At 52.9% G+C, this 56,406-nt stretch carries 57 protein-coding genes, 4 tRNA genes and 1 riboswitch (1 of these 62 only partly in view); of the genes, 31 read left to right on the top strand and 30 right to left on the bottom strand.

The window, feature by feature from the left end; all coding sequences use genetic code 11:
- The 3 genes in view from lnt to ybeY are tightly spaced (at most 9 nt apart) and all read right to left on the bottom strand, a layout consistent with a single transcriptional unit that may run on beyond the window.
- A protein-coding gene (gene lnt / locus BOW06_RS08710) for an apolipoprotein N-acyltransferase (protein WP_043116129.1) crosses the window boundary here: on the bottom strand, nt 1–501 show its 5' end (the start). Its footprint begins 972 nt before the window's first position; the window shows 501 of its 1,473 coding nt (coding positions 1–501); it begins with the start codon at nt 499–501; its stop codon lies beyond the left edge, outside the window.
- A 9-nt stretch (nt 502–510) separates the two neighbouring features.
- A complete protein-coding gene (locus tag BOW06_RS08705; protein ID WP_043116128.1) occupies nt 511–1,368 on the bottom strand; it encodes a CorC family transporter in 858 nt (285 codons plus the stop codon).
- Complete coding sequence (gene ybeY, locus BOW06_RS08700; RefSeq protein ID WP_179115113.1) at nt 1,365–1,823, bottom strand: rRNA maturation RNase YbeY; 459 nt, start codon at nt 1,821–1,823, stop codon at nt 1,365–1,367. Before ybeY ends, BOW06_RS08705 begins: the two co-directional genes overlap by 4 nt.
- Before the next feature lie 84 nt (nt 1,824–1,907).
- On the opposite strand from ybeY, the gene msrA reads away from it, so the two are divergent.
- The gene (gene msrA / locus BOW06_RS08695; protein WP_043116124.1) at nt 1,908–2,435 is read left to right on the top strand and encodes a peptide-methionine (S)-S-oxide reductase MsrA; all 528 of its coding nucleotides are present in this window, start codon (nt 1,908–1,910) and stop codon (nt 2,433–2,435) included.
- A 213-nt stretch (nt 2,436–2,648) separates the two neighbouring features.
- On the opposite strand, the gene purD is transcribed toward msrA, so the two are convergent.
- The 4 genes from purD to dusB form a co-directional block, all read right to left on the bottom strand.
- On the bottom strand, nt 2,649–3,941 hold the full coding sequence (gene purD / locus BOW06_RS08690) for a phosphoribosylamine--glycine ligase (protein WP_043116123.1): 1,293 nt from the start codon (nt 3,939–3,941) through the stop codon (nt 2,649–2,651).
- 109 nt (nt 3,942–4,050) lie between these two features.
- The gene (purH, locus tag BOW06_RS08685; protein ID WP_043116121.1) at nt 4,051–5,619 is read right to left on the bottom strand and encodes a bifunctional phosphoribosylaminoimidazolecarboxamide formyltransferase/IMP cyclohydrolase; all 1,569 of its coding nucleotides are present in this window, start codon (nt 5,617–5,619) and stop codon (nt 4,051–4,053) included.
- Nucleotides 5,620–5,649: 30 nt separating this feature from the next.
- Nucleotides 5,650–5,943: a DNA-binding transcriptional regulator Fis gene (fis, locus tag BOW06_RS08680; protein WP_043116120.1), complete on the bottom strand. Its 294-nt coding sequence runs from the start codon at nt 5,941–5,943 to the stop codon at nt 5,650–5,652.
- Complete coding sequence (dusB, locus tag BOW06_RS08675) at nt 5,940–6,944, bottom strand: tRNA dihydrouridine synthase DusB (RefSeq protein ID WP_078452647.1); 1,005 nt, start codon at nt 6,942–6,944, stop codon at nt 5,940–5,942. The genes fis and dusB overlap by 4 nt, the downstream gene beginning before the upstream one ends.
- A 143-nt stretch (nt 6,945–7,087) precedes the next feature.
- Here dusB and BOW06_RS08670 point away from each other — a divergent pair, with 143 nt between their 5' ends.
- On the top strand, nt 7,088–7,681 hold the full coding sequence (locus BOW06_RS08670) for an MlaC/ttg2D family ABC transporter substrate-binding protein (protein ID WP_052132032.1): 594 nt from the start codon (nt 7,088–7,090) through the stop codon (nt 7,679–7,681).
- A 276-nt stretch (nt 7,682–7,957) separates the two neighbouring features.
- Nucleotides 7,958–8,464: a retropepsin-like aspartic protease family protein gene (locus tag BOW06_RS08660; protein ID WP_043116115.1), complete on the top strand. Its 507-nt coding sequence runs from the start codon at nt 7,958–7,960 to the stop codon at nt 8,462–8,464.
- Nucleotides 8,465–8,569: 105 nt separating this feature from the next.
- On the opposite strand, the gene BOW06_RS08655 is transcribed toward BOW06_RS08660, so the two are convergent.
- Nucleotides 8,570–8,959, bottom strand: a complete 390-nt coding sequence (locus BOW06_RS08655; RefSeq protein WP_043116113.1) for an HU family DNA-binding protein — start codon at nt 8,957–8,959, stop codon at nt 8,570–8,572.
- Between the two features lie 125 nt (nt 8,960–9,084).
- Here BOW06_RS08655 and BOW06_RS08650 point away from each other — a divergent pair, with 125 nt between their 5' ends.
- Together BOW06_RS08650 and BOW06_RS08645 are read left to right on the top strand one after the other, a co-directional pair.
- A complete protein-coding gene (locus BOW06_RS08650) occupies nt 9,085–9,639 on the top strand; it encodes a chalcone isomerase family protein (protein ID WP_043116111.1) in 555 nt (184 codons plus the stop codon).
- Entirely contained in the window at nt 9,636–9,968 is a 333-nt protein-coding gene (locus BOW06_RS08645; protein WP_043116110.1) for a Rieske (2Fe-2S) protein, read from the top strand. The genes BOW06_RS08650 and BOW06_RS08645 overlap by 4 nt, the downstream gene beginning before the upstream one ends.
- A gap of 167 nt (nt 9,969–10,135) precedes the next feature.
- On the opposite strand, the gene BOW06_RS08640 is transcribed toward BOW06_RS08645, so the two are convergent.
- Nucleotides 10,136–11,314 (bottom strand): porin, encoded by a 1,179-nt coding sequence (locus BOW06_RS08640; RefSeq protein WP_043116109.1) that lies wholly within the window; start codon nt 11,312–11,314, stop codon nt 10,136–10,138.
- A gap of 70 nt (nt 11,315–11,384) precedes the next feature.
- Nucleotides 11,385–11,472: riboswitch (cyclic di-GMP riboswitch) on the bottom strand.
- A gap of 311 nt (nt 11,473–11,783) precedes the next feature.
- Between BOW06_RS08640 and BOW06_RS08635 the strand changes: the two genes are divergently transcribed.
- Complete coding sequence (locus BOW06_RS08635) at nt 11,784–12,446, top strand: energy-coupling factor ABC transporter permease (RefSeq protein ID WP_078452643.1); 663 nt, start codon at nt 11,784–11,786, stop codon at nt 12,444–12,446.
- Between the two features lie 61 nt (nt 12,447–12,507).
- On the opposite strand, the gene BOW06_RS08630 is transcribed toward BOW06_RS08635, so the two are convergent.
- On the bottom strand, nt 12,508–13,533 hold the full coding sequence (locus tag BOW06_RS08630) for a hypothetical protein (RefSeq protein ID WP_078452642.1): 1,026 nt from the start codon (nt 13,531–13,533) through the stop codon (nt 12,508–12,510).
- A 134-nt stretch (nt 13,534–13,667) separates the two neighbouring features.
- On the opposite strand from BOW06_RS08630, the gene BOW06_RS08625 reads away from it, so the two are divergent.
- The gene (locus tag BOW06_RS08625; RefSeq protein ID WP_043116105.1) at nt 13,668–13,940 is read left to right on the top strand and encodes a hypothetical protein; all 273 of its coding nucleotides are present in this window, start codon (nt 13,668–13,670) and stop codon (nt 13,938–13,940) included.
- A 3-nt stretch (nt 13,941–13,943) separates the two neighbouring features.
- Here BOW06_RS08625 and BOW06_RS08620 read toward each other — a convergent pair whose 3' ends face one another.
- From BOW06_RS08620 to glnE, 3 genes are all read right to left on the bottom strand, one after another.
- Nucleotides 13,944–14,615, bottom strand: a complete 672-nt coding sequence (locus tag BOW06_RS08620; protein ID WP_043116103.1) for a hypothetical protein — start codon at nt 14,613–14,615, stop codon at nt 13,944–13,946.
- Complete coding sequence (locus BOW06_RS08615; protein WP_043116101.1) at nt 14,612–14,875, bottom strand: YcgL domain-containing protein; 264 nt, start codon at nt 14,873–14,875, stop codon at nt 14,612–14,614. The genes BOW06_RS08620 and BOW06_RS08615 overlap by 4 nt, the downstream gene beginning before the upstream one ends.
- A gap of 91 nt (nt 14,876–14,966) precedes the next feature.
- Nucleotides 14,967–17,792 carry a bifunctional [glutamate--ammonia ligase]-adenylyl-L-tyrosine phosphorylase/[glutamate--ammonia-ligase] adenylyltransferase gene (gene glnE / locus BOW06_RS08610; RefSeq protein ID WP_043116100.1) on the bottom strand — a complete coding sequence of 942 codons (2,826 nt, stop codon included), beginning with the start codon at nt 17,790–17,792 and terminating at the stop codon, nt 14,967–14,969.
- A 146-nt stretch (nt 17,793–17,938) separates the two neighbouring features.
- On the opposite strand from glnE, the gene BOW06_RS08605 reads away from it, so the two are divergent.
- Nucleotides 17,939–18,184, top strand: coding sequence for a hypothetical protein (locus tag BOW06_RS08605; protein ID WP_043116098.1), 246 nt, complete (start codon nt 17,939–17,941; stop codon nt 18,182–18,184).
- A gap of 175 nt (nt 18,185–18,359) precedes the next feature.
- Here the strand turns inward: BOW06_RS08605 and groL are convergent, their stop codons facing one another.
- From groL to BOW06_RS08585, 4 genes are all read right to left on the bottom strand, one after another.
- The gene (gene groL, locus BOW06_RS08600) at nt 18,360–20,012 is read right to left on the bottom strand and encodes a chaperonin GroEL (protein WP_043116097.1); all 1,653 of its coding nucleotides are present in this window, start codon (nt 20,010–20,012) and stop codon (nt 18,360–18,362) included.
- 28 nt (nt 20,013–20,040) lie between these two features.
- Entirely contained in the window at nt 20,041–20,331 is a 291-nt protein-coding gene (gene groES, locus BOW06_RS08595; protein ID WP_043116096.1) for a co-chaperone GroES, read from the bottom strand.
- A 125-nt stretch (nt 20,332–20,456) separates the two neighbouring features.
- On the bottom strand, nt 20,457–22,031 hold the full coding sequence (locus BOW06_RS08590; RefSeq protein WP_143556193.1) for a hypothetical protein: 1,575 nt from the start codon (nt 22,029–22,031) through the stop codon (nt 20,457–20,459).
- 19 nt (nt 22,032–22,050) lie between these two features.
- Nucleotides 22,051–22,533: an FxsA family protein gene (locus BOW06_RS08585; protein ID WP_043116093.1), complete on the bottom strand. Its 483-nt coding sequence runs from the start codon at nt 22,531–22,533 to the stop codon at nt 22,051–22,053.
- 124 nt (nt 22,534–22,657) lie between these two features.
- On the opposite strand from BOW06_RS08585, the gene cutA reads away from it, so the two are divergent.
- Genes cutA through polA form a run of 4 tightly spaced genes read left to right on the top strand, consistent with a single transcriptional unit; the run spans nt 22,658 to nt 28,465 of the window.
- Nucleotides 22,658–22,975, top strand: coding sequence for a divalent-cation tolerance protein CutA (cutA, locus tag BOW06_RS08580; RefSeq protein ID WP_043116092.1), 318 nt, complete (start codon nt 22,658–22,660; stop codon nt 22,973–22,975).
- Nucleotides 22,945–25,200 carry a protein-disulfide reductase DsbD gene (locus BOW06_RS08575; RefSeq protein WP_043116090.1) on the top strand — a complete coding sequence of 752 codons (2,256 nt, stop codon included), beginning with the start codon at nt 22,945–22,947 and terminating at the stop codon, nt 25,198–25,200. The genes cutA and BOW06_RS08575 overlap by 31 nt, the downstream gene beginning before the upstream one ends.
- A 5-nt stretch (nt 25,201–25,205) precedes the next feature.
- Nucleotides 25,206–25,754, top strand: a complete 549-nt coding sequence (locus tag BOW06_RS08570; RefSeq protein ID WP_143556039.1) for a TlpA family protein disulfide reductase — start codon at nt 25,206–25,208, stop codon at nt 25,752–25,754.
- Nucleotides 25,751–28,465: a DNA polymerase I gene (gene polA, locus BOW06_RS08565; protein ID WP_078454647.1), complete on the top strand. Its 2,715-nt coding sequence runs from the start codon at nt 25,751–25,753 to the stop codon at nt 28,463–28,465. Before BOW06_RS08570 ends, polA begins: the two co-directional genes overlap by 4 nt.
- 15 nt (nt 28,466–28,480) lie before the next feature.
- Here polA and BOW06_RS08560 read toward each other — a convergent pair whose 3' ends face one another.
- Genes BOW06_RS08560 through BOW06_RS08550 form a run of 3 tightly spaced genes read right to left on the bottom strand, consistent with a single transcriptional unit; the run spans nt 28,481 to nt 31,441 of the window.
- Nucleotides 28,481–30,001 (bottom strand): cupin domain-containing protein, encoded by a 1,521-nt coding sequence (locus tag BOW06_RS08560; RefSeq protein ID WP_162181088.1) that lies wholly within the window; start codon nt 29,999–30,001, stop codon nt 28,481–28,483.
- The gene (gene yihA, locus BOW06_RS08555; RefSeq protein WP_043116086.1) at nt 29,961–30,566 is read right to left on the bottom strand and encodes a ribosome biogenesis GTP-binding protein YihA/YsxC; all 606 of its coding nucleotides are present in this window, start codon (nt 30,564–30,566) and stop codon (nt 29,961–29,963) included. Before yihA ends, BOW06_RS08560 begins: the two co-directional genes overlap by 41 nt.
- Nucleotides 30,563–31,441: an SDR family oxidoreductase gene (locus tag BOW06_RS08550; RefSeq protein WP_043116084.1), complete on the bottom strand. Its 879-nt coding sequence runs from the start codon at nt 31,439–31,441 to the stop codon at nt 30,563–30,565. The genes yihA and BOW06_RS08550 overlap by 4 nt, the downstream gene beginning before the upstream one ends.
- A 63-nt stretch (nt 31,442–31,504) precedes the next feature.
- Between BOW06_RS08550 and BOW06_RS08545 the strand changes: the two genes are divergently transcribed.
- The 8 genes from BOW06_RS08545 to BOW06_RS08510 all read left to right on the top strand — a co-directional run bounded on the left by BOW06_RS08545 (nt 31,505) and on the right by BOW06_RS08510 (nt 38,857).
- Entirely contained in the window at nt 31,505–32,527 is a 1,023-nt protein-coding gene (locus BOW06_RS08545) for a CDP-6-deoxy-delta-3,4-glucoseen reductase (protein ID WP_078455122.1), read from the top strand.
- The gene (hslV, locus tag BOW06_RS08540; protein WP_043116082.1) at nt 32,527–33,075 is read left to right on the top strand and encodes an ATP-dependent protease subunit HslV; all 549 of its coding nucleotides are present in this window, start codon (nt 32,527–32,529) and stop codon (nt 33,073–33,075) included. Before BOW06_RS08545 ends, hslV begins: the two co-directional genes overlap by 1 nt.
- An 8-nt stretch (nt 33,076–33,083) precedes the next feature.
- Nucleotides 33,084–34,424 carry an ATP-dependent protease ATPase subunit HslU gene (gene hslU / locus BOW06_RS08535; RefSeq protein ID WP_078454645.1) on the top strand — a complete coding sequence of 447 codons (1,341 nt, stop codon included), beginning with the start codon at nt 33,084–33,086 and terminating at the stop codon, nt 34,422–34,424.
- Between the two features lie 77 nt (nt 34,425–34,501).
- Complete coding sequence (locus tag BOW06_RS08530) at nt 34,502–34,867, top strand: gamma-butyrobetaine hydroxylase family protein (protein WP_043116079.1); 366 nt, start codon at nt 34,502–34,504, stop codon at nt 34,865–34,867.
- Between the two features lie 67 nt (nt 34,868–34,934).
- Complete coding sequence (ubiE, locus tag BOW06_RS08525) at nt 34,935–35,684, top strand: bifunctional demethylmenaquinone methyltransferase/2-methoxy-6-polyprenyl-1,4-benzoquinol methylase UbiE (protein WP_043116077.1); 750 nt, start codon at nt 34,935–34,937, stop codon at nt 35,682–35,684.
- A gap of 2 nt (nt 35,685–35,686) precedes the next feature.
- Nucleotides 35,687–36,313: a ubiquinone biosynthesis accessory factor UbiJ gene (locus BOW06_RS08520; protein WP_043116075.1), complete on the top strand. Its 627-nt coding sequence runs from the start codon at nt 35,687–35,689 to the stop codon at nt 36,311–36,313.
- Nucleotides 36,310–37,962 carry a ubiquinone biosynthesis regulatory protein kinase UbiB gene (gene ubiB, locus BOW06_RS08515; RefSeq protein WP_043116074.1) on the top strand — a complete coding sequence of 551 codons (1,653 nt, stop codon included), beginning with the start codon at nt 36,310–36,312 and terminating at the stop codon, nt 37,960–37,962. Before BOW06_RS08520 ends, ubiB begins: the two co-directional genes overlap by 4 nt.
- Nucleotides 37,963–38,002: 40 nt before the next feature.
- Nucleotides 38,003–38,857 (top strand): D-amino-acid transaminase, encoded by an 855-nt coding sequence (locus BOW06_RS08510; protein ID WP_078452630.1) that lies wholly within the window; start codon nt 38,003–38,005, stop codon nt 38,855–38,857.
- Between the two features lie 201 nt (nt 38,858–39,058).
- Here the strand turns inward: BOW06_RS08510 and BOW06_RS08505 are convergent, their stop codons facing one another.
- Genes BOW06_RS08505 through hemA form a run of 6 tightly spaced genes read right to left on the bottom strand, consistent with a single transcriptional unit; the run spans nt 39,059 to nt 44,691 of the window.
- The gene (locus BOW06_RS08505) at nt 39,059–40,411 is read right to left on the bottom strand and encodes a TrpB-like pyridoxal phosphate-dependent enzyme (protein WP_078454644.1); all 1,353 of its coding nucleotides are present in this window, start codon (nt 40,409–40,411) and stop codon (nt 39,059–39,061) included.
- 30 nt (nt 40,412–40,441) lie between these two features.
- Nucleotides 40,442–41,035 carry a class I SAM-dependent methyltransferase gene (locus BOW06_RS08500; protein ID WP_043116070.1) on the bottom strand — a complete coding sequence of 198 codons (594 nt, stop codon included), beginning with the start codon at nt 41,033–41,035 and terminating at the stop codon, nt 40,442–40,444.
- A 21-nt stretch (nt 41,036–41,056) separates the two neighbouring features.
- Nucleotides 41,057–41,464: a hypothetical protein gene (locus BOW06_RS08495; protein WP_043116069.1), complete on the bottom strand. Its 408-nt coding sequence runs from the start codon at nt 41,462–41,464 to the stop codon at nt 41,057–41,059.
- A 48-nt stretch (nt 41,465–41,512) separates the two neighbouring features.
- The gene (gene prmC / locus BOW06_RS08490) at nt 41,513–42,349 is read right to left on the bottom strand and encodes a peptide chain release factor N(5)-glutamine methyltransferase (protein ID WP_043116068.1); all 837 of its coding nucleotides are present in this window, start codon (nt 42,347–42,349) and stop codon (nt 41,513–41,515) included.
- The gene (prfA, locus tag BOW06_RS08485) at nt 42,349–43,431 is read right to left on the bottom strand and encodes a peptide chain release factor 1 (RefSeq protein WP_078454642.1); all 1,083 of its coding nucleotides are present in this window, start codon (nt 43,429–43,431) and stop codon (nt 42,349–42,351) included. Before prfA ends, prmC begins: the two co-directional genes overlap by 1 nt.
- A complete protein-coding gene (hemA, locus tag BOW06_RS08480) occupies nt 43,432–44,691 on the bottom strand; it encodes a glutamyl-tRNA reductase (RefSeq protein WP_078454641.1) in 1,260 nt (419 codons plus the stop codon). It abuts the gene before it with no gap.
- Between the two features lie 184 nt (nt 44,692–44,875).
- Here hemA and BOW06_RS08475 point away from each other — a divergent pair, with 184 nt between their 5' ends.
- From BOW06_RS08475 to serC, 7 genes are all read left to right on the top strand, one after another.
- The gene (locus BOW06_RS08475; protein WP_179115114.1) at nt 44,876–46,498 is read left to right on the top strand and encodes a tetratricopeptide repeat protein; all 1,623 of its coding nucleotides are present in this window, start codon (nt 44,876–44,878) and stop codon (nt 46,496–46,498) included.
- Nucleotides 46,495–47,334, top strand: a complete 840-nt coding sequence (gene ispE, locus BOW06_RS08470; RefSeq protein ID WP_143555902.1) for a 4-(cytidine 5'-diphospho)-2-C-methyl-D-erythritol kinase — start codon at nt 46,495–46,497, stop codon at nt 47,332–47,334. Before BOW06_RS08475 ends, ispE begins: the two co-directional genes overlap by 4 nt.
- Before the next feature lie 212 nt (nt 47,335–47,546).
- Nucleotides 47,547–47,621, top strand: a tRNA-Gln gene (locus BOW06_RS08465).
- A gap of 69 nt (nt 47,622–47,690) precedes the next feature.
- Nucleotides 47,691–48,629 carry a ribose-phosphate diphosphokinase gene (locus BOW06_RS08460; protein WP_043116058.1) on the top strand — a complete coding sequence of 313 codons (939 nt, stop codon included), beginning with the start codon at nt 47,691–47,693 and terminating at the stop codon, nt 48,627–48,629.
- A gap of 94 nt (nt 48,630–48,723) precedes the next feature.
- A complete protein-coding gene (locus tag BOW06_RS08455; RefSeq protein ID WP_043116057.1) occupies nt 48,724–49,383 on the top strand; it encodes a 50S ribosomal protein L25/general stress protein Ctc in 660 nt (219 codons plus the stop codon).
- 48 nt (nt 49,384–49,431) lie between these two features.
- A complete protein-coding gene (pth, locus tag BOW06_RS08450; protein WP_043116056.1) occupies nt 49,432–50,013 on the top strand; it encodes an aminoacyl-tRNA hydrolase in 582 nt (193 codons plus the stop codon).
- A 115-nt stretch (nt 50,014–50,128) separates the two neighbouring features.
- Nucleotides 50,129–51,202 (top strand): 3-phosphoserine/phosphohydroxythreonine transaminase, encoded by a 1,074-nt coding sequence (gene serC, locus BOW06_RS08445; protein ID WP_230209774.1) that lies wholly within the window; start codon nt 50,129–50,131, stop codon nt 51,200–51,202.
- Between the two features lie 52 nt (nt 51,203–51,254).
- Here serC and BOW06_RS08440 read toward each other — a convergent pair whose 3' ends face one another.
- From BOW06_RS08440 to BOW06_RS08425, 4 genes are all read right to left on the bottom strand, one after another.
- Nucleotides 51,255–52,970 (bottom strand): tetratricopeptide repeat protein, encoded by a 1,716-nt coding sequence (locus BOW06_RS08440; RefSeq protein ID WP_179115115.1) that lies wholly within the window; start codon nt 52,968–52,970, stop codon nt 51,255–51,257.
- Between the two features lie 166 nt (nt 52,971–53,136).
- Entirely contained in the window at nt 53,137–53,406 is a 270-nt protein-coding gene (locus BOW06_RS08435; RefSeq protein ID WP_078453982.1) for a hypothetical protein, read from the bottom strand.
- A 157-nt stretch (nt 53,407–53,563) separates the two neighbouring features.
- Complete coding sequence (locus tag BOW06_RS08430; protein ID WP_052132026.1) at nt 53,564–54,103, bottom strand: SCP2 sterol-binding domain-containing protein; 540 nt, start codon at nt 54,101–54,103, stop codon at nt 53,564–53,566.
- Between the two features lie 76 nt (nt 54,104–54,179).
- Nucleotides 54,180–55,547, bottom strand: coding sequence for an OmpP1/FadL family transporter (locus BOW06_RS08425; RefSeq protein WP_078454637.1), 1,368 nt, complete (start codon nt 55,545–55,547; stop codon nt 54,180–54,182).
- Between the two features lie 259 nt (nt 55,548–55,806).
- Between BOW06_RS08425 and BOW06_RS08420 the strand changes: the two genes are divergently transcribed.
- The 4 genes from BOW06_RS08420 to BOW06_RS08405 form a co-directional block, all read left to right on the top strand.
- Nucleotides 55,807–55,891 (top strand) — tRNA-Tyr (locus tag BOW06_RS08420).
- 152 nt (nt 55,892–56,043) lie between these two features.
- Nucleotides 56,044–56,117 (top strand) — tRNA-Gly (locus tag BOW06_RS08415).
- Nucleotides 56,118–56,142: 25 nt separating this feature from the next.
- Nucleotides 56,143–56,218: transfer RNA gene (locus BOW06_RS08410), tRNA-Thr, on the top strand.
- A gap of 71 nt (nt 56,219–56,289) precedes the next feature.
- Nucleotides 56,290–56,406, top strand: a 117-nt coding sequence (locus tag BOW06_RS08405) for a GTP-binding protein (RefSeq protein WP_230209594.1), incomplete at its 3' end; no start/stop codon positions are given.

Below are 56,406 nucleotides of genomic sequence, written 5' to 3'. Positions count from 1 at the left end.
TGTGAGCAGTGACACGAGCCACACACCGCCAACAGGTGCATAGGCTCCGAGCGGGGTATCGATTTGGCTATAGCCAAGCAGTAACCAGGGAAAGCCACTGAAAAGCCAGCTGCGCAACCATTCTCCCAGGCCAAACAGGGCAACCATCATGAGCAGGCGCGCCCGTGACGAATGGCTCAGCGTCCAGCGTGCGGACAGATGCCCTGCAAGGCCATAGTAGAGTGCCATCGTCAGGGCAAGGAGCAATGCAACGGCGACAGCAATTGCGTAGGGGGTGTCTGCGTAGGCGCTCATGCTGTGATGCACCCAGTAGAGACCGGGAGTCATCAGGCCGACACCAAACAGCCAGCCTCTTCTGAAGGCCTGTTCGGGAGTCTTGTCGAGCGTGATCGCTAGCCAGAATGCAGGCGCAAGAATGGCAAGCCACCAGAGCTCATAGGGTGCAAATGAGAAGCTGGTAGCAGCTCCTGCCAGCAGGGCAACAATCTTGTCGTGCTTCATTAGCCCGGATTAGCTCTCTGGAGTGTTATCCGGCAGGTGGATCGACAGTAGCCGGATACGGCGGCTGTCTGCGCGAATCACGCGAAACTCGAAACGATCAATGGTGACAGACTCACCACGTTTTGGCAGGTGTCCTAATGTGTGTGTCACGAGGCCGCCAATGGTGTCGAACTCGTCATCACTGAGAGAGGCATCGAAATAGTGATTAAAGTCTTCGATATCGAGATGCGCCTTGGTGGTGTACTCATACTCGGAGCGCTGCATTATCATGGCGCCCTCATCAAAATCATGCTCATCCTCGATTTCACCAACAATCTGCTCAAGTACATCCTCGATTGTCACCATGCCAGCGGCAGCGCCATATTCATCAATCACAACCGCCATGTGGTTGCGACTGGTACGGAACTCCTTGAGCAGTACGTTGAGACGCTTGCTTTCGGGTACGAATACCGCGCTGCGCAGAACATCACGCATGCGGAACTTATCGCCGTTATCACCACAGTACTGCAACAGGTCCTTGGCAAGGATAATGCCGACCACCTCACCCCTGTCATCACCAATCACGGGGAAACGCGAGTGAGCCGATTCGATGACTACCGGGAGTACATCCTCAAGGCGATCATCGCGCCCGACCATGACCACATCTGCCCTGGGCAGCATGATGTCACGTACGCGCAGGTCAGAGACCGACAATACACCCTCGATCATGGCCTGACCGTCCGCGTCGAGTATGGCGCTGCGGTTGGCCTCGCGGATCAGGGCAACAAGTTGATCACGATTTTGCGGTTCACTTCCGCGTGGCTGAAACAGGTTTTTCAACCAGCTGCGCAGCGAACCGCTGCTACTTGGTGGTTCTTCGTTTTTCATGAGGGTTCTGTTGTTGCATAGGGGTCAGGATAGCCCAGGTGGGCAAGAATCTGTCGCTCCAGTGATTCCATTTCTTCAGCTTCAGCATCATTTTGATGGTCAAGGCCCTGCAGATGCAAGACCCCGTGGACAATTATATGCGCCCAGTGCGTCTCGAGAGGCTTTTTTTGTTCTCTTGCTTCCTTTTCGAGTACCGGGGCGCATATGACCAGGTCGCCAAGATGCGGCTCCTCGATGCCCGCAGGCGCCTCGAACGGAAATGAGAGCACATTCGTGGGTTTGTGCTTGTTTCGGTAGCTGCTGTTAAGTGCCTCGCTCTCCTCCTCATTGACGATGCGTACAACCAGGGAGAGTTCCTCGTCGCCTTGCATGGCGGCTTCAGCCCATTTCTGCAATGTATTGCTGTTGGGCAGGTTTGGCGCATCAGTAACAACCTGCAGGTTGATGTGCAGCATAATCCTCTGAACTGACAGGGTGGTTATTCAATATTCGGTCATTCTATACTGACAATTCATCTTAACGATAGCCCTGGTGAACGGATGTCGAAACAAATAGCGACCTTGGGTGGCGGCTGCTTCTGGTGCCTGGAGGCGGTCTTTACGCGGATTGACGGAGTCATTTCAGTCAAGTCGGGTTACGCAGGCGGACACACGCCAAACCCCTCTTATGAGCAGGTATGCGATGAAACCACCGGACATGCGGAAGTGGTACAGGTCGAATTTGACAGCGATGTCATCGACTATGCAACCCTGTTGGAGGTTTTCTTCGCCATTCATGATCCGACAAGTCTCAACCGGCAGGGTGCGGATATTGGCACCCGGTATCGGTCGGTCATTCTGTATGCGGATGAAGATCAGCAACGCATTGCGGCGAAAAAGATCGGTGCACTTGAGGCATCAGGCGTATGGAAGCGGCCAATTGTCACCGAAGCAGTTCAGCTGGAGGAGTTCTACGATGCTGAAGGGTACCACCAGGATTACTACGACAATCATCAACAACAGCCTTATTGCCAAGTTGTGATTGCACCGAAACTGGCGAAGCTGAAGGGGTTCAGGCTAAAAACCTAATAGCTGGCCCATGCATATCAGAGAACTCTCCGTCAGTGGCGCCCGTGCGAGACACAGGGCATCAAAGGAATAAGCGAAAGCTGTTTGAGCGATCGAAGATCGTGAGTTCTTTTCGCTCTGTATAAAAACCCCGGGTCAAGCCCGGGGTTTATCCAAACCAGTGCACATCGCCATGGATGCCGGCTCAAGGCCGGCATGACGAGAACCTATGGGTCAGGACTGCTTTTCGCGCTCAACAGCCCTGTAGCCGATATCCTTGCGATAAAAGCTGCCTTCCCAGCTGATGGTCTCGGCAAGCTTGTAGGCACGCTCTTGCGCCTCGGTGACATTCTCTCCGAGTGCAGTTGCACACAGCACCCTGCCACCAGCAGTCACCACGTTGCCATCTTCATCAAGCTTGGTGCCGGCATGGAAAACCTTGCGTCCGGACTCTTCCTCTTGAGGAAGGCCTGAAATGATATCGCCGCCCTGTACATTGCCCGGATAATTCTGTGCGGCAATAACAACGCCAAGAGCTGCCTGCGGATGCCACTTGGTGGTCTCCTTGTCGAGTTCGCCTTCTGTAGCGGCGAGGCAGTGTGCAACAAGATCGGATTCCATGCGCATCATGATCGGCTGCGTTTCAGGATCACCGAAGCGGCAGTTGTATTCGATCACCTTGGGGGTGCCGTCTGCCATGATCATCAGGCCTGCATAGAGGAAACCTGAGTAGGGGTAGCCATCTTTAAGCATTCCCATGACGGTTGGCGCGATGACGTCTTCCATGATCTCTTTGTAAATTTCGTCTGTGACCACGGGTGCAGGTGAATAAGCGCCCATACCGCCGGTATTCAGGCCTGTATCGCCTTCACCAACGCGCTTGTGATCCTGGCTGGTGGCCATCGGCAGTATATTACTGCCGTCAGACATGACAATGAAACTTGCCTCTTCACCATCGAGATACTCTTCGATAACGACTCGGCTGCCCGCTTCGCCGAAGGCGTTGTCTGCAAGCATGTCACGGACGGCTTCTTCGGCCTCCTCGAGCGTCATGGCAACGATAACGCCCTTGCCTGCAGCAAGACCGTCAGCCTTGATGACGATCGGCGCGCCTTTTTCGCCCAGGTAAGCGAGAGCCTTGTCCAGGTCACTGAAGACCTCGTAATCAGCTGTCGGTATCTGGTGGCGAGCAAGGAAATCCTTGGCAAAAGCCTTGGAGCCTTCGAGCCTTGCGGCAGAGTGCGAGGGACCGAAGCATTTCAGTCCGGCTGTCTGGAACGAGTCAACGATACCGTCGACAAGTGGTGCTTCCGGACCAATGATTGTCAGGCCGACCTTGTTACTGAGGGCGAAGCGAACCAGTTCTTCTGTATCGCTGACGCCAAGATCAACATTCTCTATTTTGGATTCAAGTGCAGTGCCTGCATTGCCCGGGGCGACGAAAACTGTGTCTGCCAGTGGCGATTGTGCGGCCTTCCACGCCAAAGCGTGCTCACGACCACCTGAGCCGATAATGAGAATATTCATTGTGTACTTCCTGAATTCTGAAAATGATTTTCACCGCATTGTACTGTCAACAGACAAATGCGTCACTAAAAGTGGATGTTGCCCCGCAGCATAGGGCAGCCCTGTTTTCTTAATGGCGGAAATGGCGCATGCCAGTGAATACCATCGCCATGCCATGTTCATCAGCTGCGGCAATGACTTCATCGTCACGCATCGAACCGCCGGGCTCGATAACCGCGGCAATGCCCGCTTCCGCAGCCGAGTCGATACCGTCACGGAAGGGGAAAAATGCGTCGGATGCCATCACTGACCCCATAACCTCAAGATCGGCGTACGCTGCCTTGATGCCGGCTATACGTGCCGAATTGACTCGACTCATCTGTCCGGCACCAACACCGATAGTCATCAGCTTGCTGCCATAGACAATGGCATTTGATTTGACGAACTTGGCGACTTTCCAGCTGAACAGCAGGTCGCGCCACTCTTCCTCGGTCGGCTCACGCTTGGTGACGACCTTGAGTTCGTTATGCAGCAGCAGGTCGGCATCCTGAACCAGCAGGCCGCCGTTGACGCGTTTGTAGTCGAGTCGTGCAGCGCTCTCGTCCCATGTGCCACACTCGAGCAGGCGTACGTTCTTTTTTGCTGCAACCACTTCAAGGGCTGCCGCGGAAACAGATGGCGCGATAATGACCTCGACAAACTGTCGATCAACGATGGCTGTGGCGGTTTCGGCATCAAGCTCGCCGTTGAAGGCGATAATACCGCCGAATGCGGACTCTGGATCAGTCGTATAAGCGCGGTCATACGCCTCAAGCTGGCTTGTACCGATGGCAACACCGCAAGGGTTGGCGTGCTTGACGATGACGCAGGCGGGGCCGTCTGTCGCCAGCGGGAACTGCTTGACGCACTCGAGGGCCGCATCCGTGTCGGCAATATTATTGAATGAGAGTTCCTTGCCCTGCAGCTGGCGCGAAGTCGAGATGCTGGCGTCCTGCTGATTTGGCGAAATATAGAAAGCAGCATTCTGGTGCGGATTTTCACCATAGCGCATGCCCTGCGCCTTGCTGAACTGCACGTTGAATGTGCGTGGCAGGCCACCGGCTTCTCCGTTCTCGACAATTGAACCGAGATGATTGGCGATGAGGCCATCGTAGCGGGCCGTGTGTTCGAATGTTTTCACTGCCAGGTCGAAACGGGTTTCATGCGAGGTATTTCCTTCGGCATCGACTTCCTCGAGTACGCGCTGATAATCGACACTGTCGACAATAACAGTCACGGCGGTGTGATTTTTTGCGGCTGCACGCAGCATGGTCGGGCCACCGATGTCGATGTTCTCGATGGCGGTCGGCAGGTCACAATCAGGTTTGGCGATGGTCTCTTCAAAAGGGTAAAGATTGACGCAAATTAGATCGATCGGGGGAATGCCATGCTCCTCCATCACCTTCTCATCGGTGCCGCGGCGACCAAGTATGCCGCCGTGGACTTTCGGGTGCAGCGTCTTGACGCGGCCATCCATCATTTCAGGAAAGCCGGTGTAATCACCAACCTCGATGACCGGTACGCCATTATCAGCCAGCAGTTTGGCGGTACCACCTGTCGAGAGAATCTCTATGCCACGCTGGTGCAGCGCCTGGGCAAATTCGACAATGCCGGTTTTATCGGAAACACTGATTAGTGCACGTGTCATCTTGTTTGACATTGGTGTTGTCCCTTGGATCTTGAATTTTGATTAATCGATAGAATAGGTATGAAGCTTCTTCCTCAGGGTACTACGGCTCATACCAAGAACCTGTGCTGCACGGCTCTGGTTGCCTCGTGTCTGCTCCATCACGGATTCGAGCAGGGGCTTTTCAATTTCACGCAGTACGAGCGTGTAAAGCCCGTCGGCATCATGGCCATTAAGGTGCGAAAAGTAGTCGTCAACAGCGCGCCTGACGCACTGGCTGAGTGGTTCACCGTCAGCCTCCTTGGGTACCGAGAAGAATGAACGGGTGTTGGTTTCTTTTATAACGCTTTTTTTCATGCTGCGCGAGCTGCTCCCTTCAGGACTCGGGTCTGTTGCCCGATGTTATTGAAATATTCTTGGACCACTCTTTTCTGGTCTGCCGGTGATGTTGTTTTAAAGACGGCATCACGAAAACGTCCTGCATCTTGCTGGCTTCTGCTGTACCAGCCGATGTGCTTGCGTGCGATACGCACGCCGTGCTCTGCACCATAAAAGCTGTAGAGCTCTTCGAGGTGTTCGAGCAGGAAGGCTGCTATTTTATCAGTCGGCATTGGTGGCAGTTCTTGCCCTGTATCAAGAAAATGGCGCATTTCGCCAAAGACCCAGGGTCTGCCCTGTGCGGCGCGCCCGATCATCAGTGCATCGGCCTGCGTCTCCTCAAGTACCTTGCGAGCCTTTTGTGGTGAATCGATATCACCATTAGCGATGACCGGGATGCCCACGCATTGCTTGACCTTGCGGATGGTGGAGTATTCGGCTTCGCCTGCAAACTTGTCAGCACGGGTACGACCATGAATACTCAGTGCCGTGATGCCTGCCGTTTCGGCGATACGGGCAATCTGTTCTGCATTCTTGCTGCTGTGATCCCAGCCCGTGCGAATCTTTAGTGTTACCGGCTGTTCGCTGGCGCCAACGACGGCCTCCAGAATTTTTCCAACCAGCAGTTCATCCCGCATCAGTGCCGAGCCGGCTGCAACCTTGCAGACTTTTTTAGCCGGACAACCCATATTGATGTCGATGATGTCTGCGCCAAGATCAGCATTGATACGCGCGGCCTGTGCCATTTTGTCCGGATCGGCGCCGACGATCTGCACCCATCTTGGCCCCTGCTCGCCAGCATGGTTGAGACGGCTGAGCGTTTTTTTGCTTCCCCACAGGCTGGTATCGGCAGTTACCATTTCGGAGACAGCCAGATCCGCACCCAGGCGGCGGCACAGCTGGCGAAATGGCCGATCCGTTACGCCGGCCATGGGGGCCAGTATCAGCGGTTTGTCAAAGCGATGGGAGCCGATCTGCATCAGTTGATTTGCAGGTTTCTATTTAATTTTTTTGGAGCCTGTAATGCTACGCCTTTTTACCGCTTTTCGGAAGTGCTGTGCTGAATCGCGACCATTGGGTATCATGTCTGTTGATAATTAAAACAGAACCACAGGAGTAGATTGTGAAATTAACCTATGTAGTTGCTGTTGCCACGCTGCTGAGCGTTTCAGCCGCTTCGGCTGGCGAAGCGGCGAAAACGGAACAGAGTACAGCGCCGGTAGCAGTACCTGCCTCAGCCAAGAGTGAAGCTGCAGCAAATCCGGCAGTAGAATTGAAGCAGGGACTGGATACGCTGATTCAGTTTTTACGCAGTGCCCCGTCGATTGCTGAACTCGGTACATATCTTGAAGAGAAGATCGCTCCCGGATTCGACTTTGAATTCATGAGCCAGGCATCTGCAGGTCCGCTATACCGCTACATGGAAGATGATCAGAAAGCCCGCCTTGCGAAAAAGATGGAAGTGATGTTTCTTGCCTCACTCGCAGAGAAGCTCGCCATGTATGACAACCAGGATGTGGCTTATCTTCCACCGCGTCGCAACAGGCGTGGACAGGTGATGGTCTCAGCGCTGGTGAATAATCCCGGTCGTTACCCTGGTCGTATCGATTTTCGTATGCACCAGACAAAGGGTGGCTGGAAAGTGTATGACGTGGTTGGAAACGGTGCCAGCGCCATTGCCTACTACAGGAGCTATTTCCGCAAGGCGATGCGCTGATCTGCAGCACCTGTGACTGGTGCCACGCTACGGTGAACAGGGATGTTAAGGAGCCTCTGATCAAGTCATGAATTTTGATCTTGCCGCCAGAATGCGCCATTTCTGCGTTACAAATCTTCGCATAAAGAACGCCTGGAGCGTTCTTAGCGCTAGCCCCGAAGGGGTGAAGCGCAGGGATGCGCTGAACAATAGCGCTGTTATTACGTGCGATTCGAGCCTTGAACTGACGCATTCTGGCGGCAATCTCTTCGTACAGACTTAATCAGAGGCTCCTTAATGAGTGAATCTCGTAAAATCGGTGTCGGTATGACGATTACAGCCTGGGTCGGGCTGTTGCTTGTACTGACCTGGGCGGCATCAATCTTTCTGAACAAGCAGGAAAATCCCAACTCCTCACCCCAGGCAACACATGGAGCTGACGGTAAGCTGCAGGTCGTGTTGCAGCAGAACCGTGCTGGCCATTATGTTGCGAACGGTTTGATCAACGATCAACAGGTTCGTTTTCTGTTGGATACAGGTGCGACCTTTGTTGCAATAGACAAGAGACTCGCACGCAAGCTTGATCTTGAATTGGGCCCGCAGCGCCAAATGCAGACAGCAAACGGAACCGTTTACGGCAATGCCACACTGCTCGACGAAGTCTCTCTCGGTGGAATAACTATTGAGCGGGTGCCGGCAGTAGTGATGCCCTCACTTGGTGACGATGTGCTCCTTGGTATGAGTTTTCTGAGACGACTGACGCTGATACAGAGAGGCAAGACGCTGCTATTACGCAGAGAGTGATTCGAATCGGAATTACTCGAAGGGTAAATGAACAAGGGACGCATTAGCGTCCCTTATCTATTTCACATACTGCAACCGGTTAACAACCGGAAGAAGTGACAGTGATCAGGCTGAAACCGTATCCTTCAGTGCTTTGAGGGCGGTAACCTTGATGCCTGTATGTGCTGGCTTGGCAGCAATCTTGATGCTTTCGCCAGTTGCCGGGTTGCGTCCCATGCGTGCCTTACGCTTGGGCTTTTTCACGCGTGCAATTTTTACGCCTGTATCAGGGATCTGGAATTCACCTGAACCGTTACGCTTCATGTGACGGGTAATGAGTTCACCAAGGCTTGAGAATACAGAGGCAACCTCTTTCTTCGTCATGCCAGTCTCAGCAGCGATTGAATCAACAACCTGTGCTTTTGTCATCTTTGCGCGAATAGCTGTGAGCTTCTTCGCTGGAGCAGCTTTTTTTGCTGTACTCTTCTTTTTTGCGGCTTTCTTTTTTGCGGCCATCTTCAGGACTCCTCCTACTTAGAGATAAAAGATTGTTTGGCATATGGAAAATAGCACAGTTTATTCCTCTTAACAGCAAAATTATGTAGAGTGCAAGCACATATATATAAAAAGGGGTAGTAAAAATGAGAATAACAAGTTTATTTCTTATGTTGATCCTGGCAATGCCGGCGTTGGCGATCGAGGTTGCAGGTGTCGAGGTTAGCGACAAGATTACACTTGGCGGGGAGACACTTACACTGAATGGTGCTGGTGTTCGTTCCAAGTTTATCGTCAAGGTATACGTTGGTTCGCTCTATCTTGCGAACAAACAGAGCAATGCACAGGCTGTGATTGATGCAGATGTTGAGAGCCGTATCGGCATGCAGTTTATTTACTCGAAAGTCGAGAAGAAAAAGACGGTCGCTGCATGGAATGAAGGGCTGAAGAAGAATCTTGATGCTGCCACGCTGGCATCGCTGAAACCCCGTATTGCCAAGTTCAACGCAATGTTTCCCGATTTACATGAAGGGGATCATGTCACCATCGATTACATTCCGGGCAAGGGCACGGAGGTCGTGATCAATGGCACTTCGAAAGGTGTCGTCAAGGGTGCTGATTTTAACCGGGCACTGAAAAGTATCTGGCTTGGCAAGAAGCCGGTGACCAGTGACCTTAAAAAGGCGATGCTTGGCAAGTGAGTCGTTTTCTGTGCAGGCTGGAGGAGGTTCCTGATCCGGGCAGTCGCGGTTTCCGTGTCAATATAGATGATCAGGAAACCGGGGTTTTTATTATTCACCAGGGCGGTTCGGTGAGTGCCTTTCGGAATAGTTGTCCGCATACAGGCGTCAATCTCGAATGGGTGCCCGACCAGTTTCTTGATAGTGAAAATTGCCATATCCAGTGCTCCCTGCATGGGGCCCTGTTTGAAGTACAAACAGGGCTCTGTATCAGGGGGCCTTGCGCAGGCCAGTCGTTACAGGGGCTGAAATTGGAGAACCGCGACGGAGAGCTGTGGCTGTGCGTGTGATTGATGTGATTGGATACTGGAAAGTACCTAATCTCTAATCGGTTAATTAAGTTAATTTCTAAATAACTCACTCCTGATTGGCTGCTTCCGACCCACAGCGGTCATTTGTTAACATGAAAAACGGGACCCGAAGGTCTCGTCTTTACATCTATGTAGAATCCATCAAGTTAGAAACTATGGACTAAGCCAATACTAAAACCGGAGGTCTCCTCGTCCATACTATAATCTCGTCCGTCGGCTTCATAATCTGCATCGGATTCAGCGTGAGCATACTGAGCGTATGCCATGGTACGTTTACTCAGTTTGTGATCTAGCCCTAATGTCCAGTGCTGGGACTTACCGCTGATCGGACCGCTTTCAGTGACAACGTCTGCATCGTTCTCACCGTAAGCGAGCTTGATACGATTGTTGCCGAAATCATAAGCAGCGGAAACCTGCCAAGCGTCGGCCTCATATTCTGAACGTGGATTAATCACACTGTAATTTCTTCTCCAGATTCCGACATCATCAAACTGCTGGTTCTCATAAACGAAATTAACAGTAAAAGCATTCATGGTATAGCCAGCACCCACACGCCAAACCTGCATGTCATCGTCATGCTCTCTAAGTATGAGTTCCAAAGAAGAGAGTGACGGACTGATCTTACTAAAGAGCGTATCGTAATAGGTTCCTGCCATCAGGTTCTCATAGCCGGCAGAGAGATGAAGCCCGTTGTTGCTGTACATGGCAGCGACAGAATAGGAATCGGCAAGACCATTCTGTGTGTGGGGACCAGTATAGTCAGGACCACCCCCGTGGACATCGTAGTCCAGTCCTTCACCCGGAACGATGGCCGCCGCAAAGGTCAATCCGTTCATGTTCGGAGAAATGTAGGCAATCGCATTTTCTGCACGGACATCATGAAATCCCGGACCCAACAGTGCGCCCTCGGGCCCTGCTGACCAGTTGTAATCACCTAGCTGATCTCCGAAGAGATCGAGTTTTCCGGTAGAAATTTTCAGCGGGGTATCGTGGTTACCGTAGAGGAAAGTACCCCAGTCGCCAGCAAGGCCTATATAGGCGTTACGGCCACCACCCCATGCATCCCCATCAGTGATGTCGTAACCAGTTTCTGCTTTCCAGATGAGGCTCATGCCGTTACCGAGGTCTTCGGTGCCTTTGAAACCGATGCGGGATGCTCGACTGACAACGTACCACGCATCAATATCGTCAATAGTATCGCGACTGTGACTATAGTCAATCATATCGATGGAGGCATGGATCTTGCCATAAATTGTAACGCTTGCATTTGCTGCCGGAGCGGCAACTACAGCAGCGATCATGGCAGCAAGTAGACTCTTTTTCATTGTATTATTTCCCCTGTAATGCATTAATAGCCTTAATTGTAGTGAGCCTTGAGTCAAGGTTTCACTGCAATTGGGTAACCCCGCTACCAAATAATCATTTCATCACAGGCCGGTGGCTTTGCGTCCCCGTCTTTCGAGCGGGTTTGCCCTTAACCATAAAGCAAATTATAAACTATTAATGGAGCAATATCATATGTAAACAGGTTCTCAGTGGCTTGAATCCCGGACAAAAGGTTTGTAGGCATATGAGTAAATATTTACCAACGGAACAAGTAATTGCTTGCTGCGCTTTCCCTTTTCTTAACACGGTAAAAAGAAGCATAGTCACTGCTCAATGTGCCAGAAAGTCACACAAAAAAATAGCACAGTTGAATCAATGACCGCTATTGGCCGGTATCAGTCATTTTAATAATCAACGTTCACCTATAATCTCAATACGCTTTGCAGAGTCTGCTGATAAAATAAATATATGTATCTATCCAGTGAGCAGCTTCTTCCACAACTGCTTGTCGCCTGCGGCTTGCTCTACTTGCTGATGCTCTACGCAGCTGTTCGCTATGCCCCATGGCAAAAACTCATGGTGCGTGAAAATTCGAATACCTATTTCGCCACGTTAGTCGGCATGCTGTTTCTCTGGATGTTGGGAACAGAAATTGAAGGCGGTGCGGTCTTTCATCTCTCGGCAATGACCTCCCTTACCCTGATGGTGGGCTGGCAGTTCGCTATTATTGGTGGTTCCCTGGTGCTTGCCGGTCTGATCCTGACACAACAAGGCGAGTGGCTTGCATTTCTTCCCTCCAGCCTGGTCTCCATTCTGGTGCCGGTGATGATGACCTGGTTTCTGCTGGTACTGGTGCGCTCGCTGCTGCCGAAGCACTTTTTTATCTATATCTTTTTTAATGCATTCTTTACGGGTGCCATTTCCATGATGAGTGCCGCGGCGTGTACTGTAAGCCTGTTGTTTCTGTCGGGTGTTCCATATGAGTCATTGTGGAACGGGTTTGTTATCTGGATTCCTCTGATGCTGTTTCCCGAGGCGGTGCTGAATGGATGGATAATGACGGTGCTGGTGGGATTGAAGCCCGAGTGGGTATCTACTTTCAGTGACCATGAGTATTTACATGGCAAGTAGGAATACCCGGCTTCAAAAAAAGCCGCGTTTAAACGCGGCTTTTTAGTTTGCTGAAATATGCTTACCAGCGGGGCGGTGGAGCATAGGGTCCCTGTGGTTGGGCATAAGGTGCTGGTGGCTGCATTGCCATCGGAGCAGGTTGTGGTGGCTGTGAACTTGCAGGTGTTTTTGATGCGTCAGCTTCTGGCTGGCTCGCAAGAGCCGGAGGTTGTTCCATCATGGGGGCTGAAGGCAGGTTGTCGATAGCGGCATCCATACGCTTGCGCATGGCAGCATGCTGGTCCCGCATCTGTTTCTGCATGGCTTCACGATGCGCCTTCATGCGTGCCTGCATTTCAGCTCTGTGAGCATCTCTTCCCTCGGCTGGTGTTGTCTCGGCCGGAGCGGTTTCAGCGCTGGGTGCTTCTTCTGTGGCAGGTGTGCTGGCGGCAGTCTCGGGGGCAGTTGTCTCTGGAGCCACTGCTTCGGGAGCTGCACTTGCTGCTACGCTACTCTGCTGAGGTTCAGCTTGTGGCTGTGCTGTATCAGCTGCAGCTTCGGGGGTTTCAGCGGTAGTTGAAGCGGCTTCAGGTGCTGCCGGCTGCTCTGCTTGCTTGCGGCGCGCTTCTGCTTCAGCTTGATGCTGTGCACGTTGCTGCTCAGCTTCCTGCTTCAGCTGATCGGCCTCCTTGCGCACCTGCTCTCTCATCTCTTCATGCTGCTTTGCCTGTTGTTGGCGGCGTGCTTCCATTTCTGCTTTTGCCTGCTCCATGCGTGAACGCATGTCCGCATGTGCTTTTTCCATCTCGGCTCTCATTGCAGCACGTTCTTTGCTCGGCTTGCCCGGTGGTGTGGAACCAGCAGCTGCAGAATCATTCCATGGTGGCTGCTCGGGTAGTGACCAGCCGCAGTTCTCGGCACGTTGACGCAGTTGCGGGTAGAGTCCGTCGCTATAAGCCTGGCGTGCGCTTCCGGAAAGGCGGGACATCTGTTCCTGATGATAGCGCTGTTCGCCCTGTGACATAGGCAGGGTACAGTCGGCGGCCATTACAGCTGTACCGGTGAGTGTTGATATGGCAGTCACCAGTGCAATCAGCTTTGAATCCATATTCTCCTCCAACATAAAGAATTGACATGATTTCGTTCAAGTGTAACAGGATTTTTGGATGAATTGTTTTCAGCGGGGCTGTGCCGGTATTATGATTGTTTCATCCCTTTCAATAAGGCGTACATGGAGCCCATATGCCAGAAACAAATGACGTACTTCAGCAGTTGGTCAGCATGGCACAGAATAGTGCACATTCGGCCGGTACGCTGACGCTCTATGCATTGGCCTCTACCATGCAATATGAGCAGGCGGGCTGTCTTTTCAAGCTAAACAAGCTGCGCGACCTGTCGGAGGAGGAGCGTCAATTTGCATACCAGCTGATGGAGTTGATGGCGCAGAACGGGAACCAGGGAGATGACTGGGATGCAGCGATGGCACAGCTGGACAATCTGATTCGAAACGGCTGACAGTTACTCTTTGCCTGTCTCAGTTCCTTCAGGGAGAACAAAGTTGCGTGGCTGATCGTACTGAAACACCTCTTTTCCATCAGCGTCGAGCAGTAGTGACACTCCCCTGTCCGGGTAAAACCAGAGTACGCGCTCTTCGTCTTCCAATTTCCATGCTGCCGGTTCGCCAAGGCGCTCACGGAAAAAGTCTGCCTCGAGACCACCATAAGACGGAATATAGGTGATTGCCTCAACAATCCGCGATATCGCCTTCTGCTGGTCCTCTTCTGAGAGTGTAAAGCGTGCATCACTGCCGGATGCGCCTTGTCTTGAGACGGCACGTTCCAGCATGGCGATCTTTTCGTCATCAGAGGCTGCCAGGTTGACTACGACTTTGGCTGTCAACGGGCCAAAACTGACTTTACCGAAATAGACTTCCAGGGCACCCGGCTTTTCACCCTGCGCAAACAGCGCAATGCCCTCAGGGGAGCCAAATTTATCGACTGTACCCTTGAGATCCGTATGTCCGAGGTGGATGTCGAGCACTGTGCTGCTGCCATCGTCATGTGTTGTGATCAGCCACGGCAAGTCAGTACGTGTGGTTGTTTCAAGGGGTCTATCCTGTCCGCTGCTGAATATCAGGACAGCCGCCAGTACGATAAAAAAGGCAACAATCAGCCAGGTAGTGCGACTCAAGGGCGGTCTCCATAATCCATATCAGGTTCAAGATCAGGCGGCATCTGCAGGAAGTAGCCCTGTACGCGCAGCGCCTCCAGAACTTGTCCGGCATCGACACGTGCGAGTTTTCTGTCAGAACCCAGTTCAAGGTTCATAACCAGTGAAGGTTTACCGAAGCCCTGCCGCAAGGGTTCGGGCAGGTCGTCATAGCCATCCTGGTCTGCAAGGTAGAGGTACATCTCCTGCTTACGGCTGCTTTTGTAGATCCAGCAATGCATTTTGGTTCCGCTGATTCCGTGTGGAATAGAGTTCGTGAGTCAGAAATTGGGGCTATTCTAACCCATTCTCCCGGCCTCTTGTGAGACTCTCTTATTCCAGCATGAAGAGCTGCCAGGCCTCTGCAACCAGCTTGCGCTCCTGTGCCAGTTGGTCAATGCCGACAATCGGCTTTTTTTCCATCAGCGCACTGCGGTGTGCATGTGCCCGCAATGCACGGTAGAGGCCGCTGAGGCGCTCACCCCATTGATCAGGAAGCAGTTGTGAATGATCCAGCGACTCCAGTTGACGGATATTGTCGCTGTACTGGCACAGTTCAGGGTGCTGGCTGGCCCAGCGCAGGATCATGTGCTGCACGATAAACTCGATATCTGTGATTCCTCCACGCCCTTGCTTAACGTCAAAACAGTCGTCACTGCTTTTGTCGAGGCTGTCGCGCATTTTTTCGCGCATCTTGATGACCTCTTCCCGCAAGGCGTCGGCATCCCGTTCTTCACAAAGGATTTTTTGACGAATCGTGGCGAAAGAGTCAACCAGGCCGGGGTCACCGGCAACCGGGCGGGCACGTACCAGTGCCTGGTGCTCCCATGTCCATGCATTGTTGTGCTGATATTTTTCAAATGCCGACAGTGAAGTGACCAATAGCCCCGAGTTGCCGTTTGGGCGCAGGCGCATGTCGATTTCGTAGAGTTGGCCAGAGGGTGTGCGTGTCGTCATGATATGAATCAGGCGTTGCGCAAGGCGTGCATAGAAATTCTCGGCAGCCAGTTGGCGTTTGCCGTCGGTCATGCTGTTGGGTGAGGAGTTATGCAGAAACACCAGGTCGAGATCCGAACCATAGCCGAGTTCAATGCCGCCAAGTTTTCCGTAGGCAATAATCACGAATCCGTACCCGTCACCGGTATCCGAGGGTTTGCCGTGACGTTCTGTCATATCACGCCAGGCGAGATCGAGTGCGGCTTCAAGTGTGACCTCGGCAATTTCGGTGAGGTAGTCACTGACGATCATCAGCGGCACGATTTCACTGACATCCGCAGCCGCAACACGTAAACGGTTGGTTGCGACAAACTGCCGTAATACCTCCATCTCCTGTTCGAGGTCACCGCTGACCGTGACGAGCTGTTGTTCGAGTTCCTCTTTCAGATCTGCCCTGGTTAATGGTTGATACAGCTGACGCGGATCGATGAGACTGTCGAGCAGAATCGGCTGGCGGCTGATCCAGTGGACGAACCATGGGCTGGCAGAGAGTAGTTTGACCAGTCCCTGCATGGCCGAGATGTTTTCCTTTAGCAGCGCAAGATAGGTGGTTCGGCGAGCAATTGTTTCGAGGATGAGACCCAGTCGCTCAATCGTTTCCGCTGAATTCTCGAGCGGCAGCGCCAACCCCAGCATGTGCGGGACGATTTCAGCAATCAGGTCGCTACCGCGCGGTCCGGCAGCGTGTAGTGTGCGACTCTCCTGCAATTTTCTGATGGCGTCGTCGGCAGCCTGCGCCTCTTTACAGCCGATTGATTCCAGCAGCGGGATGCGCTGCTCATCGTCAATTGCATTACGCCACAGGCGCGCCAGGGGTGCATCCTCCGGTTCCTCTTCCGTGGTGTCTGCGTTGAAGAGTGCCTCGAATTGCTGCTGCACGCGGTTACGATGCATGGAGAGTGTTTCGATAAAGGCAGAAACCGAATCGAACTGCATCAGGGTAGCGAGACGTTGCAAACCCTCCTGGTCTTCGGGTAGCAGGTGTGTCTGCTCGTCGCGCCACGCCTGGATGCGGTTTTCGGTCAGGCGCAGGAAACGGTATGCCTGCAGCAGGTCATCTGCAGCAGCATGAGGAACCAGCTCTTTCTCGGCAAGTCGTTCGAGAACCTGCTGGATAGGACGAATCTGAAGTTCCGGATCACGTCCACCGCGCATCAGCTGGAATACCTGGCCGATAAATTCGATCTCCCTGATACCACCGGGGCCGAGTTTGACATTGTCGCGCATACCTTTCATTTTGAGGTTGTCGCTGATCATCTGTTTCATACTGCGCAGGGATTCGATTGCACCGAAGTCGAGATAGCGGCGATAGACAAAAGGCCTGAGCATGGTCATCAGTTCCTGGCCTGCACCATCTTCTGAATAGATGATGCGTGCCTTGATCATTGCGTAGCGCTCCCACTCACGTGCCTGTGATTCGTAGTAGATCTCCATGAAATCAAAACTGGGCGCCAATGGGCCTGAATCGCCGTAGGGGCGCAGGCGTGTATCGGTACGGAAGACGAAGCCGTCAATCGTCTGGCTATTGAGTGCCTGGGTCAGTTTTTGGCACAGGCGGGTGAAGAAAGTCTCGTTGTCGAGTGAGCGATCGCCATCGGTCTGACCTCGATGCGGATAGGTGTAGATCAGGTCGATATCCGAGGACATGTTGAGTTCACGGGCGCCAAGCTTGCCCATGCCGATGACAACCAGGTGCTGCTGTATTCCGTTCTCGTCACGCGGGACTCCATGTTTCTCTACGAGCCACTTGTAATGAACACGTGCGGCCTGCTGTATGCAGACATCAGCCAGTGCTGACAGCGACTCAAGGGTTTCATTGAGGTCTGCCGACATGCCGAGGTCGCGCCAGATGATGTGAATCATGTGGCGGTGGCGAAACTGTCTGAGAACCTGGTTGAGTTGATCTTCACTGTCTACTTCAGACAGTGCCTCTGCAAGGGAGTCGTCCATCTGTTGCTGGGAACGAGGCTTGAGGATCAGTTCTCCATCGATCAAGGCATCGAGCAGCGCCTGGTTTCGTTCCAGTTGAGCGAGCACGTATTCACTGCCTGCAAGAACCGTCTCAAGTGAAGAGTTGAAGTCGGGATCTGCAGCAAGGTGTGCGTGAGTTGTCGAGTTTTTCCATTCTTCCAGGTAGCTATCGAGGCGAGGGTGGCTTGACATTATTCTGCATCTGCTTCGTAATAATAGTGTTGACTAATAATAACCCAGAACAATGCATCCCTGATGTGGGATTTCGCATCGGGAGCCGACGGAAGTAACGGCCATAATTTTTTTAATACCATGTTGTATATGGAGAGGATTTGAGAATGAATAAAGTTTTAAGCGCTACACTCGCTCTGTTGTTTGCCCTGCTGATCTCAGGAGCGTCTTTTGCGGCTGATCCAATGAGTAAAATGGCTGATACCATGGCAGGTGCCATGGGCGCTGCTGCTGATACCGCTAAAGATATGACCGGTACAGGTGACAAGGCAAAGGAAGGTGAAGCAGCGAAGGAAGGCGAGGCAGCAGCTAAAAAGGAAGGCGAGCCCGAGCCCGAGCCTGATTGCGATTAATTTCAGAGATGAAAGTGGCTGATTGAATTAGCCATTTTTCCTGCATAAAAAAGCCCCGCATTTGCGGGGCTTTTTTGTACGGCATTGTGCAGCCATGAATCTGTATTTAAGTTCCAGGGGCGAGGGATGGTGCTCAAGATCAAGACAGACTCCAGACCCGCTCCCGGGGCTTAAATTACATCATGCCGCCCATGCCTCCCATTCCACCCATGGGATCCATGCCGCCGCCGGCTGCAGCCGGTGCTTCTTCCTGAGGCTCCTCGGCAACCATCGCCTCGGTGGTGATCATCAGGGCTGAAACGGAAGCAGCGTTCTGCAGAGCAGAGCGGGTGACCTTGGTCGGGTCAAGAATACCCATGTCGACCATGTCGCCGTACTCGCCATTTGCAGCGTTGAAGCCGTAGTTACCTTCGCCGTTTACAACATTGTTGAGAACAACTGAAGGCTCGCCGCCTGCGTTAGAAACGATCTGGCGCAGAGGCTCTTCCATTGCACGACGTGCCAGTTTGATACCGACATCCTGGTCGTGGTTATCGGCAGTCAGGCCGGAGATTGCACTGAGTGCGCGAACCAGGGCAACACCACCGCCCGGGACGATGCCTTCTTCAACAGCAGCGCGGGTTGCATGCAGCGCATCTTCAACACGTGCTTTTTTCTCTTTCATTTCAACTTCAGTCGCAGCACCAACCTTGATGACGGCAACACCGCCGGCCAGCTTGGCAACACGTTCCTGCAGCTTTTCGCGGTCGTAATCTGAAGAAGTCTCTTCGATCTGTGCGCGAATCTGCTCAACGCGTGACTTGATGTCATTCTCGACACCGGCACCGTCGATAACAGTGGTCTCTTCCTTGGTGATGATAATGCGCTTGGCAGTACCCAGCTCGTTAAGAGTTGCTTTCTCGAGAGTCAGGCCAACCTCTTCAGAGATCACGGTAGAACCGGTGAGGATGGCTAGATCCTGCAGCATTGCCTTACGGCGGTCACCGAAACCCGGTGCCTTGACTGCAGCAACCTTGACGATGCCACGAATGGTGTTAACTACCAGGGTCGCCAGTGCTTCGCCTTCAACATCTTCTGCGATAATCAGCAGAGGACGGCTTGCCTTGGCAACGGCTTCCAGTACGGGAAGCAGGTCACGGATGTTGGAGATCTTCTTGTCGAATAGAAGGATGAAGGGATCTTCCATTTCAACATTCTGTGCTTCCTGGTTGTTGATAAAGTAAGGAGAGAGGTAGCCACGGTCAAACTGCATGCCTTCAACGACATCCAGCTCGTTTTCCAGTGCTGAACCTTCCTCAACAGTGATAACGCCTTCTTTGCCAACCTTGCCCATCGCATCGGCAATGATGTTGCCGATGGAGGTGTCGGAGTTCGCAGAGATTGAACCAACCTGTGCGATCTGATCTTCGGTTTCACATGGCTTTGAGAGGTTACGCAACTCTTCGATTGCAGCAGCAGTTGCCTTGTCGATGCCGCGCTTCAGATCCATCGGGTTCATACCGGCAGCAACTGCCTTGAGGCCTTCGCGAACCATTGCCTGGGCGAGAACGGTTGCGGTAGTGGTACCGTCACCGGCGATATCAGAAGTCTGTGAAGAGACCTCTTTAACCATCTGTGCACCCATGTTTTCGAACTTGTCAGTCAGCTCGATCTCTTTAGCGACCGAGACGCCGTCCTTGGTGATGGTTGGCGCGCCGAAGCTCTTTTCGAGAACAACGTTGCGGCCTTTCGGGCCAAGGGTAACCTTTACAGCATTGGCGAGGACGTTAACACCTGCCAGCATTCTGTGGCGAGCGTCGTCGCCAAAACGTACTTCTTTTGCACTCATTTGAAATATCCTGTGGAATTAAGTTTGCTTAGCCTTCGATAACGCCCATGATGTCTTCTTCGCGCATCACGAGTACTTCTTCACCGTCAACCTTCACTTCGGTGCCCGAGTATTTGCCGAACAGAATCTTGTCGCCGACTTTAACGTCGAGGGCGCGGACTTCGCCGCTATCAAGGATTTTGCCGTTGCCAACAGCGAGGATTTCGCCTTCGGCAGGTTTTTCTGTAGCGCTGTCTGGCAGCACGATACCGCCTGCGCTGGTGCGTTCTTCTTCCATGCGGCGTACGACGACGCGATCATGTAAAGGACGAATGTTCATTGAGGACATCTCCTGAAACTTATTAGTTTGTGGTTAAAACAAGTCGTGTGCTGTTAGCACTCGTTAATTGTGAGTGCTAATAATAGGGGCAAAATTTCTCAGGTCAAGCCCGAATCGTGGCTAATTTAGGGTTGTGGTGCCTGAAGACCCATCAGCAGCATCGACATATCCTTGCCGTTAATGACGAGGCCCTTCTCGGGGGAGAAGACAATATCGTAGGCATACTGGTCCTTTTCGATCGCCTCGCCGAACCCCCTGATGAGTGACGTTACCAGCACCACTTGCATCAGCTCGGGCTGCTGCTGCGACCTTTGCGCGGCCTGGGTGGAGATAAAGTCGAGTTCGTTGATCGTTCCCTTGAGGTGTCCGTCGAGAAAATCGAGTGGCGTGTCGCTGTTGGCAAGAAACTGTTTTGGATCGCTGTCAGGCGGCAGCAGGGGTTCGACCGTGCCAATGAACTGCAGGTCAAATTTACCACCAGCAATTTGTAACTTGTTGATTTTTAATAGCGGGGGCTGTTGCAGAAGGATTTTCTGCAGCAACTGGCCAATCAGTTGGCGGTCGCTTTCACCAACCGGGAGGAGTGTTGCCAGGCTCTCAAGAAAGCGTATCAGCGGCAACCTGGCCACGGTTATATCCAGCTGCAGGCTGATGGGCTGCAGTTCGGCTGTAACTTGCGGCAGGGAAAGGTGGAGATTCCTGAAATGGAAGCTCCCGCGCAGATCACTGAGTTCTTCTTGTCCTGTGTAACTCGCCAGGCTACCAATCTCATCCAGGCTGGCAACTTGCAGACCATCCTCGCTGTAAGTCAGGTTCACAATGCGGCCATCGGATGTCAGGGAGGAACCGGATGCCGTGCGCAAGAGGCCAAGAATGTAGTTGAGAACCAGTTTCTGATTCTCTGCCTTGTCCAGCTCTTCCTGCTCAATATTCACTAATGCATCCATCTGCTCCATCAGCGAAAGCAACAGAGGGAGTGAAAATTTCTCAAGGCTTGCGTTGGAGATGATTTTTTCCACTTCCACTTGCTGGCCACTGCCGCTATCGAAGTGGATTCCGCTGGCATTGAAATCTGATTTTCCACCGATCACACCATCCTGCTCTGTGACTGCCTGCTGGAAACTGACAGAGTTGATTGTCAGGTAGGGCCCCTTGCGGAGATTTATCTTTTCAATAGTCTGTACGGTGATTGATTCAAGGCGGCAATCCGTACCTGTGCTGAGTAGTTGCCAATAGCTTCCATTACAATGTTGATCGGCAATATCGACTGTCAGCAGTGGCTTGCCCTTGTCGAGGATGATCCACTGGGACGGAATTGTGAGCTGATAGCTGAATTTTTCATCTTCACCGGGTGTTGTCCGGTAGACAAAATCGCCGAATTGAATGCCATTTCCTGCGGGATCAGTAAGTCGGGTGTCGAGCAAGGCAACTTCTATGATTTCACCTTTGCGTACAGCCTCGATCGGCTTGCCGACCTGCAGGGAGAGTTCGCGCGGGACGCCATGTGCAGATTTCAGTGAACCAACAAGGGCTTTCAGAACCATCTCTTCCTGCGAGCCCGGTGTGGCTGGAACAACGGTCAGCTTCGGAGTTGCAATGGCATCTGGCTGTACAGCAGGTTTCTCTTCGGTTGCCTGGAGCAGGGCTGGCTGGAGTGTGCAGGCAGTCAGCAGGAGTGCTGCGCTGACTCTCTTTTTCAAGGATTTCTTTACGTACGGTTTAACTTTGTGGCTTGCTGTCATCCTGACCGTTCCTTTTGAATTCGCCCTCGATAATATCACCCTCACGTGAGTATCGAATCTCTTCGCGAATGATGGTGACATCCGGTTTTTCACCTGCCGGTGTGATGATTTGACTATTTTTCAGCCAGCGCAAAACAAGAAGGTGGCGCAATGGTGGTATCAGCAGCAGAAAGCCGATGGTGTCGGTGACGAAACCCGGCAGCAGAAGGGAGATGCCAGCGACCGCAAGTAGGATGCCCTGCAGCATATCGAATGCCGGGGCCTCACCCTGATCGAGTTGCTGGCGCATACGGAAAATGGTCGAAATGCCTTGCTGGCGAACCAGCCAGCCACCGATGACGGCTGTCAGGATGACCAGCCAGATGGTCGCAAAAGCACCAATCTCGCTACCGACCTCTATCATAATGTAGAGTTCAGTTGCGGGAACGGCAACAAAAAACAGCAGGAAGAGTAGGGGCATAGGGGCTTTTCTGGTGTCAGTTGAATGGATGGCTACGGCCGATTTCGGTTGTCATGGACGCGCAGCCGTTATTAGCCCTAAAATAGGGCCGCTATAAAAGAATTACAAGAGCATTGTCTCGCTGATGAAGCTGATCGTCTACTGTACATGCCCTGACAAGGGTGTTGCTGAAACAATTGCAGAGATGCTGGTTGAACGGCGGCTTGCCGCTTGCGTCAATATATTGCCGCAGGTGCAATCGATTTACCGCTGGCAGGGTCAGATAGAACATGATGATGAGATTTTGCTGCTGATCAAGAGTGATGTTGCGCATTTTGAATCCCTCAGGGAGGCGATTATGGCGCAGCACCCCTATGATCTCCCAGAAATAATAGGTGTCCCGGTCGCGGCCGGTCACCCGGAGTATTTAACGTGGATTACAAACGAGCTTACCAAGTCCTGACTTTACTGCTTGCAGCTGGTGTGGCATTGATGTCCACCTCGGCCTTTGCGCTGTTTGAGGAGGACGAATTCCTGATGCCCGACGAGGCGTTCAAGGCAGACCTTGTCGAGGTTGATGGACGGCTCGAGGCACGCTGGCAAATCGTTGACGGCTATTATCTCTATCGCGACAAGCTCAAGTTTGAAAGCCTGACTTACGGCGTGGTGCTGGGCGAACCGCAGCTGCCTGAATCCAAGACCAAGAACGATCCCAATTTCGGAAACACCGAGGTTTATTACCATGCATTGATCGCGAGCCTGCCGGTGGAGCAGGGCAGTGGAGATGCCGAGGTGCGCGTCACCTACCAGGGTTGTGCAGAAAAGGGTCTCTGTTATCCGCCACAGCGCAAGGTGTTCCCTGTGGTGCTTGCAGCGCTTGCTACGCCCGCACAGGCTGCACCTGCGAATGACCCGGTACAAGAGATCGCCGCTATTGGTGATTCACTCGGTTTTGATGATGATTTGTTGCCGCCAGAACAGGCGTTCAATTTTGATGCGCAGCTTGTCGATGACAGCACGTTGCGCGTGAACTGGAACGTGGCAGATGGCATTTACCTCTATGCCGACAAGATGAAGCTTGCCGTCAGCGGTGGCGCAACGGCAGGAGAATTCACTTTTCCGGCTCCAGAGAAAAAGTGGGGACTGGCACCGGATGGTACCGAAGGCGAACTGGATGTCTACCACGGTTTAGTGACTGTCGATGTACCGCTCAATCGCGTGAGTAATGATCCCGTTGTACTGAATGCCGGTTACCAGGGGTGTGCAGAGATTGGTATCTGCTACCCGCCACAGAAAAAACAGCTGAGCTTTCCTTTCTCGACAGCTGATGCATCAATGGCAGCGGTGGCTCAGCCGGTTGAACCGACCCCTGTTCCTCAAACAGTCGATGTCAAACCAATGGGGCCGCTGTGCGATGATGTTTCAGGTGCCAATGCCACGTTTGGCAACAAGGGGTTCTGGACGATTATCCTGTCGTTTTTCATCATCGGTGCGCTCTTGTCGCTGACACCATGTGTCTTCCCGATGATTCCGATCCTGTCAGGAATCATTACCGGGCATAGCGGAAAGATGACGCCGGCGAAGGGCTTCATGCTCTCGGTGATCTACGTATTGGCGATGGCGGTTACCTACACTTTGGCAGGTATCATCGCAGCCAAGTCGGGTGAGAACCTGCAGGTCGCGCTGCAAAGCCCGATCGCACTCTCACTGTTTGCCGGACTGTTTGTGTTGCTGGCGCTGTCAATGTTCGGTTTTTATGAACTGCAGCTGCCTTCCAGCCTGCAGAGCAAGCTGACCGAGTTCAGCAACAAGCAGAAAGGCGGTAGCTATACTGGCGTTGCCATCATGGGTTTCCTCTCGGCACTCATTGTCGGACCATGTGTTGCACCGCCACTGGCAGCTTCGCTTGCCTATATCAGCCAGACTGGTGACGTGGTACTTGGCGGAACAGCCCTGTTTGTCATGTCGATCGGTATGGGTCTGCCGCTGCTGGCACTTGGTGCCTCGGCAGGCAAGCTGTTGCCTCGTGCAGGCGGTTGGATGGATGCGGTCAAGGCTGTCTTTGGCGTTGTCATGCTGGCGATCGGTATCACCATGCTGGAACGTCTCGCACCGACCTTTATTCCTGCTTACCTGCCGATGATCCTGTGGGGGCTGTTGCTGATTGCATCGGCAATCTACATGGGCGCACTTGAGCAGTTGCCTGAAGGCGCTTCCGGATGGCGCAAACTGTGGAAAGCCCTCGGTATCGCCTTTATTGCCTGGGGTGCCGTTGTTCTGATCGGCGCTGCCAGCGGCAAGGATGATCCATTGCAGCCACTGGTTCATACAGAGCATGTGGAGTTCAAGCGAATTACTACCGTGGAGCAGCTTGATGCCGAACTGGCTGCAGCGCGTGCGGCAGGCAAGCCGGTCGTGCTCGATTTCTATGCCGACTGGTGTGTCTATTGTAAAACCATGGAACGCGAAATCTTCCCGCACCCGCTGGTGCAGGAGAAGTTCGAGGGCAAACTGCTGCTGCAGGCTGATGTTACTTCCAACACCGAGCTGATGGATGAGTTTGGCCTGGTGGCACCACCGACAATACTGCTGTTTGATGCGGAGGGTACCGAGCTGTGCAACTATCGCATGATCGGTAACGTGACCGTCGACCAGTTGCTCGAACGTCTGAACGCGGCGGGCATGTGACTGCAGTGAAAAAACATGGGCTGTTGGCCGGATTGCTGATTGTCGCACTGGGTGCAGGTATTGGCCTGGGTGTGATGCAGCAGAATGGTTCCCTGCAGAGGGGATTCGATACGCTGACGATCAAGCTGTTCGGTCAATACATGCCTGAATTTTCATTGTCTGACCTTAAGGGTGAACTGCACAGTAGCAGCGAGTGGCAGGATAATGTGGTGGTACTCAACTTCTGGGCAACCTGGTGTCCGCCATGCACTGCTGAAATGCCGATGTTCGATGCTTTGCAAGATGAATACGAAGAAGCCGGCGTGAAATTTGTGGGTATCGCAATTGATAACCAGGCAGATGTCGAAACATTCATCACGGAGAAAGAGATTGGCTATGAGATACTCATGGGAAATCCGGACAGTATGACCTTGTCCAAATCTCTGGGTAATAAAAACGGTGGACTTCCCTTTACGGCTGTTTTTGATCGTGCCGGCAAACTGGTTGCAACAGTTGTTGGCGAGGTGCCGCGTGAACGTCTCAATAATCTTCTGGCAGTATTAACCTCCTCATGAGTGAACAAAAACCACTACTGGTACTGGTCGATGGCTCCTCCTACCTGTTCCGCGCTTACCATGCATTGCCGCCACTGACGAATTCGAAAGGCGAGGCGACAGGTGCGCTGGTTGGTGTGATTAACATGTTGCGCAAGCTGATTGCCGACTACCAGCCGAGTAATATCGGCGTTGTTTTCGATGCGCCGGGTAAAACCTTTCGCAACGATCTCTACGCAGAATACAAGGCCAATCGCCCACCGATGCCGGATGACCTGCGTGAGCAGATAAAGCCGTTGCACGAGATCATTCGTGCCATGGGCCTGCCAGTGATTATCGAGTCTGGTGTAGAGGCAGATGACGTGATTGGAACGCTTGCTGCAGAAGCAACGCGTGATGGTGTTGAGACGGTGATCTCCACCAGCGACAAGGATCTCGCACAGCTGGTTAGCGATCACGTCACCCTGGTTAACACCATGTCGGAGACAAAAAGCGACCGCCAGGGTGTGATCGACAAGTTCGGTGTCGCACCTGAGCAGATCATCGATTACCTGGCACTGGTTGGCGATACCTCGGACAATATTCCCGGCGTGCCAAAGTGTGGCCCCAAGACTGCTGCCAAGTGGCTGTCTGAGTTTGGTGACATTGATAACCTGCTTGCCAATGCTGACAGCATCAAGGGCAAGATTGGTGAAAGCCTGCGTGCCTCAATGGAGCAGATACCGCTGTCGCGTGAACTCACCACGATCAAGACAGATGTGAAATTGCACGAGTCGATTCCCGATCTTGTTGCCACACCAGCAGATACGCAAAAACTGCGTGAGTGGTATCGGCACATTGAATCAAACCGCCTGCTGGCAACGCTTGATGAAGAGGCTGGAGTGGCAGATGCAGAGACGCCCGAGGCTGAAGCACCTGCAGAGCTGAAATATGAAACCATTCTGACACAGGATGATTTTGAGCGTTGGCTCGAAAAGCTCTCCAGTGCCGAGCTGATTTGTATTGATACGGAAACCACCAGTCTCGACTATATGCAGGCAGAAATTGTCGGCCTGTCGTTTTCAGTCGAGGCGGGAGAGGCCTGCTATATTCCCGTTGCCCACAACTACCCGGGTGCACCGGATCAGCTCGACCGGGAGATGGTGCTGACGACTCTCAAGCCGTTGCTCGAGGATGCGAACATCGCCAAGGTGGGGCAGCATCTCAAATATGACATGAACATACTGGCGAATGCCGGAATTAACCTGCAGGGTGTTGCCTATGACACCATGCTTGAATCCTACGTCTTCAACTCGACCGCGACACGGCATGACATGGATTCGCTTGCGCAGACCTACCTGAACCTCAAAACAATCAAGTATGAAGAGGTTGCCGGCAAGGGTGCAAAGCAACTGACATTTGACCAGGTGCCGCTGGAGCAGGCTGCTCCCTATGCAGCGGAAGATGCCGACATTACATTGCGCCTGCATCAGGCGATCTGGCCAAAACTTTCCGCAGAGAGTGGCCCTAAATCGGTTTTCGAAACAATCGAAATTCCACTCGTGCCTGTGCTGTCGCGCATCGAATGCACAGGTGTGCGCATAGATTCGGCGATGTTGGTCAAGCAGAGCGGCGAACTGGCAACCCGTATGCACAAGCTCGAGGAGCAGGCGTACGAAATTGCAGGACGCTCCTTCAATATGGGATCACCCAAGCAGATTGGGCAGATCTTCTTCGAGGAACTCGAACTGCCGGTAATCTCCAAGACTCCCAAGGGGGCACCATCGACAGCAGAGTCCGTGTTGCAGGAACTGGCCGAGCAGGGACATGAGCTTCCGCAGGTGATCCTGTCGCACCGCGGTCTTGCCAAGTTACGCTCAACCTATACAGACAAGCTGCCGGAGATGGTTGATCCCGACACTGGCAGGGTACACACCTCGTATCATCAGGCAGTGGCTGCGACCGGACGCCTCAGTTCATCGGATCCAAACTTGCAGAACATCCCTGTGCGCACCGAAGAGGGACGCAGAATTCGTCAGGCATTTGTGCCTGAGGATGGTTATCGCATGGTGGCTGCTGACTACTCGCAGGTCGAGTTGCGCATCATGGCGCACCTGTCAGGCGACAAGGCTCTGATGGGTGCATTCTCCGACAACATGGATGTTCACCGTGCCACTGCAGCAGAGGTGTTTGGTGTCACGCCTGATGAGGTGACACCTGATCAGCGTCGTTCTGCCAAGGCGATCAACTTTGGCCTGATCTACGGCATGTCGGCATTCGGGCTGGCCAAGCAACTGGGCGTTGAGCGCTCTGTGGCGCAGGAGTATGTCGATCTCTATTTCGAACGCTACCCGGGCGTTCGGGAGTTCATGGATTCAATCCGTGCCGATGCGCATCAGAACGGTTATGTCGAGACAGTGTTTGGACGCCGCCTCTACCTGCCGGAGATCAATTCACGCAACGGCATGCGTCGTGCAGCATCTGAACGTACCGCGATCAATGCACCGATGCAGGGAACAGCAGCAGATATCATCAAGTTGGCAATGCTGGATGTTGATGGCTGGATTCGCAATGACAAGCCTGATGTACGCATGATCATGCAGGTGCACGACGAGCTTGTGTTCGAGGTTGCTGAAGGCCAGCTCGATTCTGCGGTTGAGCAAATCAGCAGCAGAATGTCACAGGCTGCAGAACTGAAAGTACCGCTTGTTGTTGATGTTGGTATTGGTGATAACTGGGACGAGGCACACTAAGTAAAGGCCGGTTTATCAGACCGCCTTGATGGTTGTCGCTGTGTCAGCATGAAATTCGAACACCAGGTAGGCGCACGGCTCTGTTCCCTCATTGTGCGTGTTATGCAGTTCACCGGCCCGGATGAAAAAGACACCACCACGGCCAAGTCGTTGATTGAGTACGCTTAATTCACCTTCAAGAACAATAATTGCAGTGTCGTATTGATCGACATGCCGCTTGAATGATTGGCCAGGTTGCAGTCGGGTGAAATGCATGTGCAGATGTTTTAGCCCGGAACTCTGGTGGTTGACTGAAAGCCGATTGTTTCCTGCATCATAGAAGGATTTTTTATATCCGACAGTTTTTGCTGGCCTGGATTGCGCTGCCCGTGCGCTCCAGCGGAACATGAGGTATTGAATCGGTTCTTCACTGCCGTTGTAGATCGTATGTGTTTGCCCTGAAGGATAATAGAAAAAATCTCCGGCGAGGGATGGATATGCCCGAAGTGCTCCCTTGCCCGGTTCGTTGATGAAGATGGTTGCTGTGCCTGAGAGGACGAGCAGGATCTCCTCGTCATCATGATCATGTGGCATATGCGGCATGCATCCCGGCAGCAGTTCTGAAGCATGACACGAGAACTTTCTGAAAATCCGGGTCGGCGTGTTGAAGTAAGGGAAGGCGGCCCAGTTCAACTGTTTCTTGTTTGCAAGTTCAGGCTGTACGGCAATAGATGCTGCCGTATAGGTCAGTTGTCCGTTCTTTTCCAGAACATTGTGATTGACCAAGGGGTCAGGTTTTCCCTGGACTGGCATCACTGGAGGGGCACTTGCATGGCCGTCATTATAAACAAATGGGTAAGACATATAGTCCTTAGCGAACCTGATCGGTATGCCACGTTTGCCATACTGCAGTAACAGGGTACGTCGTGGAAGCCTGTTATGGTTGAAAGTGCCATGCCACAAGCGGCCGTCAAAGAATATGCCATCTCCATCATTGCAGGATGGGGCCATAATGCTGGCTTCAGAATCGTATTCAAGCGCTTTTTCAAGTACGGCCACGCCATCGGGGTCATATCTTGCCGGGTCTTCATAGGCAAAGAATTTCTGCACAGGCACCCCATATGTATGGCTGCCGGGAATCGCCATCAAGGTGCTGTTCTCATCAACACCGGAGATGCCGATCCAGAGTGAAACGAAGCCACCTTCAGGCCGGCTGGTTTCGTTGTCTGAATGCCAGAGATGGATCTGGTCAGGCTCGCGATCAATAATTTGGGCGCCCCATAAATAGTAATCGCTGTTTTCGAAAAGTGAGTCCAGCTGGTGACGGATGGTTTGGCTGGTAGCAAGCTGTCGCACTTGCGTATCTGTCATCCACAGTCGCTTCAGCTCATTGGGTTTGCTTAGATCACCTGAGTCTACGTCCAGAGATGCGAGGTAATCGATGGTTTCGCTATCGATTAATTGTCTCGCAGCGATGTATCCCTGTTTTTTCCACTCTTCAGTCATGTCAGCGAGTTCATTCAGCCTGTATGTTGTACCACTCGTTGAGCTTGGCATGGATTTCATCAACGCCGCGTTTTTTGAGTGCGGAGAAGAGTTGTACGGTGACATCGGGGTACTCTGCGATGCGCTTGCGAACCTTGAGCATGGCGGCGGTGGCGGGACCGTTTTTGAGCTTGTCCGACTTGGTCATCAGGATATGAACCGGCAGTTCGAGATGAACGCACCATTCAATCATTTGCATGTCGAGATCCTTCATCGGGTGGCGGCAATCCATCATGACTACGACGCCCTTGAGGCACTCACGCTGTTCGATGTAATTGGATAACAATCCACGCCACTGTTCGCGAATTGAGCTGTGTACCTTGGCAAATCCATACCCGGGCAGATCGACAAGTCGACGATTCTCATCAAGGGAGAAGAGATTGATCAGCTGGGTGCGGCCGGGGGTTTTACTGGTGCGTGCCAGACTCTTCTGGTTTGTCAGTGTGTTGATGGCGCTCGACTTGCCTGCGTTTGAACGGCCGGCAAAAGCGACCTCGTAGGCATCTTCGCAGCTGGGTAGTTGCTCCAGTGCGGCAGCGCTCATGTCAAATTTAGCCTGGTAGAAAAAAGGGTTCACTGAAGATCCTCTGGTGATCGGTTGAATATGGCGGCCAGGCCGTCGTCAAGCGTAGGGTACTCCAGTTCGAGTTCGAGGTCTGCCATCAGTTTTGCATTGGAGAGGCGGCGCGACTCTTTCAGGTAGCTCAGCAGACCCTTGCTGAGCACCCCCTGTGCTTCTGCCATGCTGATTGTCGGCGGGTGCGGTAATCCAGCAAAATCGGCAACGCGCATGAAATAGTCAGTCATATTGCCCGGCTGACCGTCAGTCACGTTATAGATTTCCCCGTTACGGCCCTTTTCACCCAGGGCGAGAATGATGCTGGCAAGATCGTCGACATGAATACGGTTGGTAAATGGCGCCTGATCGGCACATAATAGCGGCTCTTGACTCTCGAGGCGCTGTAATGGCAGCCGGTTCGGGCCATAGATGCCGGCAACACGAATGATGATATGGGGCCAGCCTTCCCGTGTCGCCTTTTGTCTGATCTGCTGTTCCGCATCGAGACGTCTCTTTGCACGCTCGGCTTTGGGTGCGACAGTTGCAGTTTCGTCGATCCATGCTCCATGGCAGTCGCCATAGACGCCAGTTGTGCTTAAGTAGATAAGGCTTTTCGGCGTGCCTGACACGGCATCGAGAAAATGTTGCATGCGTGTGTCGACACTCCCCTGTGGAGGTGGCGGCGCAAGATAGAGCAGGTGTTTGGCATCGATATTGATGGGTGCAATAGCAGTGTCGAGGTCTGCGATGCAAGGCGTAACGCCTTCATGGGCAAGTTGTTGTGCGCTCTTGTCTGAGCGTACTAGACCCGTAACAGAAGCACCTTGCCGGAGCAGTTTTGCGGCAATTCGGCGCCCGAGGTCGCCGCAGCCAACGATTAACGTTGCAGTCATTAGGTTTTAATTCGGCCCGAAATACGGGACAATTTCGCAATTTTTACGGATTCAAGCAAGTTTATGTCTGATTTTCAGGTCACAATCGAGTCAAATGGGCAGCAATTTACCGTTCACAAGGGTGAAGCCATCCTTGATGCAGCTCTGCACCAGAATGTTATTTTGCCCTATGGGTGTCGCAGCGGCAGTTGTGGCTCTTGTGCGGTTACCCTGGTCGAGGGCGAAGTCGAGTATCCATTTGGAATCCCGGGTGCAATGCCTGATGAGGAGGGTGCATGCCTTACTTGCCAGGCCCAGCCCCTGTCGGATGTGACAATTCGTGCCGAAGTGCTCGAAACTATCGAGGAGATCGAGGTTAAGGCGTTGCCATGCAAGCTTGAGCACATGGAGCAGCTGTGCCATGACGTCATGGGTCTGCATCTCAAGCTGCCGGACAGCCAGCGTTTTCGTTTTCTGGCTGGTCAGTACCTTGATATCATCCTGCCGAACGGCCACCGTCGTGCCTTCTCGATCGCCAATGCGCCGCACGATGATGAAGTCATCGAACTGCATGTGCGCTATGTTTCGGGTGGTGAGTTCACCGAGACTGTATTCAACTCCCTGCAGGAGAAGACAATACTGCGTATCGAGGCGCCACTGGGATCGTTTATCCTGCGTGAACACTCAGACCGTCCGATGCTGTTTGTTGCCGGTGGCACCGGTTTTGCGCCGATCAAGGCGATGGTCGAACACGCCCTGTATGTCGGTGAGAAGCGGCCAATGAAAATTTACTGGGGTGTGCGCTCCAGTCGTGATCTTTACCTTCCGGATATGCCGCAGAAGTGGGCCGACGAAAATGCTAATGTCGAGTTTGTACCCGTACTGTCAGAACCGGATGAAGGTTGGCAAGGACGTTCGGGCTTCGTTCACGAGGCAGTGGTTGAAGACATCGAGGATATTGCCGATTATGATGTCTACATGGCAGGTCCGCCGGTCATGGTCGAGGCGTGTGCAAACGCTTTTGCGGATAAAGGGCTGTCACGAGACCACATGTATTCAGATGTATTCGAATATGCTGCGGCCAAAGAGAAACAAGAGGTTTCCTAATGCCTGAATATCGCGGGACAACAATCCTATCTGTACGTCGAAACGGCAAAGTTGTTATCGGTGGTGATGGCCAGGTGAGCCTTGGCAACACCGTCATGAAAGGTAATGCGCGCAAGGTGCGCCGTCTCTACAAGGATCGTGTGATTGCCGGATTTGCCGGTGCAACAGCCGATGCGTTTACCCTGTTTGAGCGTTTTGAAGGCAAGCTTGAACAGCATGGGGGGCACCTGACGCGTGCCGCTGTAGAGATGGCAAAAGACTGGCGTACCGACAAAATGCTGCGCCAGCTCGAAGCGCTCTTGTGTGTTGCTGATCATTCAGCATCGCTGATTCTTTCCGGTAATGGTGATGTCATTCAGCCGGAAGACGACCTCATGGCGATCGGTTCCGGTGGCGCTTATGCCCAGGCTGCTGCCCGTGCCCTGCTAGACAACAGCGAGCTTGATGCACGCGGGATTGTCGAGAAGGGGCTGCATATTGCGGCAGATATCTGTGTCTATACCAATCACAATCTCGTCATCGAAGAACTTGAAATCCAGGACTCCTGATTTGTACCATGTCTGAAATTACTCCCCGCGAAATCGTCGCAGAACTCGATAAACATATCATTGGTCAGGCCGAGGCGAAGCGCGCCGTGGCGATTGCTCTGCGAAATCGCTGGCGTCGTTCACAGGTTGACGAGGAGATGCGTGCCGAGATCACACCAAAGAATATTCTAATGATCGGTCCGACCGGTGTCGGAAAAACCGAGATCGCACGTCGCCTGGCAAAGCTGGCCAATGCGCCTTTCATCAAGGTTGAGGCAACCAAGTTTACCGAGGTTGGCTATGTCGGACGCGAAGTTGACAGTATCATTCGTGACCTTGCCGATTCGGCCACCAAAATGGCACGTGAAGTGGCGATGGAAGAAGTGCGCGACAAGGCGCGCGAAGCAGCCGAGGAACGTGTGCTTGATGCCCTGTTGCCGTCAGCCACCCCCACGACATGGGAGCAGGAGAGCCAGGAAACACCTGAAGAGTCGTCGACACGTACCAAGTTTCGTTACAAGCTGCGTCGCGGCGAACTGGATGACAAGGAGATCGAGATAGAGGTTGCTGCACAGAAGGTCGGTGTCGAGATCATGACGCCACCGGGCATGGAGGAGATGACCGGCCAGTTGCAGGAGATGTTCCAGAACATGGGCGGCTCAGGTCGTTCAAAACGGCGCAAGCTGCATATCAAGGAAGCCCTCAGGCTGATTGAGGATGAAGAGGCAGCCAAACGGGTCAACGAGGAAGAGATGAAGCTGCAGGCAATAGATAATGTTGAGCAGCATGGCATTGTCTTTATCGACGAGATCGACAAGGTCTGTTCACGCGCCCAGGCAAGTGGTGCTGACGTCTCCCGCGAAGGAGTGCAACGTGATTTACTGCCGCTGGTCGAGGGATGTACCGTCTCCACCAAGCAGGGCATGGTGAAAACAGATCACATCCTCTTCATCGCCTCGGGCGCTTTCCACCTGGCCAAGCCATCTGACCTGATTCCTGAACTGCAGGGGCGTATGCCGATTCGGGTTGAGCTTTCGGCACTTAGTGTTGAGGATTTCTCACGTATTCTGACCGAGCCGGATGCATCCCTGACAGAGCAGTACCAGGCTCTGATGCAGACCGAGGGTGTTTCGGTAGAGTTCGAAGCGAGTGGCATCCAGCGCATTGCCGAGATCGCATGGCAGGTTAACGAGAAGACAGAGAATATCGGTGCACGCCGTCTGCACACCGTGCTGGAACGCTTGCTCGAAAGCCTCTCGTATGAAGCCTCGGACAGGGCGGGAGTCAGTGTCACAATTGATGCGGCCTATGTTGACGAGAGTCTTGGCGAGCTGGCGCAGGATGAAGATCTGACGCGCTACATCCTTTAACATCAGACACACTGCGGAATCTCCGCAGAAGATGGCGTTACAATACCGCCATTGAATCGATTTTCGAGGTTTTTATCATGTCCAGACCAATGCCAACAGAGCTTAACCTGCACCGTCAGTCGCGGGTACTCGAGGTTGCATTTGACGATGGCAACAAGTTCTCGCTGCCGTGTGAATTTCTGCGTGTCTATTCGCCCTCAGCCGAAGTACAGGGACATACTCCTGACCAGCGCGTGCTGCAGGTTGGTAAAGAGGCTGTCAATATCGAGCGTATTGAACCGGTCGGCAATTATGCTGTTGCGCTGCATTTTGATGACGGACACAACACCGGTATCTATTCATGGGAGACGCTCTACACCATGGGCGCTAACTATGACGAGATGTGGCAAGAGTATCTCTCCGAACTCGAAGCTGCCGGGAAAGAGAGAAAGGCAGACTCCTGAAACCGGGTCATGCGGGCCGTAATTGGGTATACTTTGAGGCTGAAGAGGTATCCAGCAGGGGCAAGGCATGAATAGCGACAAAACCACCCATTTCGGCTTCGAGACTGTCAAGGCAGAGGAGAAGGCTGGCCGCGTCCGCGAGGTGTTCGATTCGGTCGCCTCGAATTACGACATCATGAATGACCTGATGTCGCTCGGCGTCCACCGCCTGTGGAAGCACGTTGCGATTGATCTTTCTGCAGTTCGAAACGGCCAGCATGTGCTTGATCTTGCCTCGGGCACCGGAGACCTTGCCTCTCGTTTTGCCGGACTGGTGGGCCCCGAGGGCCGCGTGGTGATGTCCGACATTAACCTCGCAATGCTCGAAGAGGGCAGAAAACGCATGGTCGACTCAGGCCATGTCGGTAATGTTGAATACCTGCAGATCAACGCCGAGGAGATTCCATTTCCGGACAACAGTTTCGATTGTGTCACTATCGGTTTCGGCCTGCGTAACGTGACCGACAAGGACAAGGCGCTGCGCGAGATGTTTCGCGTCATCAAGCCGGGTGGCCGGGTGCTGGTGCTTGAGTTCTCAAAACCGGTCAACAAGCCGCTTGAGAAGATTTACGATTTCTACTCTTTCAAGGCACTGCCCCTGATGGGCAAGTTGGTGGCAAAGGATGCTGACAGCTATCGTTACCTTGCGGAGTCGATTCGCATGCATCCTGACCAGGAAACGCTCAAGCAGATGATAGAAGATGCGGGTTTCGAGCGTTGTGATTATCACAACCTGACAGGTGGTGTGGTCGCTATTCACCGCGGTTTCAAACTCTGATCATGGAAGTCTCCAATACCCTGTTGGTGGGACTGGAGTCTGCTGTTAACCAGGTGCTGGAGAAAGACCAGGTTACCAGGGAGCGTCTGGCAAAATTGCACGGCCGTCGTATCGCCATTGAACTGGTTGGATGGGTGACACTGCATTGCGTACCCGATGGCAGGGGTGCATTGCAGATTTTCAGCGCACCGGTAGAAGAGGCGGAAGCAGTCATTTCGGCAACGCCGTTCAACTTTGCCGAGACTGCAATGGCAGACCGTCGCGAGGACCAGGTTTTCAAAGGCAAGATTCGCCTGCGGGGTGATATCCATCTTGCCGAGGCATTCTCCAACATTCTTGCCGATTTTGATTTTGACTGGGAAGAGGCACTCTCGAAAATTGCCGGCGACCTGGTGGCGCACCAGTTGGGCAACAATTTACGCGGTGTTGCCAAGTGGGCATGGCGCGGCAGGCGTCATCTGAATGCCGCACTTGGCGAATATCTGACCGAGGAGGCACAACTACTGCCGACTGCATTCGAAGTCGATGAGTGGCGAGATGCGGTCGATGAGACGCGAGATGCGGTTGAGCGTTTGCAAGCGCGTATTGACCTGCTCGCAAGCAAGATAAAACAGGGCGGAACTGCATGATTGGTATACGTGAAGGTGTGCGTCTTGCGCACATCAGTTGGGTGCTGTTACGCCATGGTTTGGATGAGATTGTGCTCTCTGCACACTTGCTCCGGCCGCTCCGGTTTCTCAAGTATTTTTCGCCATTTTTCTGGTTTCGTTCCGAAACATCTGCACCCTACGGCTATCGTATCCGGCGTGCACTGGAAGATCTCGGGCCTATTTTTATCAAGTTCGGGCAGATTCTCTCAACGCGCAGAGACCTGCTGCCTGATGATATTGCCGATGAGCTTGCCAAGTTGCAGGACCAGGTACCGCCTTTTCCGGCAGCACAGTCCACGCGCCTGATTGAGAAAGCGCTTGGTGACTCGGTCGATCATGTTTTTGCCCGCTTTGAGCGTAAACCGCTGGCATCAGCCTCAATTGCACAGGTACACACGGCAACATTGCTCAGTGGTGAGGATGTTGTCGTCAAGGTGGTGCGTCCAGGTATCGAGAAAACCATTCGTCGTGATATCGACCTGCTGTTCCTGATAGCACGTCTTGCACAGAAATATTCGAAAGAGGCACGACGCCTGCGTCCCGTTGAAGTGGTCGAAGAGTATGAAAAGACCATTTTCGATGAGCTAGACCTGATGCGCGAGGCAGCCAATGCTTCACAGTTGCGGCGCAACTTCGACAACTCGGAGATGCTCTACGTACCGCAGGTGCACTGGGAGTATTGCCGTCCCAACGTGATGGTCATGGAGCGTATCTACGGTACCCCGGTGAGTGAAGTTGAAACTCTGCAGGTCAAGGGCATCAGTATGCAGATGCTTGGTGAGCGCGGTGTCGAGATATTCTTCACACAGGTGTTCCGTGACAACTTTTTCCATGCAGATATGCATCCGGGCAACATCTTTGTTGAAGATGACGGGCGCTATGTCGGTGTCGACTTCGGCATTATGGGCACCCTGACGACCGAGGATCAGCGCTACCTTGCCGAGAACCTGCTGGCCTTTTTCAACCGTGACTATAATCGTGTTGCAGTACTGCATGTCGAATCGGGTTGGGTGCCACCTGATACCCGTGTTGATGAATTCGAGTCGGCAATCCGTTCTGTCTCCGAGCCGATTTTCGACAGGCCGATTGCCGAAATCTCATTTGGCCATTTCCTGCTGCGCCTGTTCCAGACAGCGCGTCGTTTCGACATGGAAGTCCAGCCGCAGCTGGTCTTGCTGCAAAAAACCCTGCTCAATATCGAGGGCCTGGGCCGGCAGCTCTATCCCGAGCTCGATCTGTGGACAACGGCCAAGCCCTTCCTCGAGCGCTGGATGGAAGAGCAGGTCGGGCCAAAAGCACTTCTGCGACGTGTGAAAGAGAACTTCCCACAAGTTTCCGAGCAGTTGCCGGAGATCCCCCTGCTTGCCTACAAAGTGTTAAAGGATGCCGACCAGGGCAAGCTGAAAATCCAGTGGCAGTCTGCCGAACTGGAGAAGATGCGTGAGCAGATTGCACGTTCCAACCGTAAGACAAAAGCGGCTGTTTCAGGCGGTACATTGCTGATAACGGCTGCCGTTGTGGCCGGTATGCCGCCTGCCGCATTGACACTCATGGCTGGCCAGGTCGTGTCTGCTGCGTTGGCGGGAGTTGGTGCTGTTATGCTGCTGTTTGCCTGGAAGTCAGGCTGATCAGGCGCTCTTTCGAACAATCCGAAAAAGGATAGTCATAATGAGTCGTATTGTTTACGTCAACGGTGAATACCTGCCGGAAGAGAAGGCAAAGATTTCGGTTTTTGACCGGGGCTTTCTCTTCTCTGATGGTGTCTACGAGGTTATCTCGGTTCTCAACGGAAAGCTGATCGACACCCGGGGGCACATGCTGCGACTGAATCGTTCACTTGGCGAACTCGATATGGCAGCGCCTTGTAGTGCAGTCGAGATAGAGTCGATAGTGAAAAAACTGGTCGCTGAAAACAGTGTTGAGCAGGGATTGGTCTATTTGCAGATTACACGCGGTGCTGCAGACCGGGACTTCTTCTACCCGGAAAACCCTTCACCCACCCTGGTGATGTTCACCCAGTCAAAGAACCTGCTTGATGACCCGAATGCCGAGCAGGGAATCGATGTGATTACTGTTCCGGACTTGCGCTGGCAGCGTCGTGATATCAAGAGCGTTGGTCTGCTCTATCCCTGCATGGCGAAGATGGAGGCAAAGATGGCGGGGGCCAAGGATGCCTGGATGCTTGATGCGGATGGCTATGTGACAGAGGGAACTTCCAATAATGCCTGGATTATCACGCAAGAGGGAACAATCGTCACACGTCAATTGAGCAACGATATATTGCATGGCATCACGCGCAAAGCTGTTATGGCACTGGCTGGAGAGAATGACTTCAGTGTCGAACAACGTCCCTTCACTCCGGCAGAAGCATACGAGGCGGCGGAGGCCTTTGTTACATCGGCGACGACATTTGTTATGCCTGTCGTAAAGATTGATGCTGCGACTATCGGGAATGGCTTGCCAGGGGAGATGACAGGTAAACTGCGTGAGATCTATATTGATATGGCGTTGCGCACCGAGTAGTAGGTGTCGCTGCGCGACATATTGGGAGCCCTGGTTACCCTGAACTGCCTTCCATCATGCCGGCCTTGAGCCGGCATTCAACTCTGCGTACTGTTCCTGATGGACCCCGGGTCAAGCCCGGGGTGACGAATCCTCATCGGTTTTTAGTTCTCCTATGGCGCCCTGTGTTGCTCATTGACGCCACTGATGGGGAATTCTGTCCTAACCCACGTTCGGTAGGTGCTGCTGTGACTCCTTGATTGCCTCTTCCGGATAATCGAAGTTAGACAATTCACCGGCGATGAAACGCTCATAGGAAGTCATGTCGAAATGGCCATGTCCAGAGAGGTTGAACAGCAGGGTCTTGGCTTCACCGGTCTCTTTACAGCGTTTTGCTTCACGAATCGCACCTGCGATTGCATGGCAGGACTCGGGCGCCGGAACAATGCCTTCGGTTCGTGCGAATTGGACGCCTGCTTCAAATGTTTCCAGCTGGGGAACTGCTACCGCATCGATCAAACCTTCCTTGTAGAGTTGGCTCACCAGTGCCGAGTCGCCATGGTAGCGCAGGCCGCCTGCGTGGATTCCCGGTGGCATGAAGTCATGTCCGAGCGTGAACATCTTCATGAGTGGAGTCAGTCCGATAGTGTCGCCGAAATCATAGGCGTAGACGCCCTTGGTGAGGGTCGGGCAGTAGCTTGGCTCAACCGCGACCAGGTCAATTTTCTTGCCGGCTGCCTTGTCAGCAAAGAAGGGGAAGGCGATACCGCCGAAGTTTGATCCGCCACCACAAGGCGCGAAAATCATATCCGGATAGTCTCCGACCATTTCCAGCTGTTTCTTTGCTTCAAGGCCGATAATGGTCTGGTGCAACAAGACGTGATTGAGTACTGAACCGAGCGCATAGTTGGTGTCATCACGGCCTGCAGCTTCCTCAACCGCTTCAGAAATGGAGATGCCGAGCGAGCCCTGCGAGTCCGGGTGCTGGGCAAGAATTGTTCTGCCAGCCTCGGTCATGTCAGTCGGACTTGGGAAAACCTCTGCGCCCCAGGTCTGCATCAGGGAGCGGCGATAGGGTTTCTGCTCATAGCTGACCTTGACCATGAAGACACGTACGTCAATGCCAAACATCTGACCGGCGAGTGCCAGTGAGCAGCCCCATTGGCCCGCACCGGTTTCCGTGGTCAGGCGTTTGATACCAGCTTCCTTGTTGTAATAGGCCTGTGCTACAGCGGTGTTGGGCTTGTGTGATCCTGCAGGACTGATCGACTCGTTTTTGAAATAGATTTTTGCCGGTGTTCTAAGCTCTTTTTCAAGCCTGTGGGCACGAACCAGTGGTGATGGGTGCCACATGGTGAGTGCTTCACGCACTTCCTGCGGGATCGGGATCCAGCGCTCAGCCGAGACTTCCTGCATGACCAGTGCCTCGGGGAAAATCTGCATCATTGCTTCAGGAGGAACGGGGTTGCCGTCAGGGCCTAGGTAGGGAGCCGGGGCATTTGGCATGTCCGCGACGACGTTGTACCAGTGATCTGGCAGGTCTTTCTCATCCAGCAGGATTTTGGTCTGTTGCATCGGTTTCTCCCTTGGGCTTGTGCCCTGTTGTTATTTGGTTGCCATGGCGACCGTGTAGTTCTTACTCTGTTTGATTTTTTTGTGATTACCAAACACTTCAATGAAAGCACGCTTGATGAACTGGCGCAAACCCGAAATCACGACGACATAGATACGTCCACCCGGTTCAAGGTGCTCATAGATATCCTGGAAAAAGAGATAGTAGTGCTCGTTGCTTGTCTTCGCAGGCAGATTGGTGACTGCGAGAGTGAATTTCTGTTGCCGGTCGATATGCTTGAGGCCATCGCTGAGCATGGCGGAAGCGTTATCGATGTGATTGCGCGCTGCGTTGGCATTAGCATACTCGACAGCAACGAAATCCTTGTCGACCATCAGGCATTCACCTTGTGGTGCTGATTTTGCTATCGTTAGTCCGAGAGGACCGTAACCGCAGCCGAGATCAATCGCCCTGTCGTTCTCACGAATTTCAAGATGTTCAAGTAGCAGGCGTGTGCCTTCATCGATTGCGCGAGGTGAAAAAATGCCCCAGGTGGTATGAAATACCAGTGTGTGGCCATTCAGGGTTTCGCTGAAATGAATATCCTGACGCAAACGGTCAATGGTGTTGCGGTCGAGTGGCGCCAATAGTTTCTTTCCGGAAAAGGTTCAGAGATAGTGTCGCCAGTGGTTCGGGCGATGGTCGCGACAGCCGTGCTGGCCATGGCGATAATGTTCAATAAATACTTTGCGAGTGCAGTTGCTGTTGCCCTTGGCGCAGCCCTGGTTGGCGCGTTCAACCTCTTCGGTGTAGTAGTGGAGTGCGCGTTTGATTTTATGCATCAGCTTGTTGCTGAGGTGGAAGCCTGCATCGATCAGGCCGGTCTCTATCTGTTCAAGACTGATCTCAAGGAGTTCATAATGGACGCGCAGGCTCTGCGTTGAGGTGACATGTACTTCGAGGATACCCGTGATATCGGCAAGACTCAGTGCTGCAGCCTGTACCTGGTCCGGATCTGGGTGAGCCGGATCGAAGGCGAGTTCGCGCACTTTGAAGTTGTTCTTTTTATCCTCCATTCACACATGCTATCGAAAATCCCGCATCTTGCAAGCGGGTTTTGTTCGTCAGGCAAGAGTGCCGAATGTGACGCGCTGGTTGCCGCCATGGTCGAGGCAGGTCTCTATCTGATTAAATCCTGCACTATCAAATAGTTGTGTGACATCTTCGGCCTGGTCGTAGCCGTGTTCAAACATCAGCATGCCGCCTGGTGCCAGGTGGGCTGGAGCCTCCCGAACCAGTTGCCGGATGGCATTGAGGCCGTCAGGACCGGAGGTGAGGGCCAGTTGTGGCTCGAAACGGACATCGCCCTGCACCAGGTGCGGGTCGTTTTCACAAATGTATGGGGGGTTGCTGACCAGCAGGTCAAAACGGAGTTCATCGGGAATCGTTTCGAACCAGCTTCCCTGGTGAAACCGGATGTCCAGGTGATGCCTGGCAGCATTCTCACGTGCCACGTCCAGCGCCTTGTCCGAGATGTCCGAGGCGTGGATTTCCCACTGTTTACGTTCGCTGGCGAGTGCAAGAGCAATTGCCCCGGTACCCGTGCCCAGATCGAGGATGCGTAGCCGGGATTGATCATCAAACAGGTTGAGCAGGGTCTCGATCACTGTTTCCGTGTCAGGCCGTGGAATCAGTACATCCGGAGTTACCTTGAGTTCAAGCGTCCAGAAGCTGCGATGACTGAGCAGGTGAGCAATCGGTTTGCCCTGCAGACGCTGTTCAAGAAGTTGTTCAAAGCGGGCTTGCTGATCAGCAGTCGGTTGATGCTCTGGCCAGGCGATGAGCCAGCTTTCAGATTTGTCCAGAAGGTGAGCGAGAAGCAGCCGAGCTTCGAGGGCCGGTGTGTCTGTCACTTCTTCGAGCCGGGCTGTTGCCTGTTGCAACAGCTCCTTTACCTGCATCACGCGGATTCGGCCATCGATGCAAGCAGTTCCGCCTGTTGCTCCTGTATCAGCGGATCGATCACCTGGTCGAAAGCGCCATTCATTACCTCGTCGAGCTTGTAGAGGGTCAGGTTGATGCGATGATCGGTGATGCGGTTCTGCGGGAAGTTGTAAGTGCGAATACGCTCGGAGCGATCACCGCTGCCGACCTGCAGTTTGCGGTCTGCGGCCACTTCGCTCTGATGTGCTTGCTGCACCTGGTCGAGCATGCGTGATGAAAGCAGTGACAGCGCACGCGCCTTGTTTTTGTGCTGCGAACGTTCATCCTGGCACTCGACGACGATGCCTGTCGGCAAGTGCGTGATGCGTACAGCTGAATCGGTTTTGTTGACGTGCTGTCCACCGGCTCCGGAGGCACGGTAGGTATCAATACGCAGGTCTGCCGGGTTGATGTCGACTGCATCGATTTCATCGGCTTCAGGCAGAATTGCAACAGTACAGGCAGAGGTATGAATGCGGCCCTGTGATTCAGTTTCTGGCACACGCTGTACGCGATGGGTGCCGGATTCAAACTTGAGGCGTGAGTAGACACCGTTGCCGGTGATGCGCACAACAGCTTCCTTGCAGCCGCCCTGGTCGCCTTCGCTTTCACTGATAGTCTCTACCTGCCAGCCACGTGTTTCGGCATAGCGCAGGTAAGCACGCAGCAGTGCGCCTGCAAATAGCGCCGCTTCTGCGCCGCCGGTTCCGGCGCGAATTTCGAGAAAGATATTGCGTTCGTCGTTGGGATCGGTTGGTAACAGCAGCAGTTGCAGTTCAGGTTCAAGATCGGCGAGACGCGCACTGGCATTATCAAGTTCTTCCTGTGCCAGTTCAGCCATCTCGGGGTCATCAAGCATCTGCCTGGCGCCGTCGATTTCGGCCTCGGTTTCGGTAAAACGCCTGTAGGTGTCGACCAGTGGTTCGATTTGCGAGTACTCGCGGCTAAGGGAGCGGAACTGGTTCTGATCACTCTGTACAGAAGGTTCCGAGAGCAACGCAGTGATCTCCTGGAAGCGGTCACTGACCTGCTCCAGCTTGTGACGAATTGAGGACTTCATCTATTTTTTATCGACGCCGATGGCAAACAGCTTGTCGGCCGCATCAAGTAGTTCCGATTGGCCGTTACTGCCTGCTTCACGCATCTTGGCACAAGGCGTATGCAGCAAGCGGTTTGTCAGGGTGTGGGCAAGGAACTGCAGTGCTTCCTGTGGATTTTTTCCGTTTTCAACCTGCCTGATGGCGCGTTCAAGCACCTCGTCACGAGCACTCTCTGCCTGTGTGCGGAACGATTGAATCAGGGATACGGCATCGAGTGACTTGAGCCACTCCAGGAAATTGTGTGTCTGCTGTTCGATGATTTCGGCGGCTTCTTCGGCTGCCAGCAAGCGGGATTGCTTGTTCTCTTCGATAACAGTTTCGAGATCATCAACCGTGTAGAGGTAGACATCATCCAGCTTGCCGACCTCGGTTTCGATATCTCGTGGCACGGCGATATCCACCATGAAGATCGGTTGGTGCTTGCGTGCCTTGAGGGCGCTCTCAACCATGCCCTTGCCCAGAATCGGCAACGGGCTTGCTGTCGAGGCAATCACGATATCGGCCTCGGCGAGGTGTGCCGGAAGGTCCTGCAGGCCAATCGCATAACCCTCGAATTCCGAGGCGAGCGCAGCTGCCTTCTCGATGGTGCGGTTGGCGATGATGATGTGCTTGATACCCTGCTGGTGCAGATGGCGTGCTGCCAGTTCGATGGTTTCGCCTGCACCAATCAGCAGGGCTGTCTGCTCGCTGAGGTCTGCAAAAATCTGTTTTGCGAGATTGACCGCGGCAAAAGCAACCGAGACCGGACTGGAGCCTATCGCCGTATCGGTGCGCACTTGCTTGGCAACGGAGAAGCTGTTCTGGAAGAGGCGGTCGAGCATCTTGCCGCTCGATTTTGTTGATACTGAGACCTGGTAGGCATCTTTCACCTGGCCGAGAATTTGCGGTTCACCGAGTACCAGTGAGTCGAGGCCGCTGGCGACGCGCATCAGGTGAGTGACACAGTCCTTGTCTGTATGTGCATAGAGATAAGGTGTCAGCTGAGATTTGTCGATGCCATGAAAATCGCTTATCCACTCGCTGAGCGCATCAACGCTGGAGTCGTTAACAGAGGCGTAAATCTCGGTGCGGTTACAGGTTGAGAGGATGACTGCTTCCTCTGCACCAGCCTGTTCGCGCAAGCCACGCAGGGCTGCTACGACAATATCCGGGCCAAACGCGACCTTCTCCCGTATGTCGACGGGAGCTGTTTTGTGATTGATGCCCAGGTTGAGCAGCATCTCAGGAACTGATCTGTTTCGGTTGCATATCGCTGCCTATTCTAGCAAGGTCGGCGCTGGATTGGAAAATATAGGCGCGGCCCTTATACTCACTGGTATGCACTATTCGAAATTACTGACGCGTTCGCGGCGATCTCTCCATGCCTGTTGCCTGATTCTTCTGAGCATCCTGGCCTCTCCTGCAATGTCCGAGAAAAGTGCGGATATATCAGCTTCGCGCTCACCGGTATTTGCTTCCCCGGATCTTATGAGTCGTTACCTTGCCGCCGAGATCAATGCCCATCGCGGCAGGCTTGAGGAGGCGCTGGATGACTACTGGATTGTAGCCCAGGCATCGCTGGATCCCATGGTGGTTCGCCGTACGGCACGTATTGCCCTGCATCTCTCTTCAGAGCGGGCGCTGCAGGCTGTTGAATTGTGGGTGCGTGTTTCTCCTGATGCTATCGATGCGCACCAGGCACTGCTGTTGCTGCATTTGAAGGAAGGGCGGCAGGAGGATGCGTTGGCGGCGGCAGAGACCTTGATGCGCTCGGCGGCAATCGCTGACAAGGACGGCTATCTTGAAATTGCGGCAGTTGCGACGGCTTTGGGTGATGTCGACGAGGCTGTCATATTGCTTGAGACAGTGGCGCAGAAAAACAGCGAAGACCCCGGTTCACACTATGCACTGGGTGTCGCACTTTTCGGCATGAAGAAGTACGTAAGGGCTGAGTCTGCATTGCGTCAGGCGATCGAGCTGAACAAGGATGATGCACGTTACTGGATATTGTTGAGTCGCCTGCTGTCGGTTCAAGATCAATTCGAAGAGGCAGAGAAGGTGCTTTCGCAGGCAGTTTCACACCATCCGGAAGATCGTGTTATGCAACTCGCATATGCTGGCAGCCTGGTTACGCATAATAAATACCAGGCAGCATTCGAAGTCTACAGGAACATGCTGAAGGCCGAGCCCGATGATCCCGACTTGCTGCAGACTGCTGGTGTATTGGCAATTGAACTTAACCTGTGGCCTGAAGCCAGACTCTACCTGGAGAAGCTCCTTGAATACCCGAAGATGCGTGATCATGCCCGCTTGCTTCTCGGCAAGGTCGAACTCGGGTTTGGAGACATGGATGCCGCGAGTGACTACTTCAACAGCGTCAAGGGCGAATTGCAGGGCGAGGCTATTGTTCAGTTGGCGAAAATCGAGTTTGAAGCAGGCAGAATTGAATCCGGACACAAGCTCTTTGATCAGCAGCGGCTTGCGGAGCCTGATGAGGCAATCGCCTATTACCTGGCAGAAGCTGAGCTACTCAAGTTGGCTGATTACATCGATGAGGGACTTGAATTACTGGCTGCGGCAATCAAAATCTATCCCGATGATCTGGACCTGCTCTATTCACACGGCATGCTGTCGATAGATAACGGCGACATTGTCACGCTTGAGAAACGCATGCGTGAAATCATTGCGGCAAACCCTGACCATGCATTGGCACTCAATGCACTCGGATATACGCTTGCTGATGAGACTGACAGGTACGAGGAAGCGCTCGAATTAATCACCAGGGCATTGGAGCTGATGCCGAAAAGCCCGGCAATACTCGACAGTATGGGGTGGGTGCTGTTTCGCATGGGGCGTTTAGATGAGTCGATCTCCTATCTTCAGCAGGCGGCTGATATAAACAGTGATGGTGAAATTACCGCACACCTCGGCGAGGTTCTGTGGCACAGCGGCAAGCGCGAGGAGGCGATGAGCGTTTGGAAAAGCGGGCTTGAACGCGAGCCTGACAACAAGCATATAGTTGAGGCGATGAAACGGCTTCAGAAATGATGAACCTTGCAGTGAACCGCTTTCCTGCTCCTGCCAAACTCAACCTGATGCTGCACATCACCGGACGGCGTGATGACGGATATCATCTTCTGCAGACGGTATTCCAGTTCCTCGATTACGGAGACGAGCTTGGTTTCGAGGTACTCGAGAGTGGAGAGATTGAAAATTCCACTCCGCCAGCTGGTGTAGCACACGATGATGATCTTATCGTCAAGGCAGCGCGCTTACTGCAAAGTGACAGCGGAACCAGGCTGGGAGCCAGGATTGAACTCGACAAGCGATTGCCAATGGGCGGTGGGCTCGGCGGAGGCAGTTCAGATGCCGCTACCACCCTGGTTGCACTGAACCGCTTGTGGGGGCTCGAATACTCGAAACAGCAACTTGCTGACCTCGGTTTGCAGTTGGGCGCAGACGTGCCAATCTTCGTCCATGGCGAAGCCGCATGGGGTGAGGGAGTGGGTGAAAAACTGACCCGAATCGAGCTTCCTGAACGCTGGTTTCTGGTTGTCAGACCCGATATTCACATCGAGACGCACAAATTATTTCATGATTCTGAATTGACAAGGAATTGTCATCCCATCACAATAGCCGACTTTCTCGCGGGATCGGGCGAAAATGTCTTTTTTCCAGTGGTAAAAAGACGCTATCCGGCGGTTGCTGAAATTGTCGATAGGCTCTCGGCTCTTGGCGATGTAAAATTGACGGGAACTGGTTCCTGCCTTTTTATCGCTTTTGAAGATGAAAAGCGCGCGCAGGATGCCGCGACGAAACTCCCGCAAGGGCTAGACTATTTTGTTGCCCGGGGTGTGAACCGTTCGCCGCTGTATGCGGTTTGAGAGAAAGATTTATTGGGGCGTGGCCAAGTGGGTGAACTGAGGTCGGCGCAGCCGAACAAAAGCCATTTAACATGGCTTTTGTAACAGTGAACGCGAGGCCGTGGATGGCCGAGCTGGGCGATGCTTCATGGATGAATCGCCCGAACAAGTAGAGATAGCGAGTTTTGAATAACTGCAAATGGCAGGATTCGAAATTCAAAGAGAAGTTTTATTGGGGCGTGGCCAAGTGGTTAAGGCACCGGACTTTGACTCCGGCATCGCAGGTTCGAGTCCTGCCGCCCCAGCCATATTAAGAAGTACCTGTTAGCAGTAACTGACTTGAACATCAACCGAGAGAGGTGATTGTTGTGAGTGGCATGATGGTGTTTGCCGGGAATGCTCACCCGGAACTGTCGAGCAAAATCGCGCAGCATCTGAACCAGCCACTTGGCAAGGCGGTTGTTGGTCAGTTCAGTGACGGCGAGATTATGGTTGAGATCCAGGAGAATGTCCGCGGACGCGATGTCTTTATCGTGCAGCCGACTTCCGAGCCAACCAATGACAACCTGATGGAACTGCTGGTGATGATTGATGCTCTGAGGCTCTCATCGGCAGGACGCATCACCGCGGTGATGCCCTATTTCGGTTACGCCAGGCAGGATCGACGCCCACGTTCGGCACGAGTGCCGATTACGGCGAGACTGGCTGCGAAAATGATCAGTGCCGCAGGTGCAGATCGTGTGCTGACAATGGATCTGCATGCTGACCAGATTCAGGGCTTTTTTGATATACCGGTGGATAACGTCTATGCGTCGCCGGTGCTGCTGCAGGATATCTGGCTACGTGAGTATCCGGACCTGATGGTTGTGTCGCCCGATGTCGGCGGTGTGGTACGTGCCCGTGCACTGGCGAAACGACTTGATGACGCTGAACTGGCGATTATCGACAAGCGCCGTCCGCGTGCCAATGAGGCGCGGGTCATGAATATCATCGGTGATGTCGAAGGACGCACCTGCGTCATGATCGATGACCTGGTTGATACAGCGGGAACCTTGTGCAAGGCTGCTGGTGCTCTCAAGGAGCATGGCGCAACCAAGGTGCTGGCTTACTGTACGCACGCGGTACTGTCCGGACCGGCGGTACATAAGATTGAGGCGTCGGTGCTGGATGAGCTGGTGGTAACGAATTCAATACCGCTGTCACAGCAGGCGCGTAAATGCGAACGTATCCGACAGCTGAATGTTGCAGGGCTGCTGGCGGAGACAATGCGTCGCATCAGCAACGAAGAATCTGTCAGTTCACTGTTTGTGGATTGATTTTTAACGGGTCGAAAGGCTCGTAACTGGAATCCTCTCTTTCCTGGTCGCGGGAAGAGAGGATGTTTTTTATCAGCAAATTTGGGAGAAAACCATGGCTGAAGATTTTAATTTGAATGCGGAATCCCGCAGCGATACAGGAAAGGGTGCGAGCCGCCGCCTGCGTCGCACGGGTTTGGTACCTGGGATTATTTACGGTTCTGACAAAGAGCCGGAGATGATTTCAGTTAATCACAATGAACTTGTGCTTCACCTCGATAATGAGGCCTTCTATTCGCACATCCTTACCGTCACTGTCGACGGAAAGACGCAGAAGGTTGTTCTCAAGGACCTGCAGCGTCATCCGGCTAAGCCTTTTGTCATGCATCTTGACCTGCTGCGCGTCAAATCTGGCGAGAAGCTCAAGATGTCTGTTCCTCTGCACTTCGAGAACATGGAGACTGCACCAGGCGCGAAGGCTGGCGGTATCGCTTCTCAGCACGTTACAGAGGTCGAGGTTAGCTGTCTGCCGAAAGACCTGCCTGAGTACATCTCTATCGATGTCGGTGCGCTCGAAATTGGCGATTCTGTTCACCTTTCCGAGGTCAAGTTGCCTGAAGGTGTGGAAATTCCTGCACTGGCACTTGGCGAGGATCACGACCAGGCAATCTTTGCCTTCGTCGCTGCCCGTAAGGAAGTGGAGCCTGAAGAAGAAGCTGTTGAAGGCGGCGAAGAGGCTGCTGCTGAAGGCGGTGAAGAAGAGACCGAAGAGTAATTCGGTATATGCACCGGAAGCGTTCGGCTTCCGGTGCCTTTTCCTCCAGTGAGTAACAATTCCCCCATCCGTCTGATTGCCGGCCTTGGCAACCCGGGCGAAAAATACGCCAATACGCGTCACAATGCCGGTTTCTGGTTTGCTGATGCTGTTGCTTCAAAATACCATGCCAGTTTTCGTGAGCAGTCGCGCTTCCATGGTATGGCCGCGCAGGTCAGTGTTGGTGGCAACGAGTGCTGGTTGCTTAAGCCTGCAACCTTCATGAATCGCAGCGGACAGGCGGTTGGTGCCCTGTGTCATTACTACAAGATTAAACCCGAGGAAGTGTTGGTCGTTCATGATGAGCTGGACCTGGATCCGGGTGTGATCCGTCTGAAGTCGGGCGGCGGCCACGGCGGCCATAATGGCTTGCGTGATCTTCACCAGGTACTGGGGCCTGATTACCAGCGTCTGCGCGTCGGTATTGGTCATCCGGGCGATAAACGACAGGTGGTGAATTACGTCCTCAAACCCGCCTCGAAAGAGGATTCCATCGAGATCGAGCGCGCACTCGATCGTGCGCTTGATGAACTGCCTGCGATCATTGCGGGTGATATGGCGCAGGCAATGAATCGTTTGCACCAGGTGTAAAACTCCCCAGCATTTACCACGAGCCTCGACATCAAGCTGACACGGGTCAGGATTCGAAGGTAGAATTTGAATTAGAACACTTGCCGGGATGAGTCCGGTATCCGGGAGCGTATCAGTGAATAACAGCGAGATTCATAACTTCTATGCAGGACCAGGGAAATTGCCCCTGTCAGTTCTGGAGCGAATCGAGAACGAGTTATACGACTATCGGAATACCGGTATGTCGATCATGGAGATCAGTCATCGGGCTCCTCCGGTGGTTGAGTTGCTGGAACGGACAAAAGAAAAAATCCGACGCCTCATGGGACTGGCAGATACTGATGCTGTACTGTTTCTGCAGGGCGGTGGTTCAATGCAGTTCCACATGGTGCCCATGAACTTGTCAGAAGAGGGTGATGCTGTCGACTATGTCGATACAGGTTACTGGACGACCAAGGCCATCAATGCTGCGCAGGCAATGGGTCGTGACGTAGGTATTGTTGCCAGTGATCATGGTGCAATTCCAAGTGACTTCGACACGCGCCCTGATTCGAAATATCTCCACATCTGTTCAAATAACACAGTGGTTGGCACCCAGTGGCATGACTTTCCCGAAGTGGATGCCCCCCTGGTTGCAGATATGAGTTCCGATATTCTGAGCCGTCGAATTGACAGTTCCCAATTTGGGCTTATCTATGCACATGCGCAGAAGACGATTGGTGCGGCAGGCGTTACAGTTGTCATTGTGCCCCAGGCTACACTCGAGCGGATTCCGGGTGGGTTGCCTCCATTCTTCGATTATCGCGCCCACAATGCAGCCTCCTCGAATTACCATACGCCACCTGTATTTGCGATTTACGTGGTTGAATGCATGCTCGACTGGATAGAGAAAGAGATGGGCGGCATGGTTGCCCTGGAAGAGCGTAATAAACGCAAGGCGGAGCTTTTATATAGCTGTCTGGTTCATTCGGGCTTGTTTAATTGTGATGTGGAGCCGGATTCGCGTTCTCTGATGAACGTGGTTTTTGACCTGGCCGACCAGGCATTGTCTGAAAGCTTCTCACGGGAAGCGCGTGAAGCCGGATTGATCGGCCTGGATGGTCATCGTTCTCGAGGTGGATTCAGGGCAAGTATTTACAACGCCGTGGAACCGGACGATGTTAAAAGCCTGGCAGAATTCATCGCGGAATTTGAACGCCGTCGAGGCTGATATTCGGAGCCTGAAAAGAGAGTGTTTCCATCGATGGGGCAGTGCATGCTTGTTAGGAATTACTCTCTGTCTGTTCGTTGATATAGCGCCTGAACGAGGAGGCAAGACGCTCTTCCGCCTCCACGGGGTGAGGCATTGATTTATCAGCAGATGATAACAGCAGCATGGTGGCGTTGGCTTCAAAGAAGAGAATTTCCCCATCGCTGGTGACGTCAAAATCGATACCAAATACTTCCAGGGGAATTCTCTTTCTGATTTCTTCCAGAATATGCATGGTCGACTCGCCAAGTTCTTCGGATGGATTGGCGCAAATACGCTCTTCTGCTGCAAGGAGTTCAGGGTGTTGGCGATAAAATTCGATTCTATGCGGGGCGTTTGACATTCGTCCATGGACTTTCCAGTCGGGGCTGTGGTCAACACGAACAATGTGAACCTCGTCACCGACGATAGCTGCCCTGACTTTTCGGAACAGGCCCGATTCGTGCCGGCTTTCGATAAATTCAGTGGTATAGAAGTTACCCGGCTTATCGTCAAGCGACTGGTACAGTGACTCCCTGTCATTTACCACCACCATGCCTTTTCCCTCTTGGGCGGAGAGAGTCCGGATGATAAACGGGTATTTGACCTGGGATTCGATCTCTTCGACAATGTCATCGCGAGATCTATTGAGCGTTGAAAAGCGTGTTGTTCCCGGGGCGATGACGCCCGGAATGTCTCTAATGAGCCTTACCGTCTCTTCCCTGCTTGTTGAGAGGGCTTTGTTCGGATGGTTGACGACAGGTACACCAAAGCTGTCTATAAAGTCGCAAAGCAGAGGCAGGTCTTGCTGTCCGGCGAGGGTTTCGGCATTTGTCTGGTTGTTGATAATCAAGTCGGGCCTGGGAAGTTCTTTTACAGCATTCCTGCTGGTCTCTGTTGCAGTGAAGATGGATGAAAAGTGAAATTCATCTGCCAGTTGCTCTCTCAGCTGGCCCGGATAGTTGCCTTTAAATTGAGACCCCCGTTCATCTGCCTGGGTTGTGCCTGAAAGGTCGGGGTGTCCATAAAGAATGAGAATGCTTTTTGAGTGTTCCGGTTGCTTTGGAATATTATGTGTGGGGTGTTCATCAGTGGCACGTTCTGCGATGGAAGTCATGAGCTCTAGGTTGCCCACCCCGGCTGCTGCCTGGTAGATTCTCGCAAGCAGGCTCAGGTCTGATCTTGGCTGGATAGCGCGGTCAACCGTGGTAAATGTCTCGAGTGCTTCTGTGTACTGCTCTTCAAGCATCTGGATGATGCCTATCGAGGCCATGACCTCGACATCGTCGTGAAGAGTGGTGGCGATCTGTTCCAGCAGGTTCCGTGCAGATTCATACTGCCCTGATTTTGCCAGCAAATTTGCGAGATCAATTATTCTGTCCCGCTCTTGCTTGTTGGGTGTGTGGTTTTGAGGCCATTCAGGCAGCTTCATGGAGGCATGCTTGGCAGCAGCTTCGAGGTTCCCCTCCTTGCGGAGCACATGCAGGAATGTATGCAAATTCGAAAATAAGACCTCGGGTTGTTTTGCATGTTTCAGCGACTGCTTCCACAGGTTCCTTGCTGCCTTCTTTTCATCGCGCAGGTAGAGAATCTTTGCAAGCAGGTCGAGCGCTTCAGGGTTTTTGCTCTCGACTTGCAGAATCTCTTTCAGGAGTTGTTCTGCCCGGGTAAAGTTTTTTGAAGAGAGTAGTACTTTTGCTGTTTGGAGTTGGTTCGCAGCCACACTGGCGGCGGTATCTGTTTTTTTCATCATCATTTATCCGTTCTCCGCTCTATTGCCGGCGGATTGCTTTAATGATACATGATGATGGGCAGCAGGGCTTACCCAGATAGTATAGATTAATTGTCGGATACTTGAACAAGACTCCGACAATTGGTTGGTAGGTACGGGAGTCAAGCCCGTACCGGTTAGAATGTTAGTTGATGGCGCATTGGCCCGGATCGATTCCGGTCCTTTTTTTCTCGCGCTTGCGCTGGCGCATGCAGCAGGCGACTGCAACAGCGCTTTTCACCAGGTGGTAGCCATTGAATGTTAACAGTCCCAGTCCTATCAGGCTGGTCAGCCAGAAATTGAAGCTGAGAATAAGGGCGAGGCCAAGCAGAGCCCAGCCGAAAGTAACAGCGATCGGTGTTCTGTTATTGCGAGCAAATTCGCTTCTGTAGTGTGAGCAAAACATATTTTCCACTTCCCTCCCAGGAAACAACCGGGATAATTTGTCATTACAATATAAGTTATTGCTAATATAGTAAAGTTCTATCTGGAAGTCAATGATATTTCGCAATGCAATAAAAAAGGGAGTGAAAATCACTCCCTTTATGGTTTTTAGAATTTAACCGCTTGAATCAGTTACAGCTACCAGCTGAAATGGTAGCGGCATCTTCACGAACATCGTCAACCAGTTGCAGGTAGGCATTAAATGGGCCCATGACGCTCATGGCCTCCATCTTGGGGCCATTAAACTTGAGCTTGCCCCACATCATGGCACCCATCGCGCCAGTTTCACCAGTGCCCATTTTGGCCCAGTTCTTGTCGCTGGCATGCATCTCGTAGTCCATGCTTTTGTCGAAAACAGCCGCCTTGGCATCCGGAGCGCCGCCATAGGTGCAGACAGCCTTGCCACCCTTGTCCTCGATGGTCATCTGGACTCTTGAGGCCTGGCCACAAGGAGCTGCTCCGCCGCTGTCTTTGCCGCGATAGGAGAGGATCAGCTTATAGCCGCGTCCGCCATTATTGCCAGCCCAGTCACCGCCGAGTTCGTTGGTGAGGGTGGAGTTAGCATTCCAAGCATCACAGGCCATGGCTGCCCAGTCGGCGTCCATGAATTCGGCGTTTGCTGTCAGTGGTGCCGCAATCAGTGCTGCAGCAATCAGTGTTTTTTTCATGTGTTCTCCTCCAACAGAGAAATTACAGAGGGAAAAAGGCCCGCGCTAGGCGGGCCAATAATCGTTATTGTTGTTTTTAGAATTTTTTGTTGTAGCTGATACCGAAGGCATGCTGGTCCATTTCGATTTCACCATCACTTACTAGTGCAGCATGATCCGGGAATCCAAGCATAAACAAGCCATCCTGAGACTTACTCATTGTGCGGATATAGGATCCAGTGATTGACGCGCCATCACCCAGGCCTTTGGTGAAGCCGAGGGTAACGTGCTTCTCGGTGACGCCAGGTGCAAGAGTGTTAAATGCAAACCCAAGGCCTTCGGTATTAACCGGAGTTTCACCGTAGTTGAGGCCTGCACGAAGGGTCAGGTCATCGCTATACTGGTATGCCATTCCAAGTTTATATACGGTTTGATTTTCCCAACCGAATCCCGGACCATTTGAGTTGCCAAGTTGTGCTCCAGTCATGAGAGAGTTCGGGCTGTTGCCCATGGCATTGGTTTCACCATACATAATCTGCATAACATCCATGGCGATATCCAGCTTGTCGGTTGCCTTGATAGCAATACCGACACCCCAGTTGGCAGGAATGTCCATCGTTCCCTGGTCCGGGAAAAGACCAGCATATTCATCGAACTCGCTCATGTTGGCCTTTGTCTGGTAAGTGGCACCAACTGTGATTGCGTCGCTCAGTTGAGCCTGCATACCAACACGCAGGCTGGCACCATAGGCATAAGAGTTACCGTTATTTGTGAGAGCTGACATGTCTGATGACTGACCACCAAACATATACAGGCCTTCAGCAGAGAAACGAGCAGCGATCAGGTTGAGGCTAGCACCGATTGAAAGCTTATCATTGACCTTGTATGAAATTGTTGGTGCAACGAAGAGTTGCATCAGGTCGATTCCGACATCAGGACACGCAAATAGATTTCCTTCGCAAGGTCCTCCCTCCTCAGCTGGGACGGCCGCAAGAAGGTGTGAAAATGGATGATTATTTCCATATGTAGTGTTCATGCCGCCGTTGCCGAAGACAGAAACACCAACAGAGAGATTGTCGTTTATCATGCGGTTGTAGCCGAATTCAGGAATCGGGAACCATGATTCCATTACGCCGCTACCAGTGCCGTCAAATGAATAAGCTTCTATCTCATTTAACATGCCAGCGGCTTCTGCAGCCTCGCCTCCGCCTTCAGATCCATATTCCCCTACGTTAAATCCACGATCTGGCATAAAGATCTCAATACCGACATCCATCCGGTTGCCAAGATGGACCATACCGGCCGGGTTGTTACCACCCTGCAGTGTGTCTTGTGGGTATGCAATACTTGCGCCGCCCATACCTTTTGCTGCCTGGCCTAGACCAACTGGTGCCATACCGTTGGTCGCAAAAGCCGGTGCGACGAGTGCAGCGCTGATCGCCAGCGCCGTTAAAGATTTTTTCATGACTCCTCCAAAACTTGAGTATGAATGCTCAGGGAATATATTCCTGAATATATTGTTTTATTAACTAGTTAATTCGCCGGTTATTATTATTGATCGATCGAATTACCGTAATATTGTTGCATTAATTGTAATATGTCAATCTTTATCGGCATCTTGCAAATTTATATCAGTATAAGCTTATGTCGTCTTTTGCGGAGTTCGGTCGAACATTGTTGTTGACACGGCATGCTGCTTGTAGCAAAATGCGCACCTCTTTTTTGGAGGGGTTCCCGAGTGGTCAAAGGGATCAGACTGTAAATCTGACGGCTCAGCCTTCGGAGGTTCAAATCCTCCCCCCTCCACCATATTAAAAGGCAGTAGCCGACCGATTTGTTGGCTCTGGTAGTACAGTAGTCGCTTGCGTCTGCTGTTTTTGCGCGAATAGCAATGCGAGGCCGTGGATGGCCGAGCTGGGCAAGGCTTCAGGATGAACTGAAGCGCAGTGGTAAAAAATTTAGCGGGTGTAGTTCAATGGTAGAACTTCAGCCTTCCAAGCTGACTATGTGGGTTCGATTCCCATCACCCGCTCCAATCAGCTTGGCGCTGTAAAAGCCAGGCCCAGATAGCTCAGTTGGTAGAGCACACCCTTGGTAAGGGTGAGGTCGGCGGTTCAAATCCGCTTCTGGGCTCCATTTTATTTGTAGTGGCGTGCGGTAAGCGCGCGAATTTGACTTATCTATATTAATGTTATTGGGGCGATTTCATGTCTAAGGAAAAATTCGAACGTACGAAACCGCACGTGAACGTTGGTACAATTGGCCACGTTGACCACGGTAAAACAACACTGACAGCGGCACTGACTCGAGTGTGTGCAGAGACC

The organism is Solemya velum gill symbiont (assembly GCF_002020255.1).
Classification (GTDB): domain Bacteria; phylum Pseudomonadota; class Gammaproteobacteria; order Chromatiales; family Chromatiaceae.
The sequence above is the reverse complement of the archived record's forward strand: the minus strand, read 5'-3'. Positions and strand labels throughout refer to the sequence as shown.

Coding starts and splice junctions, on each gene's coding strand:
- cutA (WP_043116092.1), top strand. CDS start 22,658: ATGAAGCTGATCGTCTACTGTACATGCCCTGACAAGGGTGTTGCTGAA.
- groES (WP_043116096.1), bottom strand. CDS start 20,331: ATGAACATTCGTCCTTTACATGATCGCGTCGTCGTACGCCGCATGGAA.
- BOW06_RS08585 (WP_043116093.1), bottom strand. CDS start 22,533: ATGCCCCTACTCTTCCTGCTGTTTTTTGTTGCCGTTCCCGCAACTGAA.
- purD (WP_043116123.1), bottom strand. CDS start 3,941: ATGAATATTCTCATTATCGGCTCAGGTGGTCGTGAGCACGCTTTGGCG.
- BOW06_RS08530 (WP_043116079.1), top strand. CDS start 34,502: ATGTCCAGACCAATGCCAACAGAGCTTAACCTGCACCGTCAGTCGCGG.
- BOW06_RS08455 (WP_043116057.1), top strand. CDS start 48,724: ATGGCTGAAGATTTTAATTTGAATGCGGAATCCCGCAGCGATACAGGA.
- groL (WP_043116097.1), bottom strand. CDS start 20,012: ATGAGTGCAAAAGAAGTACGTTTTGGCGACGACGCTCGCCACAGAATG.
- prmC (WP_043116068.1), bottom strand. CDS start 42,349: ATGCAGGTAAAGGAGCTGTTGCAACAGGCAACAGCCCGGCTCGAAGAA.
- BOW06_RS08635 (WP_078452643.1), top strand. CDS start 11,784: ATGTATCTATCCAGTGAGCAGCTTCTTCCACAACTGCTTGTCGCCTGC.
- polA (WP_078454647.1), top strand. CDS start 25,751: ATGAGTGAACAAAAACCACTACTGGTACTGGTCGATGGCTCCTCCTAC.
- ubiB (WP_043116074.1), top strand. CDS start 36,310: ATGATTGGTATACGTGAAGGTGTGCGTCTTGCGCACATCAGTTGGGTG.
- BOW06_RS08650 (WP_043116111.1), top strand. CDS start 9,085: ATGAGAATAACAAGTTTATTTCTTATGTTGATCCTGGCAATGCCGGCG.
- BOW06_RS08605 (WP_043116098.1), top strand. CDS start 17,939: ATGAATAAAGTTTTAAGCGCTACACTCGCTCTGTTGTTTGCCCTGCTG.
- hslU (WP_078454645.1), top strand. CDS start 33,084: ATGTCTGAAATTACTCCCCGCGAAATCGTCGCAGAACTCGATAAACAT.
- BOW06_RS08510 (WP_078452630.1), top strand. CDS start 38,003: ATGAGTCGTATTGTTTACGTCAACGGTGAATACCTGCCGGAAGAGAAG.
- ubiE (WP_043116077.1), top strand. CDS start 34,935: ATGAATAGCGACAAAACCACCCATTTCGGCTTCGAGACTGTCAAGGCA.
- ybeY (WP_179115113.1), bottom strand. CDS start 1,823: ATGCTGCACATCAACCTGCAGGTTGTTACTGATGCGCCAAACCTGCCC.
- purH (WP_043116121.1), bottom strand. CDS start 5,619: ATGTCAAACAAGATGACACGTGCACTAATCAGTGTTTCCGATAAAACC.
- BOW06_RS08560 (WP_162181088.1), bottom strand. CDS start 30,001: ATGCCAAGCTCAACGAGTGGTACAACATACAGGCTGAATGAACTCGCT.
- prfA (WP_078454642.1), bottom strand. CDS start 43,431: ATGAAGTCCTCAATTCGTCACAAGCTGGAGCAGGTCAGTGACCGCTTC.
- BOW06_RS08545 (WP_078455122.1), top strand. CDS start 31,505: ATGTCTGATTTTCAGGTCACAATCGAGTCAAATGGGCAGCAATTTACC.
- BOW06_RS08625 (WP_043116105.1), top strand. CDS start 13,668: ATGCCAGAAACAAATGACGTACTTCAGCAGTTGGTCAGCATGGCACAG.
- hslV (WP_043116082.1), top strand. CDS start 32,527: ATGCCTGAATATCGCGGGACAACAATCCTATCTGTACGTCGAAACGGC.
- BOW06_RS08640 (WP_043116109.1), bottom strand. CDS start 11,314: ATGAAAAAGAGTCTACTTGCTGCCATGATCGCTGCTGTAGTTGCCGCT.
- fis (WP_043116120.1), bottom strand. CDS start 5,943: ATGAAAAAAAGCGTTATAAAAGAAACCAACACCCGTTCATTCTTCTCG.
- glnE (WP_043116100.1), bottom strand. CDS start 17,792: ATGTCAAGCCACCCTCGCCTCGATAGCTACCTGGAAGAATGGAAAAAC.
- hemA (WP_078454641.1), bottom strand. CDS start 44,691: ATGCTGCTCAACCTGGGCATCAATCACAAAACAGCTCCCGTCGACATA.
- BOW06_RS08615 (WP_043116101.1), bottom strand. CDS start 14,875: ATGCATTGCTGGATCTACAAAAGCAGCCGTAAGCAGGAGATGTACCTC.
- BOW06_RS08550 (WP_043116084.1), bottom strand. CDS start 31,441: ATGACTGCAACGTTAATCGTTGGCTGCGGCGACCTCGGGCGCCGAATT.
- BOW06_RS08425 (WP_078454637.1), bottom strand. CDS start 55,547: ATGAAAAAATCTTTAACGGCGCTGGCGATCAGCGCTGCACTCGTCGCA.
- BOW06_RS08520 (WP_043116075.1), top strand. CDS start 35,687: ATGGAAGTCTCCAATACCCTGTTGGTGGGACTGGAGTCTGCTGTTAAC.
- BOW06_RS08505 (WP_078454644.1), bottom strand. CDS start 40,411: ATGCAACAGACCAAAATCCTGCTGGATGAGAAAGACCTGCCAGATCAC.
- BOW06_RS08475 (WP_179115114.1), top strand. CDS start 44,876: ATGTCCGAGAAAAGTGCGGATATATCAGCTTCGCGCTCACCGGTATTT.
- BOW06_RS08430 (WP_052132026.1), bottom strand. CDS start 54,103: ATGAAAAAAACACTGATTGCTGCAGCACTGATTGCGGCACCACTGACA.
- BOW06_RS08460 (WP_043116058.1), top strand. CDS start 47,691: ATGATGGTGTTTGCCGGGAATGCTCACCCGGAACTGTCGAGCAAAATC.
- BOW06_RS08655 (WP_043116113.1), bottom strand. CDS start 8,959: ATGGCCGCAAAAAAGAAAGCCGCAAAAAAGAAGAGTACAGCAAAAAAA.
- msrA (WP_043116124.1), top strand. CDS start 1,908: ATGTCGAAACAAATAGCGACCTTGGGTGGCGGCTGCTTCTGGTGCCTG.
- ispE (WP_143555902.1), top strand. CDS start 46,495: ATGATGAACCTTGCAGTGAACCGCTTTCCTGCTCCTGCCAAACTCAAC.
- BOW06_RS08495 (WP_043116069.1), bottom strand. CDS start 41,464: ATGGAGGATAAAAAGAACAACTTCAAAGTGCGCGAACTCGCCTTCGAT.
- BOW06_RS08705 (WP_043116128.1), bottom strand. CDS start 1,368: ATGAAAAACGAAGAACCACCAAGTAGCAGCGGTTCGCTGCGCAGCTGG.
- BOW06_RS08630 (WP_078452642.1), bottom strand. CDS start 13,533: ATGGATTCAAAGCTGATTGCACTGGTGACTGCCATATCAACACTCACC.
- BOW06_RS08660 (WP_043116115.1), top strand. CDS start 7,958: ATGAGTGAATCTCGTAAAATCGGTGTCGGTATGACGATTACAGCCTGG.
- BOW06_RS08440 (WP_179115115.1), bottom strand. CDS start 52,970: ATGAAAAAAACAGATACCGCCGCCAGTGTGGCTGCGAACCAACTCCAA.
- dusB (WP_078452647.1), bottom strand. CDS start 6,944: ATGCAGATCGGCTCCCATCGCTTTGACAAACCGCTGATACTGGCCCCC.